General features: G+C 64.9%; 45 protein-coding genes, 1 tRNA gene and 2 pseudogenes. 24 read left to right on the forward strand and 24 right to left on the reverse strand.

Annotated elements, in window-relative coordinates; translation table 11 throughout:
• Nucleotides 1-81 precede the first annotated feature (81 nt).
• Nucleotides 82-381 (forward strand): DUF503 domain-containing protein, encoded by a 300-nt coding sequence (locus DB708_RS09710; RefSeq protein ID WP_108921786.1) that lies wholly within the window; start codon nt 82-84, stop codon nt 379-381.
• Here DB708_RS09710 and trmI read toward each other — a convergent pair.
• Entirely contained in the window at nt 378-1,220 is an 843-nt protein-coding gene (trmI, locus tag DB708_RS09715; protein WP_108921749.1) for a tRNA (adenine(58)-N(1))-methyltransferase TrmI, read from the reverse strand. The genes DB708_RS09710 and trmI overlap by 4 nt on opposite strands.
• 73 nt (nt 1,221-1,293) lie before the next feature.
• Here trmI and DB708_RS09720 point away from each other — a divergent pair, with 73 nt between their 5' ends.
• Nucleotides 1,294-2,172 carry a RecB family exonuclease gene (locus DB708_RS09720; RefSeq protein ID WP_108921750.1) on the forward strand — a complete coding sequence of 293 codons (879 nt, stop codon included), beginning with the start codon at nt 1,294-1,296 and terminating at the stop codon, nt 2,170-2,172.
• A 4-nt stretch (nt 2,173-2,176) separates the two neighbouring features.
• Here DB708_RS09720 and DB708_RS09725 read toward each other — a convergent pair whose 3' ends face one another.
• The 4 genes from DB708_RS09725 to DB708_RS09740 form a co-directional block, all read right to left on the reverse strand.
• Complete coding sequence (locus DB708_RS09725; RefSeq protein ID WP_108921751.1) at nt 2,177-3,547, reverse strand: FAD-containing oxidoreductase; 1,371 nt, start codon at nt 3,545-3,547, stop codon at nt 2,177-2,179.
• Nucleotides 3,544-4,056: a DUF4126 domain-containing protein gene (locus tag DB708_RS09730; RefSeq protein WP_108921752.1), complete on the reverse strand. Its 513-nt coding sequence runs from the start codon at nt 4,054-4,056 to the stop codon at nt 3,544-3,546. Before DB708_RS09730 ends, DB708_RS09725 begins: the two co-directional genes overlap by 4 nt.
• 104 nt (nt 4,057-4,160) lie before the next feature.
• The gene (gene hisG, locus DB708_RS09735) at nt 4,161-5,018 is read right to left on the reverse strand and encodes an ATP phosphoribosyltransferase (RefSeq protein WP_108921753.1); all 858 of its coding nucleotides are present in this window, start codon (nt 5,016-5,018) and stop codon (nt 4,161-4,163) included.
• 2 nt (nt 5,019-5,020) lie between these two features.
• Nucleotides 5,021-5,302: a phosphoribosyl-ATP diphosphatase gene (locus tag DB708_RS09740; RefSeq protein WP_108921754.1), complete on the reverse strand. Its 282-nt coding sequence runs from the start codon at nt 5,300-5,302 to the stop codon at nt 5,021-5,023.
• A 171-nt stretch (nt 5,303-5,473) separates the two neighbouring features.
• Here DB708_RS09740 and DB708_RS09745 point away from each other — a divergent pair, with 171 nt between their 5' ends.
• Complete coding sequence (locus DB708_RS09745; RefSeq protein ID WP_108921755.1) at nt 5,474-6,910, forward strand: PPE family protein; 1,437 nt, start codon at nt 5,474-5,476, stop codon at nt 6,908-6,910.
• A 26-nt stretch (nt 6,911-6,936) separates the two neighbouring features.
• On the opposite strand, the gene DB708_RS09750 is transcribed toward DB708_RS09745, so the two are convergent.
• Entirely contained in the window at nt 6,937-7,539 is a 603-nt protein-coding gene (locus tag DB708_RS09750) for a TetR/AcrR family transcriptional regulator (RefSeq protein WP_108921787.1), read from the reverse strand.
• 303 nt (nt 7,540-7,842) lie between these two features.
• Here DB708_RS09750 and DB708_RS09755 point away from each other — a divergent pair, with 303 nt between their 5' ends.
• The 11 genes and pseudogenes from DB708_RS09755 to DB708_RS09805 all read left to right on the forward strand — a co-directional run bounded on the left by DB708_RS09755 (nt 7,843) and on the right by DB708_RS09805 (nt 19,332).
• The gene (locus DB708_RS09755; protein WP_108921756.1) at nt 7,843-8,682 is read left to right on the forward strand and encodes an MlaE family ABC transporter permease; all 840 of its coding nucleotides are present in this window, start codon (nt 7,843-7,845) and stop codon (nt 8,680-8,682) included.
• Nucleotide 8,683: 1 nt separating this feature from the next.
• Nucleotides 8,684-9,547 carry an ABC transporter permease gene (locus DB708_RS09760; protein ID WP_108921757.1) on the forward strand — a complete coding sequence of 288 codons (864 nt, stop codon included), beginning with the start codon at nt 8,684-8,686 and terminating at the stop codon, nt 9,545-9,547.
• Nucleotides 9,547-11,133, forward strand: coding sequence for an MlaD family protein (locus tag DB708_RS09765; protein WP_108921758.1), 1,587 nt, complete (start codon nt 9,547-9,549; stop codon nt 11,131-11,133). The genes DB708_RS09760 and DB708_RS09765 overlap by 1 nt, the downstream gene beginning before the upstream one ends.
• 7 nt (nt 11,134-11,140) lie before the next feature.
• Nucleotides 11,141-12,196, forward strand: coding sequence for an MlaD family protein (locus DB708_RS09770; protein WP_108921788.1), 1,056 nt, complete (start codon nt 11,141-11,143; stop codon nt 12,194-12,196).
• 28 nt (nt 12,197-12,224) lie between these two features.
• Nucleotides 12,225-13,244: an MlaD family protein gene (locus DB708_RS09775; RefSeq protein WP_108921759.1), complete on the forward strand. Its 1,020-nt coding sequence runs from the start codon at nt 12,225-12,227 to the stop codon at nt 13,242-13,244.
• Nucleotides 13,241-14,362 (forward strand): MCE family protein, encoded by a 1,122-nt coding sequence (locus tag DB708_RS09780; protein WP_108921760.1) that lies wholly within the window; start codon nt 13,241-13,243, stop codon nt 14,360-14,362. The genes DB708_RS09775 and DB708_RS09780 overlap by 4 nt, the downstream gene beginning before the upstream one ends.
• Nucleotides 14,359-15,582, forward strand: coding sequence for an MCE family protein (locus DB708_RS09785; protein ID WP_108921761.1), 1,224 nt, complete (start codon nt 14,359-14,361; stop codon nt 15,580-15,582). The genes DB708_RS09780 and DB708_RS09785 overlap by 4 nt, the downstream gene beginning before the upstream one ends.
• Nucleotides 15,579-16,829, forward strand: a complete 1,251-nt coding sequence (locus DB708_RS09790) for an MlaD family protein (protein ID WP_108921762.1) — start codon at nt 15,579-15,581, stop codon at nt 16,827-16,829. The genes DB708_RS09785 and DB708_RS09790 overlap by 4 nt, the downstream gene beginning before the upstream one ends.
• Nucleotides 16,830-16,898: 69 nt before the next feature.
• Nucleotides 16,899-17,591 (forward strand): DUF3329 domain-containing protein, encoded by a 693-nt coding sequence (locus tag DB708_RS09795; protein WP_235616711.1) that lies wholly within the window; start codon nt 16,899-16,901, stop codon nt 17,589-17,591.
• On the forward strand, nt 17,588-18,355 hold the full coding sequence (locus DB708_RS09800; RefSeq protein ID WP_108921764.1) for a mannan-binding family protein: 768 nt from the start codon (nt 17,588-17,590) through the stop codon (nt 18,353-18,355). Before DB708_RS09795 ends, DB708_RS09800 begins: the two co-directional genes overlap by 4 nt.
• A 77-nt stretch (nt 18,356-18,432) precedes the next feature.
• Nucleotides 18,433-19,332 (forward strand): annotated as a pseudogene (locus DB708_RS09805) (class I SAM-dependent methyltransferase).
• Nucleotides 19,333-19,342: 10 nt separating this feature from the next.
• Here the strand turns inward: DB708_RS09805 and DB708_RS09810 are convergent.
• Nucleotides 19,343-19,609: a hypothetical protein gene (locus tag DB708_RS09810; RefSeq protein WP_133250996.1), complete on the reverse strand. Its 267-nt coding sequence runs from the start codon at nt 19,607-19,609 to the stop codon at nt 19,343-19,345.
• A 70-nt stretch (nt 19,610-19,679) separates the two neighbouring features.
• Nucleotides 19,680-23,420, reverse strand: a complete 3,741-nt coding sequence (gene metH / locus DB708_RS09815; protein ID WP_108921766.1) for a methionine synthase — start codon at nt 23,418-23,420, stop codon at nt 19,680-19,682.
• 376 nt (nt 23,421-23,796) lie between these two features.
• On the opposite strand from metH, the gene DB708_RS09820 reads away from it, so the two are divergent.
• Both DB708_RS09820 and DB708_RS09825 read left to right on the forward strand, forming a co-directional pair.
• Nucleotides 23,797-24,684 carry a PAC2 family protein gene (locus DB708_RS09820; protein WP_409347582.1) on the forward strand — a complete coding sequence of 296 codons (888 nt, stop codon included), beginning with the start codon at nt 23,797-23,799 and terminating at the stop codon, nt 24,682-24,684.
• A 96-nt stretch (nt 24,685-24,780) separates the two neighbouring features.
• Nucleotides 24,781-26,292 carry an amino acid permease gene (locus DB708_RS09825; RefSeq protein ID WP_108921767.1) on the forward strand — a complete coding sequence of 504 codons (1,512 nt, stop codon included), beginning with the start codon at nt 24,781-24,783 and terminating at the stop codon, nt 26,290-26,292.
• Nucleotides 26,293-26,308: 16 nt separating this feature from the next.
• Here DB708_RS09825 and DB708_RS09830 read toward each other — a convergent pair whose 3' ends face one another.
• Together DB708_RS09830 and mshC are read right to left on the reverse strand one after the other, a co-directional pair.
• Nucleotides 26,309-27,190 carry an SDR family oxidoreductase gene (locus DB708_RS09830; RefSeq protein WP_108921768.1) on the reverse strand — a complete coding sequence of 294 codons (882 nt, stop codon included), beginning with the start codon at nt 27,188-27,190 and terminating at the stop codon, nt 26,309-26,311.
• A 26-nt stretch (nt 27,191-27,216) separates the two neighbouring features.
• Complete coding sequence (gene mshC, locus DB708_RS09835) at nt 27,217-28,452, reverse strand: cysteine--1-D-myo-inosityl 2-amino-2-deoxy-alpha-D-glucopyranoside ligase (RefSeq protein ID WP_108921769.1); 1,236 nt, start codon at nt 28,450-28,452, stop codon at nt 27,217-27,219.
• A gap of 146 nt (nt 28,453-28,598) precedes the next feature.
• Here mshC and DB708_RS09840 point away from each other — a divergent pair, with 146 nt between their 5' ends.
• Nucleotides 28,599-30,149 (forward strand): aldehyde dehydrogenase family protein, encoded by a 1,551-nt coding sequence (locus DB708_RS09840; protein WP_108921790.1) that lies wholly within the window; start codon nt 28,599-28,601, stop codon nt 30,147-30,149.
• 12 nt (nt 30,150-30,161) lie between these two features.
• On the opposite strand, the gene DB708_RS09845 is transcribed toward DB708_RS09840, so the two are convergent.
• The 6 genes from DB708_RS09845 to DB708_RS09870 form a co-directional block, all read right to left on the reverse strand.
• On the reverse strand, nt 30,162-30,929 hold the full coding sequence (locus DB708_RS09845) for a 3'(2'),5'-bisphosphate nucleotidase CysQ (RefSeq protein WP_108921770.1): 768 nt from the start codon (nt 30,927-30,929) through the stop codon (nt 30,162-30,164).
• A gap of 53 nt (nt 30,930-30,982) precedes the next feature.
• Entirely contained in the window at nt 30,983-31,798 is an 816-nt protein-coding gene (locus DB708_RS09850) for an SCO1664 family protein (RefSeq protein ID WP_338103966.1), read from the reverse strand.
• Nucleotides 31,782-32,369 carry a DUF3090 domain-containing protein gene (locus tag DB708_RS09855; RefSeq protein WP_108921771.1) on the reverse strand — a complete coding sequence of 196 codons (588 nt, stop codon included), beginning with the start codon at nt 32,367-32,369 and terminating at the stop codon, nt 31,782-31,784. Before DB708_RS09855 ends, DB708_RS09850 begins: the two co-directional genes overlap by 17 nt.
• Before the next feature lie 63 nt (nt 32,370-32,432).
• Nucleotides 32,433-33,173, reverse strand: a complete 741-nt coding sequence (locus DB708_RS09860; RefSeq protein ID WP_108921772.1) for a histidine phosphatase family protein — start codon at nt 33,171-33,173, stop codon at nt 32,433-32,435.
• On the reverse strand, nt 33,170-34,000 hold the full coding sequence (locus tag DB708_RS09865; RefSeq protein WP_108921773.1) for an undecaprenyl-diphosphate phosphatase: 831 nt from the start codon (nt 33,998-34,000) through the stop codon (nt 33,170-33,172). The genes DB708_RS09860 and DB708_RS09865 overlap by 4 nt, the downstream gene beginning before the upstream one ends.
• A gap of 61 nt (nt 34,001-34,061) precedes the next feature.
• The gene (locus tag DB708_RS09870; protein ID WP_108921774.1) at nt 34,062-34,364 is read right to left on the reverse strand and encodes a hypothetical protein; all 303 of its coding nucleotides are present in this window, start codon (nt 34,362-34,364) and stop codon (nt 34,062-34,064) included.
• Between the two features lie 110 nt (nt 34,365-34,474).
• Here DB708_RS09870 and DB708_RS09875 point away from each other — a divergent pair, with 110 nt between their 5' ends.
• From DB708_RS09875 to DB708_RS09885, 3 genes are read left to right on the forward strand one after another with little or no spacing between them, the layout of a single operon-like run.
• Nucleotides 34,475-35,548: a YncE family protein gene (locus tag DB708_RS09875; protein ID WP_108921792.1), complete on the forward strand. Its 1,074-nt coding sequence runs from the start codon at nt 34,475-34,477 to the stop codon at nt 35,546-35,548.
• Complete coding sequence (locus tag DB708_RS09880; RefSeq protein WP_108921775.1) at nt 35,545-35,799, forward strand: DUF5703 family protein; 255 nt, start codon at nt 35,545-35,547, stop codon at nt 35,797-35,799. Before DB708_RS09875 ends, DB708_RS09880 begins: the two co-directional genes overlap by 4 nt.
• 23 nt (nt 35,800-35,822) lie before the next feature.
• Entirely contained in the window at nt 35,823-36,899 is a 1,077-nt protein-coding gene (locus tag DB708_RS09885) for a quinone-dependent dihydroorotate dehydrogenase (protein WP_165839791.1), read from the forward strand.
• Between the two features lies 1 nt (nt 36,900).
• Here DB708_RS09885 and DB708_RS09890 read toward each other — a convergent pair whose 3' ends face one another.
• Nucleotides 36,901-38,262, reverse strand: coding sequence for an HNH endonuclease signature motif containing protein (locus DB708_RS09890; protein WP_108921776.1), 1,362 nt, complete (start codon nt 38,260-38,262; stop codon nt 36,901-36,903).
• A gap of 301 nt (nt 38,263-38,563) precedes the next feature.
• On the opposite strand from DB708_RS09890, the gene DB708_RS09895 reads away from it, so the two are divergent.
• Nucleotides 38,564-38,839, forward strand: coding sequence for a hypothetical protein (locus tag DB708_RS09895; protein WP_133250997.1), 276 nt, complete (start codon nt 38,564-38,566; stop codon nt 38,837-38,839).
• On the opposite strand, the gene DB708_RS09900 is transcribed toward DB708_RS09895, so the two are convergent.
• The 3 genes from DB708_RS09900 to DB708_RS09910 are packed head-to-tail and all read right to left on the reverse strand — an operon-like array spanning nt 38,833 to nt 41,376.
• Nucleotides 38,833-39,420 (reverse strand): alpha/beta hydrolase family protein, encoded by a 588-nt coding sequence (locus DB708_RS09900; RefSeq protein WP_108921778.1) that lies wholly within the window; start codon nt 39,418-39,420, stop codon nt 38,833-38,835. The two genes, DB708_RS09895 and DB708_RS09900, sit on opposite strands and share 7 nt — an antisense overlap.
• A gap of 33 nt (nt 39,421-39,453) precedes the next feature.
• A complete protein-coding gene (locus DB708_RS09905; RefSeq protein WP_108921779.1) occupies nt 39,454-39,981 on the reverse strand; it encodes a YbhB/YbcL family Raf kinase inhibitor-like protein in 528 nt (175 codons plus the stop codon).
• Between the two features lie 30 nt (nt 39,982-40,011).
• Nucleotides 40,012-41,376, reverse strand: a complete 1,365-nt coding sequence (locus DB708_RS09910; protein WP_108921780.1) for a M20/M25/M40 family metallo-hydrolase — start codon at nt 41,374-41,376, stop codon at nt 40,012-40,014.
• 112 nt (nt 41,377-41,488) lie between these two features.
• On the opposite strand from DB708_RS09910, the gene DB708_RS09915 reads away from it, so the two are divergent.
• Nucleotides 41,489-41,574 (forward strand) — tRNA-Leu (locus tag DB708_RS09915).
• A 103-nt stretch (nt 41,575-41,677) separates the two neighbouring features.
• On the opposite strand, the gene DB708_RS09920 is transcribed toward DB708_RS09915, so the two are convergent.
• Together DB708_RS09920 and DB708_RS09925 are read right to left on the reverse strand one after the other, a co-directional pair.
• Nucleotides 41,678-41,962 carry a WXG100 family type VII secretion target gene (locus tag DB708_RS09920; RefSeq protein WP_108921781.1) on the reverse strand — a complete coding sequence of 95 codons (285 nt, stop codon included), beginning with the start codon at nt 41,960-41,962 and terminating at the stop codon, nt 41,678-41,680.
• 48 nt (nt 41,963-42,010) lie between these two features.
• Nucleotides 42,011-42,307 carry a WXG100 family type VII secretion target gene (locus tag DB708_RS09925; protein ID WP_108921782.1) on the reverse strand — a complete coding sequence of 99 codons (297 nt, stop codon included), beginning with the start codon at nt 42,305-42,307 and terminating at the stop codon, nt 42,011-42,013.
• 256 nt (nt 42,308-42,563) lie between these two features.
• On the opposite strand from DB708_RS09925, the gene DB708_RS09930 reads away from it, so the two are divergent.
• Complete coding sequence (locus DB708_RS09930) at nt 42,564-43,193, forward strand: TetR/AcrR family transcriptional regulator (RefSeq protein ID WP_108921783.1); 630 nt, start codon at nt 42,564-42,566, stop codon at nt 43,191-43,193.
• 19 nt (nt 43,194-43,212) lie between these two features.
• Here DB708_RS09930 and DB708_RS09935 read toward each other — a convergent pair whose 3' ends face one another.
• On the reverse strand, nt 43,213-44,379 hold the full coding sequence (locus tag DB708_RS09935; protein ID WP_108921784.1) for a PPE family protein: 1,167 nt from the start codon (nt 44,377-44,379) through the stop codon (nt 43,213-43,215).
• Nucleotides 44,380-44,618: 239 nt separating this feature from the next.
• Here DB708_RS09935 and DB708_RS09940 point away from each other — a divergent pair.
• Nucleotides 44,619-44,870: pseudogene (locus tag DB708_RS09940) on the forward strand (hypothetical protein); the annotation flags it as partial.
• A 187-nt stretch (nt 44,871-45,057) separates the two neighbouring features.
• On the opposite strand, the gene DB708_RS27250 reads toward DB708_RS09940, so the two are convergent.
• On the reverse strand, nt 45,058-45,982 hold a 925-nt coding region (locus DB708_RS27250), incomplete at its 5' end, for a PecA family PE domain-processing aspartic protease (protein ID WP_165839790.1).

Genomic DNA, 45,982 nt, shown 5'->3' on the forward strand with positions numbered 1-45,982 from the left:
CGTCCAGCCACCCGCGCCGCCTCCACCACCCGCGCCGCCCCCGCCACCCGAGTCCGCTCCTGCGCAACGTCCGCCTGGCTGATGTGGATCGCCTGGCTCGAGTTCGACGTGTTGCTGGGTGACGTGCGATCGCTCAAGCAGAAGCGATCGGTGATCCGTCCCGTTGTCGCCGAGCTGCGCCGCAAGTTCAGCGTGTCGGCCGCGGAGACCGGATCGCAGGATCTGCATCGGCGAGCGGGCATCGGGGTGGGCGTCGTGTCCGGCGACCGTAGCCATGCCGTCGAAGTCCTCGACGCGGCCGAACGTCTGGTCGCCGCGCATCCCGAGTTCGAAGTGCTGTCGGTGCAACGCTCGCTGGTGCGCAGCGAGGACTACGCCTAGCCGTCCCTGCCCGGACGCTTGCGACCCAACGGCACCGGGGCGATCGTGCCCGGCGCGAGACGTCGCGACGCCACCAGGAACGCGGTGTGGCCGCGCATCGAGTGCTGCGGACGGACGGCCAGGCCGACAACATGCCACCCGCGCTGGATCGTCTCCCAGGCCCGCGGTTCGGTCCAGCACTGCTGGGCCCGCAGCGCCTCCACCACCTTGGACAGCTGGGTGACCGTGGCCACGTAGATCACCAGCACCCCGCCGGCGACCACGAGCCGCGACACGGCGTCGAGCACCTCCCACGGAGACAGCATGTCCAGCACGGCCCGGTCGAAGGAGTCGTCGGGCAGCCCGGAGTCGATGACGTCGCCGACGACCAGCTCCCAGTTGGCGGGTGCCCCGTCGAAAAAGACGGTCACGTTGCGCCGCGCATGTTCGGCGTGATCCGGCCGCACCTCGTAGGAGACCACCCGCCCCTCGGGTCCCACGGCGCGCAACAGCGAACAGGTCAACGCGCCCGACCCGGCGCCGGCCTCCAGCACGCGGGCGCCGGGAAAGATGTCGCCCTCGTGCACGATCTGGGCGGCGTCCTTCGGATAGATGACTTGAGGCCCCCGTGGCATCGACATGATGTAGTCGACCAGCAGCGGGCGCAGCACCAGGTAGGGGTTGCCGTTGCTGGATTTGACCACGCTGCCCTGTTCCAGACCGATGATCATGTCGTGCGGGATGGCACCGCGATGGGTGTGGAACTCGGCGCCTGCCACGAGCTCCACCGTGTAGTGACGGCCCTTGGCGTCGGTCAGCTGGACACGCTCGCCGACGGTGAATGGACCGGTGTTGGACACGCCGTTCAGCGTGCCAGCCGACTCGCCGGTACCGATGCTCGGGGTTGTCGGCCTGCAGTTCTAGGCTGCGAATATGACCGACCAGCCGCAAGACCAGGCGCGGCCGGCTTCCAGACCGGCACTATCACCGTCGCGAGCGGCGGACTTCAAGCAGTGCCCGTTGCTGTACCGGTTCCGGGCGATCGACCGGCTGCCCGAGCCGCCGTCGACGGCGCAGATCCGCGGGTCGGTGGTGCACGCCGCGCTGGAACAGCTCTATGGCCTGCCCGCGGCATCGCGCGGGCTAGATACGGCGATATCGCTGGTGGAACCCGCCTGGGAGCACGTGGTCGCCGCCGAACCCGACCGGATCGGCGAGCTGGACTCCGTGCAGCGGACCCAGGTGCTGGCGGAAGCCCGCGCGTTGCTGTCCGGCTACTACCGGCTGGAGGACCCCACTCGATTCGACCCGCAATGCTGCGAGCAGCGAGTGGAGGTCGAACTCGCCGACGGCACTCTGCTGCGTGGATTCATCGACCGAATCGACGTCGCGGCGACCGGCGAGCTGCGGGTGGTCGACTACAAGACCGGTAAGGCGCCACCCGAGGCGCGCGCGCTGGCCGAATTCAAGGCGATGTTCCAGATGAAGTTCTACGCGGTGGCGCTGCTGCGCACCCGCGGCGTGCCGCCCACCCGGCTGCGCCTCATCTACCTGGCCGACGGCCAGGTGCTGGACTATTCGCCCGAGCTCGACGAGTTGCTGCGCTTCGAGAAGACACTGATGGCGATCTGGCGTGCGATCCAATCCGCGGGTGCGACAGGCGATTTCCGTCCTCACCAGTCGCGATTGTGCGATTGGTGCCCGCACCACGAATACTGTCCGGTTTTCGGGGGCACCCCACCGCCCTACCCTGGCTGGCCGGATCACGCTCGGACACAGGCCATTTCGCATACGACCGAGCCGGCGGCGTAATCGGCTAATCGAGCGCCGACATTTCTTGCAGCATCGTGGGAATGAGCTCGCTGACGGTGGGATGGATATGCATCGTGCGCGACAGTGTGGTGTATGGCGCCTTGGCGGACATGACGTCCAGAATGGCGTGAATCGCCTCATCGCCGCCGACGCCGAGGATGGCCGCCCCAAGGATCTGTTGGGTGTCGGCGTCGACGATGACTTGCATAAAGCCTTGCGTCTCACCCTTTTCCACAGCCCTGCCCACCCTTGTCATCGGCCGCTTACCGAGCAGCGCGTTGCGCCCCGATTTGCGGACCTCGTCGACCGTCATGCCGGCGCGCCCCAGCGGCGGATCGATGTAGAGCGCGTAGGTGGTGATGCGGTCGCTCACCCGGCGTGGATCGTCGTCGAGCAGGTTGGCGGCGACAATCTCGAAATCGTTGTACGAGGTATGGGTGAACGCGCCCTTGCCGTTGCAATCGCCCATCGCCCAAATGTGATCGACGTTCGTCTTGAGCTGGTCGTCGACCGCGATATAGCCGTGGGCGTCGGTCTGCACCCCGGCAGCCTCCAGCCCCAGGTCGTCGGTGTTGGGCTGCCGGCCCACCGCCATCAACAAGTGGCTGCCGCCGATGGGGTCGGCACCGGCGCGAGGTGTGAGTTCGAATCCGCTGTCACTCTTACTGATCCGCACGTCGTCGGCACCGAGGACGACGTCGATGTCTTCGGCCTCCAGGATTTCCTTGATGGTGGCCGAGACGTCCTCGTCTTCGCGGGAGGCCAGCCGCGGTCCCCGCTCCACGACGGTGACCTTCGCCCCGAAGCGCCGGTACATCTGGGCGAACTCGAGTGCGATGTAGCTGCCGCCGACGATCACGAGATGTGTTGGCAGTTCGTCGAGTTCGAGGATGGAAACGTTGGTGAGGAACTGGACATCGTCCAGGCCCGGGATGGTGGGCACGACCGCGCGGCCGCCGACGTTGAGGAAGATGCGATCGGCGTGCAGCTCGTCGTCACCGACGCGCAAGGTGTGCGGATCGATGAAGCGGGCGTGTCCGCGAACGACCGTGCAGCCGTCCATGCCGTCCAGCCAGTCCTCCACACCCTTGCGGTCGGCGAGCATGATGCCGTCCTTGCGCGCCTTGACTTTCGCCATGTCCACACTGACCGAACCGGTCCCGACGCCGTATTCGGCGCCACGACGGGCCGAGTGGGCGGCGTGCGCACTGGCGACCAGCGTCTTGGTCGGGATGCACCCGTTGTTGACGCAGGTACCGCCGATCAGTTTGCGCTCGACGACCGCGACGCGCTGGCCGGCGGCTGTCAGCCGCCCCGCGAGTGGGGGGCCTGCCTGGCCGGCACCAACGATAATCGCATCGAAATGCCGGCTCACTTAACCGCCGTGAGCAGGTATTGCGTCAGCTCGTGACCCGTGGCGGCAACGATGGCGAACCCACCCAAGATCGCGACCGCGTCCTCGAGCAGCGCGATCGGCAGGTCACGCCCGCCGCTGACCGCGACCAGCCGCTTGCGCGCCTGATAGCCGCCGAGGGTGCCGAGCACCGCGCCGATGATCCCTGCCCCCAGCGCGCTGAACGTCCAGTGCGGCCAGGCGCCCAGCACCGCGCCCGCAAACCCACCCATCAGCAGCCGGGCAGCGAAGACCGGTGGCGCAGTGCGGGGCGGGGTCTTGGGCAGCTTGTCGTTGACCACTTCGCCGACGGCGAGAACGGTGAAGACAACCACCGTAATGATGTTGGCCATCCACGATGCCCACGTGCCATGCAGGTCGATCCAACCCAGGTACGCGGCCCACGCGACGACGGCGGGTGCCGTCAAGGAACGCAACCCGGCGATAACACCAATCAGCAAAGCCAGCAAGAGAATAAGGACGTGTGTCACGGCGACCCTCCTGGGAATGACAGCGCGGCAACGATAAGAGGGGCGGCCCGGCGGGCCCCCTCCCCTAGCCGGACGCTAACACAGCCGGAGCCAGGCAGGCGTGATCAGAACCGGCAGAATCTGATATCGGAAGCCAGAATCGCTTTGGCTCCGATGGCCGCGAGCTCGTCCATGATCTCGTTGACGCCCCGGCGCGGCACCAGCGCGCGGATCGCGACCCAGTCCGGGTCGGCGAGCGGAGCGATGGTCGGCGACTCCAGCCCCGGCGTGATCACCGTGGCCTGGTCCAGTACCGAGCGCGGGCAGTCGTAGTCGAGCATCAAATACTGCTGCCCGAACACCACACCCTGGATCCGCGCGACCAGCTGGTCGCGCGCCGCCTTCGCCGCGTCCTGACCGTCGTGGTTGGCGCGCTCGATCAGTACCGCCTCCGAATCACACAGCGGCTCACCGATGGCCACCAGATCGTGCAGGCTCAGAGTGCGGCCCGATCCCACCACGTCAGCAATCGCATCGGCCACCCCGAGTTGGACCGAAATCTCCACCGCGCCATCAAGCCGGATGACCGTGGCCTCAATCCCTCTGTCCGCCAGATCTTTTCGCACTAGATTGGGGTAGGCGGTGGCGATCCGCTTGCCGGCCAGATCGGCTGTCGTCCAGTTGCGCCCGGCGGGCCCGGCATAACGGAAGCTGGACGAACCGAAACCCAGCGCCAGGCATTCACGCACCGGCGCATCCGAGTCGAGTACCAGGTCTCGCCCGGTGATGCCGAAATCGAGCTGCCCCGAACCGACATAGATGGCAATGTCTTTAGGCCGCAGAAAGAAGAACTCCACGTGGTTGACGCGGTCGATGACGGTGAGGTCTTTGGTGTCGGTGCGCCGCCGATAGCCCGCCTCCGACAGAATCTCGCTGGCCGGCTCGCTCAGCGTGCCCTTGTTGGGAACCGCGACTCGCAACATGCTCACAGCTTCCGATAGACGTCGTCGAGGGACAGTCCACGCGCGATCATCAACACCTGCGCCCAGTACAGCAACTGACTGATCTCCTCGGCCAAAGCTTCGTTGGATTCGTGCTCGGCGGCCAGCCACACCTCGCCGGCCTCCTCCAGGATCTTCTTGCCCAGCCCATGAACCCCGCCGTCGAGCGCAGCGACCGTGGCACTGCCGGCCGGTCGGGTGCGGGCACGATCGCCGAGTTCGGCGAACAGATCCTCGAAAGTCTTCACGGCCAGCGATTGTTTCACGAGGCCACAAGCAAAGTCACGGCGGTTTCGCCAGCAACAGTGCACACCCGGACCGAGTCCGGGATCAGCCGGCCTCGGACCATCCCCTTCCGGAGCCGATGCGTACATATATAGGTTAGGCTAACCTATATATTCATACACTCCGTATATATATTTTTAAGGAAACAATCGATGACATACCCGATCTGGGGGGCGTTTCCACCCGAGATTCATTCGGCCTTGCTGTCGACCGGCGCGGGCCCCGGTGGGCTTATAGCCGCGGCCGAAGCATGGCGAACCCTGGCGGTCCAATACACCGACACGGCAACGGAACTCACTGCGATCCTCGCCACAACGCAGGCCGCCGCGTGGGAAGGTCCGACCGCTGCGCAGTTCGTCGCAGGACACCAGTCATATGTGCTCTGGCTGGATCACACCAGCGCGGTTGCCACCGCGACCGCGACCAAGTACGAAACCATGGCCGCTGCGTATGCGTCAGCTCTGGGCGCCATGCCCACTCCTGCTGAGCTCTCCGGAAACCATGCGCTGCACGCCGCGTTGGTAGCAACCAACTTCTTTGGCGTCAACACCATCCCGATCGCAGTAAACGAGGGCGACTACAGCCGCATGTGGGTTCAGGCCGCCGCCGTCATGGGCGTCTACCAAGCGGTGTCGCAGGCGATCCTGTCGGGAACCCCCGTCACATCAGCCGCGCCCCACATTGTCACGACCGAAGCCACTTCCCTGGCGGCCCACACCCACCACAGGTTTCCCGACCCAACCACGTTGATCCTGCAAGCGCTACGGAAATTCCTGAAGTACCTCGACAACCTGATCACCCACTTCCTGCCGGGACCGCTCGGCGCGCTCATCAGCCACGCGCTGGAGTGGGTGATCGCCTTCACGTCCACCCAAGCGTTCTTGATTCCCGCGTACTCAATATTGGATTCATTGATCTATTTCGGGCCGTTTGTAGCGGCACTGGGCCTTCTTGCACCCATCGCGCTGATCGGACTCGCCGGCGCGGCAGGGCTGGACAACCCAATGGCGCTCGCCGACCAGCCCCAGACGGCTCTACCGCGCGAAGGCCAGCAGCTGTCACCGGTCGCGGCCGGGGTCGCACACGTTAGCGCTGGCCCCGCGGCGTCGAACTCCGCGGCCCCCGGCTCCCCGACGAGTTCTACCGCGACGGCCACCGGCGCGGTCCCGGCGACGGGGGCCGGTGAGGTCCTCTACGCCGTCGGAGGCGATCCGGGCGGCGAAGGGTTCACTCCGACGTTCGGCGGCAAAGCCGCCGCGAACACAACCGCATCATTGCCGGATGCCAGCGCCGTTGCCGGCAGCAGCGAGGCCGGGGCAAAACGGCGGCGGACCAGGCTGCGTCAGCACGGGCGCAAGCATCAGTTCGCGTATCTGAACGAAGATCTCGACGTGGCGCCACCTGACGACTCGGCGGAAGCCCAGTATGTCGCCGGCGCCGGTGCGACGCCACTCGGGTTCGCAGGCACCATCCCGAAAGCCACTGCCGCACACGCCCGAGGGCTTACCCACTTCGCCGGTGGTGAGTTCGACAAGACACCGCTGCACCCGATGCTGCCGCACACCTGGGATGCCAGTGAAAAGCCTTGAACACATCCAGGGAACGGATGAACTTCTCAGTCGAAGCTGCACAGCGTGATCCGAAGCGCCTGTTCCAGCTGGACGTGGAACAGCTCGCTCATCTCGACATCCGGGCTTAGCCAGCGGTCGAGAACGAATCTGATTGTGGCCAAACTGGTGTGAACCAACAGAGCCGGCCGCACGTCGTCCGACGCGTCGACGCCCATCCGGAAAGCGACCTGCTGTAGGAACTTATCGTGATCGGCCTCGCTAACCAGCGCCGTCTTACTCAACAGGTGGGGCGCGGTGGCGATTGCGTGACGCCAGGTATCTAGATTGTCGAGTTCGTCGGCGTCGCGGGCCCGCGTGACGAATACCTGAATCAATGCCTCAACGGCCGACTCGTCGTGCGGTCTCGCGCTGTAGGAGCCAACGATTTCGCCGATCGCCTCTCGGACGGGATCGACCAGCAGGCCTTCCTTCGTGGGTGCGTGCCGGAAATAGGTGCTGATGGAGATTCCGGCGGCGGCGGCAATATCCTCGGTCGTTACGGCATCGAATCCGCGCGCGGCGAAAAGCTCATATGCGTTGAGCTGGATCTGGGAGAGCAGTTCGGCGCGGCGACGGTCCCGTAGAGAGCCGGTGTTTGCTGCGGACATGTCGTTACCTTCGTCGAGCTGACATTCCAACGCGTCGGTACCGTCCAGTGACGATCTCAGGTGAGTCACTCTACACTATTGAAAGTCCCTATCAACTAGGCTAGTGTGACTCAGCACATACCGAGAACCGCAGTTCACGGAGCCTCGTGACACTACCTTTATCAAGATGCGTTGGACGGCACCCGGCTCCTTCATGTTCTGCACTCGTGCACTTATTGGTGGGGGGAACGCCAATGGAGGCGGTAGCTGGTGCGCAATGACCGGTAGCGTGGGTTTGCTAGACGGACTACCGGCTGCGCATCGATGACGGCGCAACAAGACGGCGTCGTCGCCATCGGGGACTGGTCGGTCGGATACATCAAACGTCATCCGCTCGCTTCGCTGACGACGGTCGGCGAACAGTTCGTCCTTGGTGTGCGCACCATTCAGTACTTCTTTTTCGACCTGGTGACCGGCCGATTCCAATGGCAGGAATTTGTCCGCCAGGGCGCATTCATGGCCGGCACCGCAGTACTGCCGACGATTCTGGTCTCACTGCCGATCAGCGTCACCCTGTCCATCCAGTTCGCCCTGCTGGCCGGGCAAGTGGGAGCCACCTCGCTGGCCGGCGCGGCCAGCGGACTCGCGGTCATTCGTCAGGGCGCATCGTTGGTGGCCGCCGTTCTGATGGCCTCGGCCGTCGGGTCGGCGATCACCGCCGACCTGGGTTCGCGAACCATGCGCGAAGAAACCGACGCGATGGAGGTCATGGGCGTATCGGTGATCCGTCGACTGGTAGTTCCACGCTTCGCCGCCGCCATCATGATCGGCGTCGGGCTCACCGGCGTCGTGTGCTTCGTCGGATTCTTCGCGAGCTACATGTTCAACGTGTACTTCCAGAACGGGGCGCCCGGCAGCTTCGTGTCGACCTTCGCGTCATTCGCGACCATCGACGACATGATTTTGGCGCTGGTAAAGGCGGTCATCTTCGGCGCCATCGTGGCAGTGGTGTCGGCACAGAAAGGCCTATCCACCGTCGGCGGCCCGACCGGTGTGGCGAACTCGGTGAACGCGGCCGTCGTCGAGGCGATCCTGCTGCTGATGATCGTCAACGTCGCGATCAGCCAGCTCTACATCTTGTTGGTGCCCAGGACGGGGCTGTGACGTGGCGGCCTCTACTTTTCTCCCGTTTGCTCCGCTGTCGAATCAGGTGGTTCGGCTTTACCGCCGGGGCACCGTCCCGATCATCCGGCTCGGGCATCTACTTGTCTTTTTCATCCGAGCGCTAGTCGCCGTCCCCCTCGCCTTGCGCCACTACCGGGGCGAGTTCCTGCGACTGCTGTCGAACATCACCTGGGGTAACGGCTCGATCGTGGTGGGCGGCGGCACCGCCGGCGTGGCCGTTGTTCTCGGAATGACCGTCGGCGCACTCGTCGGCATCGAGGGCTACAACTTTCTGGACCTACTGGGCCTTGGCCCCGCCACCGGATTCGTCTCCTCGTTGGTCAACACCCGCGAGCTGGCACCGCTGATGGCGTCGCTGTCTTTCGCCATGCAAGCCGGTTGTCGCTTCACCGCGCAGCTGGGATCGATGCGTATCGCCGAGGAAATCGACGCGCTGGAATCGATCGCGATCCGACCGATCCCGTATCTGGTGACCACCCGGCTGATCGCGTCCGTGGTGGCGATAGTCCCGCTGTACGCGGCATGTCTGGCGATCGGCTATCTGACGACGCAGGTCGTCGTCGGGATCAGCAGCGGCGGCTCGACCGGCTCCTATTTGCACTACTTCACACTGATGCTGGCCGGCCAAGACATCGTGTATTCGTTGTTCAAGGCCGTCATCTTCGTGTGGATCGCGTCGACGATTCAGTGCTACTACGGGTATTACGCGACCGGCGGGCCCGAAGGAGTCGGGGTGGCGGCCGGACACGGCATGCGGGCCAGCATCACCGTCGTGATCATGGTGAACATGCTGCTCACCATGGCGCTGTGGGGCGTCGACGCCGGAGCAAGGTTCGGTGGCTAGTGCCGAACTCCTTTGAGCTGGATGGGCGCGGCCCCTCGGACCGGCAATTGCTTGCCACCGGCACAGCGGTCGTAGTGGTCACGGCCTTGCTCACCATCGCGATGTTGCTCAAGTCCACCGGCCGGCTCAACGACTACGTTCGGGTGGTCGCCGATCTGGTCAACGTCGGCGACGGTCTGCCGCAGAAGTCGGACGTCAAGTATCACGGCGTGCTCGTCGGGATGGTCGACGACGTGGTTCCCGCGTCCAACGGAAAACCCAACTACGTCCACATCGATCTCAAAGAAGAGTTCGCCAAGTCGGTTCCGGCGTCCGTAACCGCCCGAGTGGTGCCCAGCAATGTGTTCGCCGTGTCGTCGGTGCAATTGGTAGGCACCCGAAACCAGGAGAGCCCCGGCTCGACGATCAGGGCGGGCGCCCACATTCCGGAAGACACCCGGCTTCCGACCGTGCTGTTCCAGACGACTGTCAGCAAGCTGCGCGACCTGCTGGCCGCCGCCGGACGAGGCCGCGACGATAGATCCGTGGGGATCCTCGCCGCGCTGGGTGCCGCCACCGACCACCGCCGCGGCGCCCTGTTGACTGCCGGGGGGCAACTGAATCGCCTTCTCGATCAACTCAATTCGATTGTCAGTACTGACTCCGGTCCCTCGACCGTGTCCGCGCTCGTCGATGCGGCGCACGGCCTTGCGCAGACGGCTCCCGACCTGCTCGACGCCCTGCACCAGGCCGTCGAGCCGATGCAGACCTTCGCCGAGACGCGCGGGCAGTTGGCCTCGTTGCTCTCCGGCGCCGAAAACACGGTCGGAACCACACGCGAATCGTTTGGTAACCACATCGACCAGCTCATCAGGATCACCGGCGATTTCACGCCGGTGCTGGGCATCCTGGCGATGAAGTCCAATAACTTCGTGCCCGCGGTGGCCAAGTTGGACAACCTGGCCAACAGGTTCATGGAAGAGGTCTGGGTGCCGGGAAGAGACGTCGGCAACATGCGCGCGATGCTCACATTTACCCCTAGTTCCAGCTACACCCGCGCGGACTGTCCACATTACGGAGAACTCAAGGGGCACAGCTGTTTCACCGCACCGCTCATTCCGGTGCGCCCGGACCTGCCGGAAGTGCTGTTGCCGCAGAACTATCAGCCGCCCATAGATCTGGCGCCACCGCCGGGCACGGTCATCGGTCCGGACGGGAACCTCGTCGCGGTCGGACCGCCGCTGATCAATCCGAGCCCCAACCTGACCGATCCCAATCCCCCGCTGCCGGACTGGCTTCCGCCGTCGCCGCCGGTACCGGGCAGTGCGAATCCCAACAACCCGGCACCGGGGGCACCAGCGCCGGCATCACCGCCGCCGGACGCTCCATGGGTGGCCCCGGTGGCACCGAAAGCTCCGTGGATACCGCAATCGTCCTTCGGCGGAAACGTGGGGCCCATCGGTAGCCAGTACGAGCGAAACATGTTGAGCGTCATCACCGGCCAGCCGGCGACGTCGGCAACTGAGTTGCTGCTCGGCCCGGTCGCCCGCGGCACCACCGTGTCCTTGAAGCAGGGTCTGAAACCTCCACCCGGAGGTCCGAACTGACATGCAAATGAGATTTCGTGGCACGCTGATCGGCCTCACCTTGTTCATGGTCGTCGCGTTGACCCTCACCTGGCTGGTCTACGTGAGCCTGCGCCGTGACGTTGCCGGCAATACCGCCAAGTACTCGGCGTTGTTCACCGATGTCTACGGGCTACGGGAAGGCGACGACGTCCGCATGGCCGGGGTGCGGGTGGGCCGAGTGGAAAGCGTCGAGCTGGACGGGAAACTCGCGAGAGTCTCGTTCGTGGTGCAGACCGAACAACACCTGTACGGGAACACCGTCGCCTCGGTGACGTACCAGAACATCGTCGGACAGCGCTACCTTGGGCTGGCTTTGGGCTCCGAGGGCAGCCAAGAGCTGTTGGCGCCCAACAGTGTTCTGCCGCTGGCACGCACCGAGCCATCCTTTGATGTCACCGCGCTACTCAACGGCTACGAGCCGCTGTTCAGCCTGCTGAACCCGCAGGACGCCGACAACCTCACCAAGGGCATCATCACGTCGCTCCAGGGCGACAGCTCGTCCTTGACCACGCTGATCAGCCAAACATCAACGCTGACACAAACTTTCGCTGGTCGAGACCAGGCTCTCGGCGCCGTGATCACCAACCTCAACAAGGTGGTCGGTAATCTTGCCCAGCAGAACGACAATCTAGACGGGGTCATCACCCAAACCCGCGAGGTCGTTGACCAACTCGACCGACGGCGTCCGGAGCTGGTCTCCTCGTTGGGGTCACTGTCTCGGGTAATGGGCCGTCTGTCGGCCTCGGCAACCGACGTATACCCGGCACTGCGCGAATTCGTCGACCGCAAACCCGGTGTCGCCAGGCACCTGATGGATGTCGAACCGCAGGTGGCTTTCTTCGGCGACAACATCCCGCTGCTGCTCAAAGGGCTGGTCCGAGTCGGCAACCAGGGCGCCTACGGCAACGCCTACGTGTGTGACGTGAACTTCATGGGGTTCTTCCCCGGCCTCAACGATGTGGTGCCGATCATCGTCGCCGCCGCCACCCCGGGAAACAAGATGTGGCACACGCCGAGATGCAGGAGCACGGCTAGTGGCTGATTCATCCGTGCGGCTTCGACTTTCGGCGATGAAGAAGCGTCCGTTGGAGAGCTATCACAAGACGTGGCTCGGGTTTATCGCCGTCGCGGTGGTGGCGGTGCTGATCGGCGCCATGCTGGCGGTGCACGCACTCGGTGCCGGATACCGGCATTACACCGCGGAGTTTTTGCAGGCCGCCTCGCTGCGGCCCGGGAACCCGATCGCGGTCGCGGGTATCCCGGTGGGCGAGGTGACGAGCATGAAACTCGCCGGCGATCACGTCGAGGCGGGCCTGAAGATTCGCGAAAACGTGGTGCTGGGCAAGGATTCTCGCGCCAAGATCAAGGTCACCACCATCCTGGGCTCACGCTATCTGTCGGTGCAGCCCGACGGCCCGGCGGCGCTGCCACACAACACTTTTGACCTGTCGCACACCGAGGTTCCCTACGATCTGCAATCAGCACTGAAGGACGCCACCACGACGTTCGAACAGGTCGACTCCGACAGATTCGCTGAGTCGCTCGCGGTGCTGGGCAAGCAACTCGCGGGCCTGCCCGCGGTGGTACCGCAGGCCATGAAGAACATCGGATCGCTGTCATCCATCATCGCGGTGCGCCGTGACCAATTGGGCCAGTTGCTGGAAAGCACCGAACGGGTGACCAACACGTTGCGCCGCCAACAAGCCGGCCTCGGCAATCTCATCAACCAGGGGCAGGACCTGCTCGGCCAATTCGTCGCGCGGCGAGCCGTTTTCCACGCCATGATGCAATCACTGACCAACCTTGTCGACACCATGAGCCAGATCGTCGTCAACGATCGATCAGGTCTGGACTCGCTGATCGCCGACATGCGCGACTTCACCGGCATGATGGCCAAACACGACGACCTGCTGGGCAGCCTGCTGCAGATCAGCCCGATCTTCTTCCGGGAGGCCGCCAACCTGACCGGCGAGGGCAATGCGGTGAATTTCAACGCCAACAACGTCCCGCTGATCGACTCGTGGATGTGCGCAATCAGCGGCCGCGCCAAGCAGTTCGGCATGATCGAATACTTCAAGGACTGCAAGTGACGACATCGAAACTCAGGTCTAAGGCGCTGGCCATCGGCGCCGCCCTGGTGGTGCTGGCCGCAACCGCCGGTATCGGCTGGTGGTATCTGGGATCTGACCAGGACACCATCACGGTGACAGCCCAATTCGACAGCGCCTCAGGTCTTTACCAGGGCAATGTGGTCGCGGTACTGGGTATGCCGGTGGGCAAGATCATCAAGATCACCCCCAAGGGCGGCTACGTCGAAGTCGAATTCACCGTCGACCGCAACGTCAAGGTTCCCGCTGGCGCCCAAGCCGTCACGGTGTCCACCTCCATCCTCACCGACCGGCAGATTGAGCTCACGCCGCCCTACCGTGGCGGCCCGATCCTGGAAAACCACGACACCATCGGGTTGACCCGGACAAAGACACCGGTCGAATTCAGCCGCGTGCTCAACGTCCTCGACAAGGTGACCAAGTCACTGGAGGGAGATGGTCACGGCGGCGGGCCCGTCGCCGACGTGCTCAACAACGGAACCAAAATTGTTGAGGGCAACGGCGGGCAGATCAAATCGACGCTCGACGAACTGTCCCACGCACTGCGCCTTTCCAGCGACGGCGGCGCTCAGACTCGCGAGCAAATCACCACGATTATCAAGAACATCAGCACGTTGTTCGATGCGGTGGCGGCCAATGACGGCAAACTGCGCGAATTCGCCTCCACCATCCACCAAGTCAGCCAGATCATGGCCGACGAGGAGATCGGTAGCGGCAGTACCGGAAGACGATTCGACCAGCTGGTCCAACGGGCCGGCGACCTGCTCGACGCCAACCGGGACACCATCAAGCAGAGCCTGCTCAATGGGAACTCCACGCTGAAAAGAGTTACCGACCAGCGGCGCGACCTCGCCGAACTCCTCGATGTAGCGCCGATGCTTGCCGACAACGCCTACAACATGATTGACCGGGCCAACGGTGCCGTGCGCGCGCGCTTCCTGACCGACCGGCTGGCCTTCGACAGCCAGTACACCAAAGAGATCTGCAACCTGATGGGCTTACGGCAACTCGGATGCAGCACCGGCACAATCCAGGACTTCGGCCCGGATTTCGGATTGACCTATGTGCTCGACGGCATGGCCGCGATGGGGCAGAAATGATCACCGCCCGCGCCCGAAGCATGCTGGCCATCGCGGCCGCGGTACTGATCAGCTCGGGATGTGCCACGAATGGCCTTGCCAGCCTTCCTCTTCCGGCTCCGGGGCTGGGTTCGGGGGGATACACCCTGACCGTGGTGTTCTCCAACGCGCTCAACCTCCCAATGAACGCGAAGGTAAAACTCGCCGGCGCCGATGTCGGGCAGGTCGAAGCGATGAGCGCGCGCAACTACACCGCGGTCACCACGCTACGGATCAGAAACGACGTGCAGCTGCCGCGGGGCAGCACCGCCGAATTACGCACCGCCACACCACTCGGCGACGTATTCGTGGCGCTGAAGCCTCCCGCCGATGATCCCGCCAGCGATCCGATGCTGCACAACGGCGACACCATTGGCCTGGATTCGACGGCGGCCGCCGCGACCGTCGAGTCGGTGCTGAGTTCGGCGGCGATCCTGGTGAACGGCGGGGCCGTGCGCAATTTCACCAACATCATCAATGGTTTCGGCAAGGCGACCGGCGATCAAGGCCAGGCTTTCGGACAACTGATCAGCAAGTCCAACCAGCTGGTCGGCACACTCGACACGCGGTCCGACCAGATTTCAACCGCGTTGACCCAATTGTCCCGTCTGGCCGACCAACTCGATGCCAAAGACGCCGCCATCACCGATCTGATGACCGCGGCCAGGCCCGCCACCGCGACCCTGGCCGACAATACCGCCGAGCTTTCCAGCCTCGCCGTGCAGGTGGGTGACACCTCCCGGTTGCTGGCCAGGTTCCCTTCGATCGGCGGAACCGACACCAGCGGCCGAAGCATCATCCGCGACCTCAACACCATCGCCGGGGCAGCCAATGACGTCGCGGTAAGCCCGGACACCAGCTTTTACGCGTTGAACAGGATGATTCCCCCGTTGGTCAAATCGACTGCGGGAAGCGCGATTTCAGTGCATGTGGGGGTCGACAAACTGATCCTCGGATCGATTCCCGACATCGGCTTTCCGGGCGACATCGGGCTGCACGGACCACACCACTACAACGTGAACCTGCTCGTCGGCACTCTGAAGTACACCCTGTGGCGGCTGCAGGAACGCGTGGTCGGGCGGGGGCCGAATTCTCCGCAGGTTCCAGTCGTTCCCGACCCGACTGTTCCGGGACAAATCGATATCGCCCCCGACCCTCCCCCGCCGGCACCGGGCCCACCGCCACCCGGACCTCAGCCATGATCGCCGCCATCGCCAATGCCGTGGTTCGGGTGGTGCGGGCCGGCCACCGCCAACAGGTCTGGTTGTCGGTGCTGGGACTGGTGCTGACCTTGGTCGTCGCGACCGCGTATCTGCTGATCGGCGCCCTGCGGGTGACGCCGTTCGCATCGTCGTATCGGGTCACCGTGCAGTTGCCGGAATCCGGCGGCTTGCTGCCCAACCAGGATGTCGCGTTGCGGGGGGTGCGCATCGGGCGGGTCGAGTCACTACAGATCACCGACACCGGAGTCAACGCCGTCGCCAGCATCTCGTCGACGGTGCGGATCCCGGCCAACAGCGTCGTGCACGTGTCGGCGCTGTCACCGGCCGGGGAGCAGTACATCAACTTCGAAGCCGAATCCGATGCCGGGCCGTATCTGCACGACGGCAGCCACATCAGCCCGGACCACGCGACCGTCCCGGTCAGCCTGGCGCGGTTGCTCGGTGACGCCGACGGTCTGCTGGCACAGGTCGACCCGCGCAAGGTCGAGCTGATCAAGAAGGAACTGAGCCTGAGTAAGGAGGGTCCGGCGAAACTGGCGGCGATCGTCGACGGCGGCACGTTCCTGTTGTCGACGCTCGATTCGGTGCTGCCCCAAACGACCAGCATCATCAAGACCAGTCGCGTGGTGCTCACCCTGGCGAACGACAAGAACGCCGGCTTGGCCGCCACCGCAACCGAACTCAACCGCACGCTGTCCGGGGTTGCCCGAATGCAAGCCGGCTACCGGAGGCTGACCACGCAGACACCACGCGCGCTGTCGGCGGTCGACAATCTGTTCTCCGACAATTCCGACACGATGGTGCAGTTGCTGGGCAGCATGGCCACCATGTCGCAATTGCTCTACCAGCGAGTGCCGGCGCTAAACGCGCTGTTCCCCGACTACCGCGGCTCGGTGCTGGACGCCGTGGCAAGCGCCTTTCATGACCATGGAGTCTGGGCGATCGCCGATCTCTATCCCCGCTACGTGTGCGATTACGGGACGCCCGCGCATGCCTCGTCGGCCGCGGACTATTACGAGCCGTTCATGTACACCTACTGCCGCGACACCGACCCCGCCGTGTCGATCCGCGGAGCCAAGAACGCGCCGCGCCCGGGCGGCGACGACACCGCCGGCCCGCCGCTGGGAGCGGACCTGGGACGAAGAACCGACCCGACACCGAAGGGCCGCTTCACGATTCCCACGCCATACGGCGGTCCCCCGCTACCGATCGAACCGCCGCACTGACGACCAACCTAAGCTCGAGGCTAGGAGAAGATTGTGACCGCTACATCCGAGAAAGTTGCCGAGGCCGAAATGCCCGAAGCGCCAGGCTCAGAAGCCGAACCCGAAGACGTCGACAATTCCGACGCCAAAGACTCCGACGCCGACGTCAAGGACGTTGACGCCGAGGAATCCACCGAGGCCGAATCCGAGAGCACTGAAGCGACAGCCGAGGACGACGAGGATATTCCGTTCGGGCGTCAGGCCAAGAAACCGAAGCGCGAGAAGGTCGCGCTTCGCGAGCGGCCCTGGGGGAGATATCTGCGTCGCAGCCTGGTCCCGCTGTTACTGGTCGCCTCACTTTCCGTTTCCGGCTTCCTCGGATGGAAGTTATGGCAAGAGCATCAGGTGAAGGTGGCCGGCCAGCAGGCCCAGCAGGCGGCGATCGCCTACGCGCAGGTGCTGACGAGCATCGACGCGAACAAGGTCGACGAGAATTTCAGGCAGGTGCTCGACGGCGCGACCGGCGAGTTCAAGGACATGTACACCCAGTCCAGCGTGCAGCTTCGACAGCTGTTGATCGACAACAAGGCGAGTGCACACGGGGTGGTGGTGGACTCGGCCATTCAATCCGAATCCACGAATAAGGTTGTGGTACTTGTCTTTATCGATCAGACCGTGGCCAACTCGCAGTCACCCGATCCGCGCATCGACCGCAGCAGGATCAAGATGACCATGGAGAAGGTCGATGGCCGTTGGCGGGCCAGCAAGGTTCAGCTGCTGTGATCGCAAGAGTCCTCGCGGCGCTCGTATTAGCCTCCGCTGCAACGATTCCCAACGCCGCCTACGCACGAGCGTCTGCCTCGTCGTTCTGCGGCGAGCTCGGCGGCGACTGGGACGGCCAGTACTGCCACACCTCGGTGACGTCAGAACGCAACGCCGTCCGCGACATCAAGGTCGCACTACCGAGTGAGCTCATCGACAACCCGGCCACCAGCGGCGTGCTGCGCGACTACCTGCACACCTTGGTCAACAACTGGCGCAACGCCAACACGAGCATGGCCGCCGACAGCTATGGCGAGGAGAACTACGAGATCTTCCGGCACGGCAACCTGCTGAGCGTGGTGTTCCACGAGGACTACCACGCCAACGGGCCCAAACCCAACAACGCCTACCGCACCTTCACGTTCGACATGGCCAGCGGCCGGCGGCTGCAGCTGACCGATATCGTTAACGGCAATCCGCTGACCGCCATCCCGCCGCTGGCGCAGCCCTACATCGAAACCGCGTTGAATCAGGCTCCGCCGCCACATGACCCGGGGACGTACCCGTTTGTCGTCGACCGCTGGACGCCCGACAAAGTGTACTCCGGCGCGTACAAGGCGTGGGCGCTGACTCCCGACGAGTTGATCATTTACATGCCGGACTATCCGGTCGGCCACGACGAGCCGATCAACTTCTCACCCGGGCTGCCGCAGTGGTACATGGACGGCGGCACCGTCTCGGCACACATCCCGCTCACGGCGCTCGGCCCGGTACTGCGCATCTAGGCGGCGACCTCGCCGGTCTCCGCGTACAGTAGCGGTGGTTAAGTCAGCTAACTAACGCGGAGACACCAGGAGCCGGCATGGCGCGCACCGAGAACGACACCTGGGATTTGGCGTCCAGCGTGGGCGCGACCGCGACGGCGGTCGCGACCCAGCGTGCGATGGCTTCGCAAGAGCCACATCGGCTGCTGAATGACCCGTGGGCCGACCCCCTCGTGCGCGCGGTGGGCAGCGACACCTTCATCAAGCTGATCGACGGAAAGCTCGGCGACACTGACGATCCCGTCATGAACCGGCAGGCCGTGATCGAGCAGATCACCGTGCGCACCCGGTACTTCGACGACTTCTTCCGGCAAGCCACCGAGGCGGGCGTACGACAGGCCGTGATTCTGGCGTCCGGCCTGGACACCAGGGCCTACCGACTGCCGTGGCCGGCGGACATGGTGATCTACGAGATCGACCAACCCGAGGTGATCGAGTTCAAGACCCGCACGCTGGCTGATCTGGGCGCGAAGCTGCCCGCGTAACGTCGCACGGTCGCGATCGACTTGCGCGAGGATTGGCCCGCGGCGCTCGTCGGCGCCGGACTCGACACCTCAAAGCCGACCGCGTGGAGCGCCGAGGGCCTGCTGGTCTACCTGCCGCCGGAGGCGCAGGACCGGCTGTTCGACAACGTCACCCGGCTCTCGGCGCCGGGCAGCCGGATCGCCAGCGAGCACATGGATTTCAGCAGGATTCCGTCAGATTGGGCGGAAAGGCTCACCGAAAGGTCGCGGCGCATCGGCTCAAAGATCAATCTGGCCGAGTTGTTCTACACCGGTGATCGCAATAGCGCCGGTGAGTATCTCGGCGAGCACGGTTGGCGGGTCGACATTCGAACGACCGAGCAAGCGTTCTCCGCCAACGGTTTTCAGGTTCCGCAGGACGAACTGTCGTCGTTGGGCGATGCCGCCGGTTACCTGTCGGCAGTGCTGGGCTGAGTCGGTCGCCTCAGTTGGCCTGCCGGCGGCGCAGCTCGATCGAGATCACGTCGGCAATCTCCTGGCTTTCCGCCGTCTGATCGCGATCGCCGGTCGTGGTGCTGCCGGCGCGGGCCGACCTGCGAAGGCTTGCCGCCAGTTCGCTGTAGTCCCAGGCTAAGTCGCTGACTTCGCGCTTCGTCCTGCCGAGCGCGGTACACAGCGCTGCCACGATGCGCCGCACATGCAGGGCCGTGACATTGACGACTTCGACAGCGATGTCGGCGATGCGGTTCAACTCTCGCTCAAGCACGAACATCCCTTTCCTGAATGTCCCTCGAGCTTAGCCGGTGAAGTACTTGGACTGGTCAGTCCTCCGGGTTGTAACCGAGGTTGGGGGCAAGCCAGCGCTCGGCCTCGGCCAGGGTCCAGCCCTTGCGTTTCGCGTAGTCGGCGACCTGATCCTGGGCCATCCTGCCGACCACGAAGTACTGCGACTGCGGGTGCGAGAAATACCAGCCGCTAACGGCGGCGCCGGGCCACATCGCCATCGACTCGGTCAGCTCGATGCCGGTCCGCGCGCTCACATCCATCAACTCCCACAGCGTCGCCTTCTCGGTGTGCTCCGGGCAGGCTGGGTAGCCCGGTGCTGGGCGGATTCCCACGTACTTCTCACCGATGAGTGCATCGTTGTCCAGTTGCTCGTCAGCCTGGAATCCCCAGAACTCCTTGCGCACCCGTTGGTGCATCCGTTCGGCGAAAGCCTCTGCCAGTCGATCGGCGATCGACTCCAACAGGATCGCGCTGTAGTCGTCGAGAGCTGCCTTGAACTCTGCGATCTTGTCTCCGCTGCCGAGCCCGGAGGTGACAGCGAAGGCGCCGACGTAGTCAGCCAGACCGGTGTCGCGGGGCGCAATGTAGTCGCCCAGCGACCGGTTCGGGATGCCTTCGCGATGCTCGCCCTGCTGGCGCAGGTTGTGCAACGTGGTGAGCACCTCGGTCCGAGTCTCATCGGTGTAGACCTCGATGTCATCGCCGACCGCGTTCGCCGGGAAGAAGCCGATCACCCCGTTGGCAGTCAGCCACTTCTCCTTGATCAGGGTGTCGAGCATCTCCTGCGCGTCGTCGTACAGCTTGCGGGCAGCCTCGCCCGAGGCCGGGTTGTTGAGGATGTCGGGGAACCTGCCCTTCATTTCCCAGGCGTTGAAGAACGGCTGCCAGTCGATGTACTCGCGTAGCTCGGCGAGGTCGTAATCCTGAAAATCCCGCACACCGACACCTTGGGCCGGCACCGGCGGTGTGTAGCCGTCCCACTCGATCGGTGTCCGGTTCGCGCGTGCCTTCTCCAGCGTCAGCATCGGCCGCTCGTTCTTCTGCGCGTGCCGTTCGCGCAGCGACGCGTAATCCTTCTCGGTGGTCTCCAGCAGTGCTGGACGCTGCTTGTCGTCCAGCAGCGCGGCAGCCACCGGCACCGACCGCGACGCGTCCTTGACCCAAACCACCGGGCCGCTGCGGCGCGGCGATATTTTCACGGCGGTGTGGGCGCGCGAGGTGGTCGCGCCACCGATCAGCAGCGGGATCTCCAACCCCTCGCGCTCCATCTCGACGGCGAAGTTGGCCATCTCGTCCAGCGACGGGGTGATCAGCCCGGACAGCCCGATGATGTCGGCGTCGTGCTCCTTCGCCGCGTCCAGGATCTTCTGCGCGGGCACCATCACGCCGAGGTCGATCACTTCGAAGTTGTTGCACTGCAGCACGACCCCGACGATGTTCTTACCGATGTCGTGAACGTCGCCCTTCACGGTCGCCATCACGATCGTGCCGTTGGTGTCCTTGCCGGCTGCGGCGCCCGAGTTGACCTTCTCTTCCTCGATAAACGGCAACAGGTATGCGACAGCCTTCTTCATCACCCGGGCGGACTTCACGACCTGGGGCAGGAACATCTTGCCTGCGCCGAAGAGATCGCCGACGACGTTCATGCCGTCCATCAGCGGGCCCTCGATCACCTCGATCGGGCGACCACCCGCGCCGGCAATCTCGGCCCGCAATTCCTCGGTGTCGGCATCGACGTCCGCGTCGATGCCCTTGACCAGGGCATGCGTGATCCGCTCGCGGACCGGGAGGCTGCGCCACTCGGCGGCCACCGGGTCGTCGGCCTTCTCGGCGCTGTTGAACCGTTCCGCGATCTCCAGCAGCCGTTCGGCCGCATCCTCGCGACGGTTCAGGACGACGTCCTCGATCCGGTCCCGCAGCTCGGGGTCGATCGAGTCGTAAGGCACCAGCGCACCGGCATTGACGATGCCCATATCCAGGCCGGCCTTGATGGCGTGGAACAGGAAGACCGCGTGGATCGCCTCGCGGACGGGGTTGTTGCCCCGGAACGAGAACGACACATTCGAGATACCGCCGGAGATGTGCACGCCGGGCAGGTTCTCTTTGATCCAGGCGCAGGCCTCGATGAAGTCGATCCCGTACGTCGCGTGCTCCTCGATACCGGTCGCCAGCGCGAAGCAGTTCGGGTCGAAGATGATGTCCTCGGCCGGGAAGCCCACCTCTTCGGTCAGGATCCGGTAGGCGCGCCCGCAGATCTCCTTGCGGCGCTCCAGGTTGTCAGCCTGCCCCTTCTCGTCGAAGGCCATCACGACGACGGCGGCGCCGTACTTGCGGCACAACCGCGCCTCGCGGACGAACTTCTCCTCGCCCTCCTTCATGGAGATCGAGTTGACAATCGGCTTGCCCTGCACGTTCTTCAGGCCCGCCTCGATGACCTCCCACTTGGAGGAGTCGATCATCACCGGGACGCGGCTGATGTCCGGCTCGGCCGCAATCAGCTTGGTGAACCGGTCCATCGCGGCGACACCGTCGATCATGCCCTCGTCCATGTTGATGTCGATGACCTGCGCACCGACCTCGACCTGTTGCAGGGCGACCGACAGCGCGGTGTCGTAATCCTCGGCCTTGATCAGGTTGCGGAACCGGGCGGAGCCAGTGATGTTGGTGCGCTCACCGATGTTGACGAACAGGGAGTCGTCGGTGATGTTGAGCGGCTCCAGGCCCGAAAGCCGAGTAGCCACCCCGATCTCCGGCAGCCCGCGCGGCGGCTTGCCCTCGACGACCTTGGCGATCGCGGCGATGTGTGGCGGCGCCGTTCCGCAGCAACCGCCGACCAGGTTGACCAGGCCAGCCTCGGCGAAGTCCGCGATGTAGCCGGCCTGAGCTTCCGGGGTCTCGTCGTACTCGCCAAAGGCGTTGGGCAGGCCGGCGTTCGGGTAGCAGGAGACGAAGGTGTCCGCGATCCGCGCCATCTCGGCGATGTAGGGCCTCATCTCCGGCGCACCCAGGGCGCAGTTCAGACCCACCGCGAGCGGCTTCGCGTGCCTGATCGCGTTCCAGAACGCTTCGGTGACCTGACCGGACAACGTCCGCCCGGAAGCATCGGTGATGGTGCCCGAGATGATCACCGGCCAGCGGCGTCCGCGCTCCTCGAACAGCGTCTCGACGGCGAACACCGCCGCCTTGGAGTTCAGCGAGTCGAAGATCGTCTCGATGATGAGGAGGTCAGCACCACCGTCGACCAGGCCGTTGGCGGCTTCGAGGTAGGCGGCGACCAGTTGGTCGTAGGAGACGTTGCGGGCTCCGGGGTCGTTGACGTCCGGCGAGATCGACGCGGTCCGCGTCGTCGGACCGATGGCGCCGGCGACGTAGCGGGGCTTGGACGGGGTGCTGAACTCGTCGGCGGCCGCCCGCGCCAGGGCGGCGCCGGCGTAGTTCAGCTCGTAGCTCAGGTCCGTCATGTCGTAGTCGGAGAGCGAGATCGCGTTCGCGTTGAAGGTGTTGGTCTCCAGGATGTCGGCGCCCGCCTCGAGGTACTCGCGGTGGATCCCCTCGATGATCTGCGGCTGTGTGAGGGTGAGCAGGTCGTTGTTGCCCTGAAGGGCGGTCGGCCACTCCGTGAACCGATCGCCGCGGTAGCCGGCCTCGTCCGGCCGATCCCGCTGGATCGCCGTGCCCATCGCGCCGTCGATCACCATGATCCGCTCGCGCAGAGCGGCCGTCAGTTCGTCGGTGCAGTCGGGGCGGATGTTCGGCTCCAAGGCGGTCACATGCATTCCTTCCGTAACGGAAGGCGTCCTTGACTCTGCCGAGCGTGGCGGATACCGGCAACAACCGGAGAACCGTTGCAACGCCTCTCGACCAGAAAAGTCTACGTCGTCATCCGGTCGACGTCTGGACGCCTAGTTCGTCGCTGCAATCGACCCCGGCCCGCTTGGCGATCGCGGCATAGTTAGCAAAGTTAGCGAGATTGCAGCCGAGCGTATTTCGTCGCGACCGTGTCGACGCTGGTCATTGAGGTCGTCCAGCGTGAAGTCTGCGGATCACAGCAGTCACGCCACAAGCATAGTCGGCCTATGCAAATCCGCTGGTGTGCTGGTTGGCCGCGCGGCTGGGAGTAGTCCCCGGGCGGTCAGGCCTTAGGCTGATTCTGTGACTCTGCCAGATCGTGGCCCGGAAGCCGCTGGGCTACCCGAACTGCACAACACGATCGTCGTGGCGGCGTTTGAGGGCTGGAATGACGCCGGTGATGCGTCCAGCGATGCGCTGGAGCACCTGGATGCCATCTGGGAAGCCCACCCGATCGTGGAGATCGACGACGAGGCCTATTACGACTACCAGGTGAACCGCCCGGTCATCCGCCAGGTCGACGGGGTCACGCGTGAGCTGGTCTGGCCGGCGATGCGGATCAGCCATTGCCGCCCGCCCGGCAGCGACCGCGACATCGTGTTGATGCACGGCGTGGAGCCCAACATGCGCTGGCGCACGTTTTGCGCCGAGTTGGTCGCCATCGCCGACAAGCTCAATGTCGACACGGTGGTGATCCTCGGTGCGCTGCTGGCCGATACGCCGCACACGCGGCCGGTGCCGGTCTCCGGCGCGGCCTACTCCGCCGAATCCGCCGAACGCTTCGGCCTGCAGGAGACCCGCTACGAGGGGCCGACCGGCATCGCCGGGGTGTTCCAGGACGCCTGCGTGGCCGCCGGGATTCCCGCGGTGACGTTCTGGGCCGCGGTGCCGCACTACGTGTCGCACCCGCCGAATCCGAAAGCGACCGTGGCGCTACTGCGCCGCGTCGAGGACGTGCTCGATATTGAGGTTCCCCTGGCCGATCTGCCCGCTCAGGCCGAGGAGTGGGAACAGGCGGTCACCGAGATGGCCACCGACGACGAGGACCTGGCCGAATACGTGGTGTCGCTGGAGCAACGCGGTGACGCCGAGGTCGATGTGAACGAAGCCCTGGGCAAGATCGACGGCGATGCGCTGGCCGCCGAGTTCGAGCGGTATCTGCGCCGCCGCCGCCCGGGATTCGGACGGTGACCGACCGCCTCGCCCGTCTTGCCGTCCTCGTTCGACTACGAAAAGATCGTTGACCAACCCCTCGAGGGGGTTGGTCAACGACGACGATTGGACCCCATGACGGCCCTGCCTGAGACGCCCGAACCGAATCCACGCACGTCATCGGAGCCTCTCAACGAGGAGGCCGGCTATCACAAGGGGCTCAAGCCCCGGCAGCTTCAGATGATCGCGATCGGTGGTGCGATCGGAACCGGCCTGTTCCTCGGGGCCGGCGCTCGGCTGGTGAAGGCCGGTCCGGGCCTGTTCCTGGTGTACGGGGTATGTGGCATCTTCGTCTTCCTGATGCTGCGCGCGTTGGGCGAGTTGGTGTTGCACCGGCCGTCCTCTGGATCGTTCGTGTCGTACGCGCGCGAATTCTTCGGCGAGAAGGCCGCCTTCGTCGTGGGCTGGATGTATTTCCTGAACTGGGCGATGACCTCGATCGTCGACACCACCGCAATCGCTACATACCTGCATCATTGGACGGCTTTCGGGGCGGCCCCCCAGTGGCTGCTCGCCCTGATCGCCTTGGTGCTGGTGTTGTCGATGAACTTGATCTCCGTCGAATGGTTCGGCGAACTCGAGTTCTGGGCGGCGCTGATCAAAGTCTTTGCGCTGGTTGCCTTCCTGGGCGTGGGAATTGTGTTCCTGGCCGGGCGCTACCAGATCGACGGACACGACACCGGACCCAGCGTGTGGGAGGGCCACGGCGGCTTGTTCCCGTCCGGCGCAATACCACTGCTGGTGGTCGCCTCCGGCGTGGTATTCGCTTACGCCGCGGTCGAATTGGTGGGCACTGCGGCCGGCGAGACTGCCGAGCCGGAGAAGATCATGCCGCGCGCAATCAACTCGGTGATCGCCCGTATCGCGATCTTCTATGTCGGCTCCGTCGCCCTGCTAGCGCTGCTGCTGCCCTACACCGCCTACAAGGCCGGCGAAAGCCCGTTCGTCACCTTCTTTTCCAAGATCGGCTTCCAGGGCGCCGGCGACCTGATGAACATCGTGGTGCTGACCGCGGCACTGTCCAGCCTGAACGCCGGCCTCTATTCGACTGGGCGCATCATGCACTCACTGGCGGTGAGCGGCAGCGGCCCAAAGTTCGCGTCGCGTATGACGAAAAGCGGTGTGCCGTATGGCGGTATCGCGATGACCGCCGTCATCTGTCTATTCGGTATCGCGCTCAATGCCTTCAATCCCGGTGAAGCCTTCGAAATCGTGCTCAACATCGCCGCGCTGGGCATCATCGCCTCCTGGGCCACTATCGTGCTGTGCCAGCTGCGCTTCTTCAAGATGACGACCGCGGGGATTTTGAAGCGCCCGCAATTCCGGATGCCGTTCACCCCGTACAGCGGCTACCTGACCCTGGTGTTCCTGCTCGGCATCCTGGTGCTGATGGCGTTCGACGAACCGATCGGCACGTATACCGTCGCGTCGCTGGTGGTCATTGTGCCGGCGCTGTTCTGCGGTTGGTACCTGGTGCGCAACCGGGTGCTGGCCGCCGCGCGTGAGCGGATGGGCCATACCGGCCCCTATCCGACGATCGGCAACACGCCGGTACGGCCCCGGTCCTCGGAGCAGCGATCCAAATGACGTGCCGGGCCAGGCGCTAGGCCTTGCCCAACTCCTGGTTGTACGCGCTGGTGGAACGGCCAAGCGCCACAACCTCGGCATCCATCGCAGCCATCAGCTCCGAAGTGGTTCGGCGGACCGGCAATTCACCGAGGCGAGTGGACAAAACCGGCTTGAGCCAACGGAACGCGGCCACCCAGCGCGGGCAGTAGATGCGGTCCTTGCGGCCCTCGATGCCCTTGACAAAGGCCGCCGCGCAGCTGTCTACGTCGGTGGTCTTACTCAACGGCCACGGCAGCCTCTTGAGCAGGGTGCCGAACGAGGGCAGGTCGGCCTTGGTATCGCGAACCAAAGCGGTGTCGATCCAGGACATGTGTGCCGAGCCGATGCCGACGCCGAGATGGCCAACTTCCAGGCGGAGCACATTGGCCAGGTGCTCGTTGCCGGCCTTCGACATGTCGTAGGGCGCCATTCCCGGGGCCGCCGCGAACGCCGCCAGGGACGAGACGATCAGCAGATAGCCACGCCGGTCGATCAGCGCGGGCAGCGTGGCGCGCGCCGTATGAAAGACGCCGAGCAGGTTGACATCCAGCACCCGCCTGAAGGCCTCCGGGTCGACCTGTAGCACCGAACCATAGCTGGCGATACCGGCGTTGGCCACGGCGACATCGAGGCCGCCGAAACGTTCCACGGCCTTATCGACGACGGCCTGCATGGCGGGCAGATCGCGCACGTCGGCGACGACCGTCAGCGCGTGCTCGTCGCCACCGAGTTCGGCGGCCAGCGCGGCCAGCGCGGCCTGGTCCAGATCGGTCACCACGAGTTTGGCGCCCTTATTGTGCAGACGGCGCGCGACCTCCGCACCGATTCCCCGGGCACCGCCCGTAATGAGAACGACTTTGCCCTGCACCGATGCCATGGCCGACAACGTACCTTCCCCAGCGACTACAGGTCTACCCCGAGTAGCGCATCGATCGCGGCGGCTACCGACCCCGGCGCCGCGGCGTCATGTCCGCCGTAATTGAGCGCGTCGGTGGTCCAACCATCAAGTGCGGCAATAGCTTTAGGGGTGTCGAGGTCGTCGGCAAGATACTTGCGCACCCGCGCGATGACGTCGGTTGCGTCCGGCCCGGCGGGCAGCGTAACCGCGGTGCGCCAGCGTTGCAGCCGCGCGGCCGACTCGTCGAGCAGCTGCTGGCTCCAGGACCGATCCGCGCGATAGTGCCCGGCCAACAGACCCAGCCGAATCGCCGACGGCGGCACGCCTTGCGCGCGCAGCCCCGACACCAGCACCAGGTTGCCGCGACTCTTCGACATTTTATGCCCGTCCCAGCCGATCATTCCGGCGTGCACATAGTGGCGGGCGAATCTCCTTTCGCCCCTTACACATTCGGCGTGCGCCGCGGTGAACTCGTGATGCGGGAAGATCAGGTCGCGGCCGCCGCCCTGAATGTCGATGCCGCTGCCGATGCGGCTGAGCGCGATCGCCGCACACTCGACGTGCCAGCCGGGCCGGCCGGCGCCGAACGGTGCTGGCCAGCTGGGCTCGCCGGGCCGCGCGGCGCGCCACAGCAGCGCGTCGAGTTCGTCGGTCTTACCCGGACGGTCCGGGTCGCCGCCGCGCTCGGCGAACAAGCGCAGCATGGTGTCCCGCTCGTAGCCCGACTCGTAGCCGAACTGCAGCGTGGCATCCGCGCGGTAGTAGACGTCCGGGTATTCGTCATCGACAACGTAGGCCGCCCCCGACGCCAGCATTTTTTCGACAAGCTCGATTACCTCGGGAATAGCCTCGGTTGCGCCGACATACTCGCGCGGCGGCAGCACCCGCAGCGCGGTCATGTCCTCGCGGAACAGGGCGACCTCGCGATCGCCGAGCTCACGCCAATCGACGCCGTCACGCGCGGCGCGCTCGAACAGCGGGTCGTCGACGTCGGTGACGTTCTGCACGTAATGCACCTGGTATCCCAGGTCCAGCCACAGCCGGTGAATCAGGTCGAACGCCAGATAGGTAGCCGCGTGGCCCAAATGAGTGGCGTCATACGGCGTGATCCCGCAGACGTACATGGTGGCGGTCGACCACGGCGCCACTGGGCGGACCTGACGGTCGGAGGTGTCGTAGAGCCGTAGATCCGGGCCGCTTCCGGGGATCACCGGAACCTGTGCGGAAGACCACGACTGCATGCTTCGACTCTAGGCGCGGCGGGTGGGACGACCCATCTGCGGGCACCCGCTTTGCCTACCGCAAACGGTGTCGACACCGCCGGTTCTGTGCTTTGCTGTCCGATACCGAGCAAAATCGATGAGCTCCGCTGGGTGAGGTGATGGCAATGTCGCTGAATACAACCGACCGGAGAGGCCAAACCGAACCGGACGCTCGCCAGGAAGTCGTGGTCAAATGCCCGGCCACTGGAGACATCGTCGGCAGGGTCCCCGTATCCACCACGGCGGAAGTCAAGTCGCTGGCAGACCGACTGCGGGCGGCACAGCCTGCCTGGCAGCAAATGGGAGTCGCCGGCCGAGCGGAGTGGCTGGGCAAGTGGCGTGACTGGATGCTCGACCACCGCGACGACGTGTTGACTCCACTGCAACTCGAAACCGGCAAGTCTTGGGCCGACACCGGTGTCGAGATCGCCGCGGTGCAAATCGTCAACTACTGGATCGACACCGCCGCGGAATTCCTCGCCGACCAGAACGTACGTCCGTGGGGCGCAGCCAACCTCACCAAGAAGCTGACCATCGTCTACGAGCCCTATCCCCTAGTCGGTGTCATCACGCCATGGAACGGCCCGCTATCGGTGCCGCTGCTCGACGTACCCGCGGCGTTAATGGCCGGCTGCGCGGTGCTGTCTAAACCTTCGGAGATCACCCCGCTGGCTTGGCAGGTGGCGGTCGAAGGCTGGAAGCAGATCGGTGCGCCCGAGGTGCTCGACGTCGTGTTTGGTTTTGGCGAAACCGGTGCGGCCCTGGTCGATGTCGTGGATTACGTGATGTTCACCGGATCGCTCAATACCGGCCGGCGCATCGCCGTCGCGGCCGCGCAGCGGTTGATCCCGTGCAGCCTGGAACTCGGTGGCAAGGACGCGATGATCGTGTGCGCGGACGCCGACATCGACCGGGCCGTAGACGGCGCCGTCTGGGGCGGATTCGTCTACAGCGGCCAGGTCTGCATCTCGGTGGAGCGGATCTACGTCGAGGAGCCGATCTACGACGAATTCGTGAACAAGTTGGTGGCCAAAACATCTCAGTTGCGTCAGGGCATGGACGCCGCGCACGACTACTCCGCCGAGATCGGGTCACTGACCACCGAGCAGCAACTGGCCATCGTGTCCCGCCATGTCGACGACGCGGTCAGCAAGGGCGCCAAGGTGCTGGTCGGGGGCAAGTCGAGCAATCCTGCCGGCTTGTTCTACGAGCCGACGGTGCTGGTCGACGTCGACCACGGCATGGACTGCATGCGTGAGGAGACCTTCGGCCCGACCCTGCCGGTAATGAAGGTGCGCGATGTCGCCGAGGCCATCGAAAAGGCCAACGACTCCAATCTCGGGTTGGCCGGCAGCGTGTGGCCGCGGGATAAGGACAAGGCGAATGCCGTTGCGCGTCAGATGAATACGGGGACGGTGAACATCAACAACGTCATCACCGGCTTACTGCAATTCGGGGTTCCGATGCCAGGATGGAAAGAGTCGGGGCTGGGTTCGCGTTCCGGCGGCGCCGATGGCATCCGTAAGTACTGCCGCCAGAAGAGCATCGTCGCCGAGCGGGTCGCGATGAAAACCGAATTGCTCTGGTACCCCTACAGCCGCAAGAAGGGCCGTTTCGTCGAGAACGCGGTCCGGTTGCTGTCCGCCAGAGACTGGCGACGTCGCTTGGGCCGATAGCGCGCCAGCCGGTTAGCCCCACGCGTCGCGGATGGCGCCGAGCAGGATCGGAGCCACCTCGGCACGACACATCACGAAGTCGGGCAGGTACGGGTCGGGCTGGTTGTAGCGCATCGGCGAGCCGTCCAGCCGGGACGCATGCATACCCGCGGCCATCACCACTCCGACCGGCGCCGCCGAGTCCCATTCCCATTGGCCGCCGGCATGCAGATAGGCGTCGACGTCGCCGTCGATGATGGCCATCGCCTTGGCGCCTGCCGAGCCGATCCCCACCGGCTGGATCGCCAGCGTCTGCCGGATCCGGTGCAGCACGGCCGGTGGCCGGGTGGCACTGACGGCGATCCGCAGTGTCTGCGGAATACCGACCCGCGCCTGGCTGTCGGTCACGGTGTCACTGCGGTACACCATGTTGTCCCGAGCGGGCAAAGATACTGCCGCATCGGTGATTTCGCGCTGGCCATCAGTGGGACGCTGCCACAGCGCGATGTGCACCGCCCAGTCGTCACGCCCCGGCGTGGAGAACTCGCGGGTGCCGTCCACCGGGTCGATGATCCACACCCGGTCATTCTTGAGCCGCGCAAGATCGTCATAGGCTTCCTCGCTGAGCACCGCATCGTCGGGGCGCTCGGCCCGCAGCCGCCGCAGGATCAGCTCATTGGCCAGGCTGTCGCCCGCGTCGCCGAGCATCCAGGGATGGCCGAAGCCGATCTCCTCGCGCACTTTCAGCAGCAACTCCCCCGCGTCGGCGGCGAGATCGGCGGCCAATTCGGCATCGCTCATCTCTTCGGGGGCCGGGCTCACCGCTTCAGTATCGCCGACGCCAATGCCGGGTCTTAAAACGCGGGCCACGGAATGGGGCGATGCCGGCTCGGAACGGGCATCACCGGGTTTTCCAGCAGCGCGTGTGTCCGCATGCCCAGCGCCGCGATCTCCGAGGAGGTGATGTGTTCGGCCAGCACATCGCCGAACTCATCGCCCAGCGCCTCGGCCAGGCCGGCGACGGCCTGCAGCATTTGATCGTCGATCGGCTTGCCGGCCCAGCCCCACAACACCGTCCGCAGCTTGTTCTCGACGTGCAGGCACACCCCGTGGTCGACGCCGTAGATGTGGCCTTCGAGGTCGCGCAGCACGTGACCGCCCTTGCGGTCGGCATTGTTGATCAGCACGTCGAACACCGCCATCCGCCACAACCGAATGTCGTCGGCGTGCATCAGGATGACCTCGTCGCCGTCGTAGTCCTGGGCTCGTAGCACCGGCAGATAACCCGCCTGTTGATTGTGGGCGGGGAACAGGTCCACCAGATCCGGCCCCGGCCGTGGGTCGGTGTCCACCGCGTCACCGGGCTGTTGCACCCATAGCTGCAGCATGCCCGGACCAGCTGGACCGCGACGAATGATGGTGTAGGGCACCAGGTTCCAGCCCAGTTGCGTCGACACCAGATACGCGGCGAATTCGCGGCCGGCGAGCGTCCCGTCGGGGAAATCCCAGAGCGGCTGCTCACCGGAGATCGGCTTGTAGACGCAGTGCACGCTGGACTCGTCGCGCGTGGACTCACACAGGAAGGTGGCGTTACTGGCCGAGCGGATCCGTCCGAGAACGGTCAGCTCGCCGTCCCGCAAGATTGCGCGATCGTCATTCCTCGGGTTCATCGTTAGACCCGAGCAGCGCACCGCGCTTATAGCCGTTGGAACGCGCGCAAATGTGGCCCTCAGGGTCCAGCGGTTCGTCGCACAGGGGGCATGGCGGACGTCCCGCCGAGATCACGCGATTGGACCGGGTGGCGAACTGGCGTGCCGACTCCGGGGTCAAAAACACGCGCACCGCGTCGGGACCCTCATCGGTGTCGTCGAGCACGACCGACGCGTCGAACTCGGCGTCGGTGACGGCGAGCAGTTCGACCACCACCGTCTGGGCTTCCGAGTCCCAGCCCAGGCCCATGGTCCCGACCCGGAATTCCGCGTCGACGGGCGTGCTGAGCGGGTTGAGGTCATCGACCTCGGCGGGCTCCGGCGGGACGGGTGTGCCGAACCGGCGATTCACCTCGATCAGCAGCGCACCGATGCGTTCGGCGAGCACCGCAACCTGTTGCTTCTCCAACACCACGGAAACCACCCGGGAATCGCCCTCCGCTTGGATGTAGAAGGTGCGATTTCCGGGCTGACCGACGGTCCCGGCCACGAAGCGGTCGGGTGTGCGGAATACATGAATTGCGCGAGGCATGGCACCTCCCAAAATACCGGCTGTTGCCCTCGCAACGCGATTCGATCGGTTGCGGTAGCGGAATTAGTCTGTGGTTCCCCCGACCACCGCGTCGCTCGACGGCTCCGCCTCGGCCGGTTGTTGTTGCGGCTCTTCTGGTTTGTCACTTTCGGCGTCACCCTTGGGCGGCGGTCCGGCCCGCAATGCGGCGGCCAGCCGCCCGCCCGTGTGGTTGACGTGTAACACGAACGGCCGCAGCGTGGTGTAGCGGATGACACTCACCGATGCGGGGTCGGCAGTGACGCGCTGGAAGCCGTCCAGATGCATGCCGTATGCGTCGGCGATCAGCGACTTGATGACATCACCGTGAGTGCAAGCCACCCACAGCGCGTCACCCTTGTGCTCCTCGCTCAGCCGCCGGTCGTGTTCGCGCACCGCGGCGACTGCGCGCGCCTGCACCTGTGCCAGTCCCTCGCCGCCGGGAAAGACCGCGGCACTGGGATGGGCCTGCACCACCCGCCACAGCGGCTCGTTGGCCAGCTCGCCGATCTTGCGGCCCGTCCAGTCGCCATAGTCCACCTCGGCGAGCCGGTCTTCGACGAGCGGCTCCAGGCACAGCGCCTCGGCCAGCGGCGCGACCGTGTTCCGGCAGCGCAGCAGCGGCGAGGTGACCACCGCACGAATCGGCAGGTCACCGATGCGGTCGATCAGCCCGACGGATTGCTCGCGGCCCTTGTCGTCGAGGTCGACACCTTCGGAGCGGCCAGCCAGGACGCCCGCGGTGTTGGAGGTCGAGCGGCCGTGGCGTAGCAGGATGACGGTCATGTCGCGGCCACCGTTCCGGTCGTTAGCAGGGTCAGCACGACGGCTCCGGCCACTGCCCGGTAGCCCACGAACCAATACATGCTGTGCTGCACCAAAAACCGCAGGAACCAGGCCACCGCGGACAGACCGATGACGAACGCGATCACTGTGGCCACCAACAGCTGCGGGCCGGTGGCGCTCATGCCCGAGGTGACCGGGTGAAAAGCGTCCGGGATCGAGAACAGCCCGGAGGCGAACACCGCGGGAATGGCCAGCAGAAAACCGAATCGGGCGGACAGCTTGCGGTCGAGTCCTAAGAACAGCCCGGCGCTGATCGTCGCCCCGGACCGTGACACGCCCGGAATCAGAGCCAGACATTGCGTGGCCCCGACCACCAGGGCGTCCCGCCGGTTCAGCTGCTCGACGTGACGGGTCTGCCGGCCGAGGTACTCGGCCAGCGCGATCACGGCCGAAAACACCACCATCGCCGTCGCGATCACCCACAGGTTGCGCACACCGGAGCGGATCTCGTCTTTGAACAGCAGGCCCAGCACACCGATCGGGATACTGCCGATGATGACGTACCAGCCCATCCAGTAGTCGAGATCGCGGCGCGCCGTTGCGACCAGGCCGGCGAACCAGGCTTTGAGGATGCGCCAGATGTCGCGCGCGAAGTAGACCAGCACAGCGGCCTCGGTGCCCAACTGGCTCACCGCGGTGAACGAGGCACCGGCGTCGCCGGAGAAAAAGACCCGGGAGACGATCGCCAGGTGCCCGGACGACGAGACCGGCAGGAACTCGGTCAAACCCTGCACTACAGACAGCACGGTGACCTGCCACCACGACATCGCCGCTACCGCTGCCACGACGACGACCGTACCTGGTGCGGGTCGCCGCTACCTGAGGTGACTAGTGAGGGACGGGGACCGCTGCAGCGACCGAGTCGCGCACCGCGGCGGTCAGACTGCGCTCGTCGGTGACGTCGATGTCGACCAGGCCGCGCACCGCGGTCGCGACCACGTCCTCGGCCTGCGGAACCGGCCCGGCAAGGTGCGTCCGGTAAACTTCGACGACGAGCGAACGATGCTCAATGTGAAACGAAAAGCTGCGTCCATCACCGACTTGCCCGTAACCGCTCGCAAAGATCCCTGTCGAAATATCTTCGACAGCAAACTCTTTGTCTGCGGTATGCCGGTCAGCGATGACGGTCACAATCCGACCATACCTCTCCAGTGCGGGCGGATGCGGGCAACATGGCCCCATTGGATGCGCCAGCATTCCTTAGAATTTGAACTTCATGTCCGCCGATTCAAGGTTGGTTGTTGCTAACACGACGTAAGCACCAGAAACGAACAGTTCAGCGGCGTTTTGTTGGCCTGCTTATTTTGCTAGCGCTGGTCGCTGGTTGTTCATCGAATCCGCTCGATAGCGCCCCGCCCACCATCGAGGCGGCACGTCCGGCCGTGTCGCCGCCGGTATCGCAAGATCCGGCCGGCACGGTGCGGCCGCTGGCCGGGCACGCGGCGGCGACACTGTTCGACGACGGCACACACCAGTTGGCGGTCTTGGCCCCCTCCGAAAACGCAGCCGATCTCCGAGCCCCCGCCAGCATCACCGTGTTCGGTCAAGGGCAGGTCGCGCCGCGCGTAATCGCTTTGCCGGGACCGACGAGCGCGCTGACCGGCGACGGCCACGGCAAGGCCTATTTGGCCGCCCGCGGCAGCTATTTCGTGGTGGATCTGGCCACCGGGCGCACCGCGCGGGTTACTGTCGCCGATTCGGCGAGCGTGGATTTCACCGCTATCGCACGCCGCGCCGACGGCTTACTGGTGCTGGGCAGCGCCGACGGCGCCGTGTACACGCTGGCTTCGCCGCCCGACGGCACGGACACCGCGGTGGTCAAGAGCCGGAAGAAGATCTTCGCCAAGGTTGATTGGCTTGTCACACAAGGAAATACGATCGTGGTTCTGGATCGCGGACAGACCTCGGTGACGACGATCGGCGCGGACGGTCGTGCCGCCCAATCACTGCGGGCCGGCCAGGGCGCGACGACGATGGTCGCCGATCCGGTGGGCCGGGTCCTGGTGGCCGACACCCGCGGCGACGAACTGCTGGTGTACGGCGTTGATCCGCTGATCCTGCGACAGGCCTACCCGGTGCGGCAGGCCCCGTACGGATTGGCCGGCTCTCGCGATTTGGCGTGGGTGTCACAAACCGCATCGAATATGGTTATTGGTTACGATTTGTCAACCGGAATTCCCGTCGAAAAGGTGCGTTACCCAACTGTGCAGCAACCCAACTCGTTGGCCTTTGACGAAGCTTCGGGCACCTTGTACGTGGTGTCGGGATCCGGGGCAGGAGTTCAGGTCATCGAGCATGCGGCGGGACCGCGTTGACCACGGCACGGTGGAGCCGGCTACCGGCGGGCTGGGACACGGATATGTCCGACGACTACGAGTGGGTGCCGTTGCGCCTGCCGCCGGAGGTGACCAGGATCAGTGCCTCCATCCGGTTGTCCATCGAGGCTGAATATCGCGGCTGGGAGCTGACCCGGGTGCGGCTCTACACCGACGGCAGTAGACGGGTGCTGTTGCGCCGCAAGAAATCTCGTGTCAATGACCGGCGGCCCGATCAGCCGGAACTGTGACGGCGCACGAGCGGCGTCTTAGCGTGTACGGCTTGCTGCGCCGGCTGTTCTTCGTGATTCCGCCCGAACGTATTCACACCCTGGTGTTCGCCGCCCTGCGCGGCGCGACCGCCGCCGGGCCGTTGCGGCGGCTGCTGCACCGGCTGCTTGGCCCGACCAATCCGGTGTTGGCCAGCACGGTGTTCGGTGTGCCCTTCCCGGCACCGCTGGGCCTGGCCGCCGGCTTCGACAAGGACGGCATGGGGCTGCTCACTTGGGGCGCCTTGGGTTTCGGGTATGCGGAGGTCGGGACCGTCACCGCGCACCCGCAGCCCGGCAATCCGGGTCCGCGGTTGTTCCGGCTGCCCGACGACCGGGCGTTGCTCAACCGGATGGGGTTCAACAATCACGGCGCCGGGGAGCTGGCCACCCGGCTGGCCCGCCACCAGCCGGACGTGCCGATCGGGGTGAACATCGGCAAGACCAAGGTCACACCGGCCGACGAGGCCGTCGAGGACTACCGGGCCAGCGCCCGGCTGGTCGGCCCGTTGGCGTCGTATCTGGTGGTCAACGTCAGCTCGCCCAACACGCCCGGGCTGCGCGATCTGCAGGCCGTCGAGTCGCTGCGGCCCATCCTGTCGGCCGTCCTCGCCGAAGCGTCGGTACCGGTGCTGGTGAAGATCGCGCCGGACGTCTCCGATTCCGACGTCGACGACATCGCGGACCTGGCCGTCGAACTGGGCCTGGCCGGCATCGTCGCGACCAACACCACGGTGTCGCGCGACGGCCTGCGCACGCCGGGAGTCGACGAGCTGGGCCCCGGCGGCATTTCCGGGCCGCCGGTGGCGCGGCGCGCGGCCGAGGTGCTGCGCCGGCTCTACCGCCGGGTCGGCGATCGGCTGGTGCTGATCAGCGTCGGGGGCATCGAGACCGCCGACGACGCCTGGGAGCGGATCACCGCGGGCGCCTCGCTGCTGCAGGGCTACACCGGCTTCATCTACGGAGGCGGCTTGTGGCCCAAGCACATTCACGACGGCATCGCGAAGCGGCTACACGACGGCGGGTTTACCTCGCTGAGCGATGCGGTCGGCTCGGCCGCCGGAGAGCTACCACCCGGCTAAATCACGCCGCGCCGTCTTCTCCGTCAGCCAACAGGTTCTCCGGGTGATGGAACGTGTTCACCCTTGGCTGCCCGCGGTCGAGATGTGGTGGCGGGATCCATTCCGTGTCACCGTCTTTGCGCTTTCGTGTGTTCCAGCCGGCCTCGAGCAGTTTGTGATCGGGGCCGCAGGCCAGCGTGAGCTGGTCGATGTCGGTGCAGCGGGTTGTCGCCCAGTCTTCGACATGGTGCACCTCGCACCAGTACCCGGGTATGTCACAACCCGGTCGAGTACAGCCACGATCTTTGGCGTACAACACTATTCGCTGCCCGGCCGAGGCCAGCCGTTTGGTGCGATACAGCGCAACGGGTTTGGCATCGTCGAAGATCACCAGGTAGTGGTGGGCGTGGCGGGCCAGACGGATCACATCGCGGATGGGGAGGACGCTGCCGCCGCCAGTCAGTCCCTTACTCGCTGCGGCTTCGAGGTCTTTGAGCGTGGTGGTCACGATGATCGTGGCCGGTAAACCGTTGTGCTGTCCTAGTTTTCCACTGGCCAGTAGTGCCCGCAGCGCGGCGTTGATTCCGTCGTGATTGCGCTGGGCGTTGGTGCGGCCATCGCACCGCACCGCGTCTTGATCGGCCTCGCCGTCCACGACAGGCACGTCATCGTCGGGGTTGCACATGCCGGGAGTGGCGGATTTGGCCAGCACGGCCTCGATGGTCGCGCGGGCCTCGGGAGTCAGCCAGCCGCTGAGCCGCGACATGCCGTCGATGTCCTGCTTGCCCAAAATCAGCCCACGCCGGCGGGCCCGGTCGCTGTCGGTGTAGTTGCCGTCGGGGTTCAGGCAAGCGGCCAGCCGGTCGGCGAGTTTGGCGACCTGGTCCGGCCGATACTGGGTGGCGTGTTCGGCTAGATCCTTCTCCGCGCATTCCCGGGTCTCGATGTCCACCCACTGCGGCAGCCGGTCGAAGAACTGGCGGATCACCGCGATGTGGGATGGGCCGATCTTGCCGTCGCGCTGGGCCACTGCCGTCGCGGTCAATACCGGCGGCAGCGGCTCGCCGGTGAACGCACGCCGCGGCCCCAGTTCGACTGCCTCGGCAATACGCCGGCTGGCTTCACTGCGCGTGATTCGTAGCTGGTCGGCGAGCACCGCGGTCAGAGTTCCACCCAGCTCACCAGAGTCGGACTGTTCGCCGATCTGGTTGATCAGTTCATGCCCCGGCGCCCGCAGGCGCCGAGTCTCGCGTTCGAGTCGCTCCAGCAATGCCAGCCGTTCGGGAGTGGTCAGCACATCGAATGTGTGCCCGACAACGCGCGACACCGCGCTGCGCAGTGCGTCGAAACCCGCTTGGATCTCCTCGCGACTACTCGAACTCATGTTCGAATGATAATCGCGCCCACCGACAGAAAACGCCGGCCCTGAAATCACTGAAACTAAAGTGACTCAAGTGGTTTGGGGCGCTCCGAAACAGCAGCCGGGTCAGCAGCACAGAGATATTCTTTGCCATCGCGAACAATATGCAAGCTACACGCGATGCTGTAATTCGCTGTTCTCCGCGCTGACGACAACTGTATGGTGGCCGCACCACAATCGATCCTCCCAAAGGAGACCTCCGGTGCGATTCAACCGATTGACGATTGTCGGAACCACTGCCATCGCAGTGGTTATTGCGAGCTGCGTGAGTGGCACGGCGAACGGCGAGCCGCCCGACACTTCCACCTGTTACGACCTTGGCGGCGCCAAAGACGACCTGATGCTCGCGTCGAAACCGGAGACCGCCCGCAAAGCTGCCGACACGCTGGAGAAGTACGGTCCTCCCGACCAGGTTAAAGCCGCGATCGAGCATTTCGTCACCACGGTTGGCGCCCAACCCAGCGATCCCACTCTCGACGTCAATCGCAGCTCAATTGCCAACTGGCTCAAGCAAATGTGCCCGATGTTGAACACCTACTGAAGGTATTCGGCGACGAAATCCACCGTGCGGCGATGCCATTCGAAATACCGCCGCACCATGTGATGACCCACGCCCTCGATGCCCACCCACTGCGCATCCATCCCCCGCTCGCGGGCCCGTAGCGTCTGGATGCGAGAGCTGACTGGGTCGGTCCGGGTATCGGCGGTGCCGTGCACCACCAGCAGCCGGGTGGACACCGGAATCAGGTCACCGTCGTCGCGGGGCCAGTACGGCGCCAGTGCCACCACGGCGCCGACCTGCCCGTCGGCAGCCAGCCGGGTCGCGACTCGACCGCCCATCGAATGACCAACCAGAACAATGCTTTTCGGCTCGAACCGGTGACGGATGGCGTCAAGGGCGGCGGTGGCGTCGGCCACCGCGTCGTAGCGCGGACTGTTCCACCCGCGGAGACGGTACTGGACGCGTCGCACCTCGACGCCGCGGCCCAGTCGCCACCGCAACGCGGCAGCGACCAACATCATCCGGATGTTGGCCAGCTGCCACCAGCGGGAAGCCTCGTCGCTGCGCACCCTGCCGCCGGGCAGAACCAGCACACACGCGCGACGCTTCACGACTTTCATTCGGAGCCTAGGCCGGTGCGGTCGGAACTGCGCTCAGTTCTGTTCGTAGGTGCCGACGATGTAGGCCCGCGCGATCGCGTGCTGGAACAGATTGAAGCCGAGAAACGCCGGGCTGGCGTCCTCGCTGAGGTCCAGCTTGTCGACGTCGACGGCGTGCACCGCGACGAAGTAGCGATGCGCACCATGTCCGGGCGGCGGCGCGGAGCCGATGTAGCGGCGCATGCCGGCATCGTTGACCAGCTGCTGCGCGCCGCCGGGTAACTCGCGACCGTCTCCGGCGTCCGCGGGCAGCTCGGTGACGTCGGCCGGCAGGTTGGCCACCGCCCAGTGCCAGAAGCCGGACGCCGTCGGGGCGTCGGGGTCGTAGACGGTGACCGCGAAGCTGCGGGTCTCCGCGGGGAATCCCGACCAGCTCAGCTGTGGGCTGACGTCTTCTCCCCCGGCGCCCATGATGCCGCTGACCTGCGGCGTGGCCAGCGGCTGACCGTCGGTGATCGAGGTCGAGGTCAGGGTGAACGACGGCAGCTTCGGCAGCGCGTCATACGGGTCGGGCAAGCTCATGGGCGATCCTCTCGTTTCGGTTTTTCTGCACTAGCAATGGGTCAGGAAGTGGGCCAGCACCTCGACGCCGAACCTCAGCGCATCCACGGGTACCCGCTCATCGACGCCGTGGAACAGCGATGCGAAATCCAATTCCGGCGGTAGCTTCAGCGGCGCGAAGCCGAAGCAACGAATACCCAAGCGCGCAAAGGCTTTCGCGTCGGTGCCACCAGACATCATGTAGGGGACCGTACGGCCGTCCGGGTCGATCGCCAGCACCGCGGCGTTCATCGCGTCGACCAGGTCGCCGTCGAAGCTGGTCTCGTACGACGGCAAATCCCTGATCCACTCCCGCGTCACGTCCGGCCCGATCAATTTGTCGATCTCCGCCTCGAACGCGGCCTGCCGGCCGGGCAGCACGCGGCAGTCGACCACAGCTTCGGCGGTCCCGGGAATCACATTGGCCTTGTACCCGGCCTTGAGCATCGTCGGGTTGGCGGTGTCGCGCACCACCGCTTTCAACATGCGAGCCATCGGGCCCAACTTTTCGATCGCGCCCTCCACATCGCCGGATGCGGTGTCGAAGGTCAGGCCGGTCTCCTCGCTGATGGCGGCCAGGAACTGCACCACCGTGTCGGTCATCACCAGCGGGAACTGATGCCGGCCGATCCGGGCGACCGCCTCGGCGAGCAGAGTGACCGCGTTGCGATCGTTGGCCATCGAGCCGTGGCCGGCCTGACCGCGGGCGGTCAGCCGCATCCACTGGATGCCCTTCTCAGCCGTCTCGATCAGATACAGCCGGCGTTCACCCCCGTCACGACGCGGCACGGTCAACGAGAAACCACCCACTTCGCCGATCGCTTCGGTGATGCCGTCGAACAGCTCGGGGCGGTTCTCGACCAGCCAGTGCGATCCGAAGCGGCCGCCGTGCTCCTCGTCGGCCACAAACGCGAACACCAGATCACGGGGCGGCACGATGCCTGCCTGCTTCAGCTGGCGTGCGACGACGATCATCATGCCGACCATGTCCTTCATGTCGACCGCACCGCGGCCCCAGACATAGCCGTCCTCGATCGCGCCGGAAAAGGGGTGCACGCTCCAGTCGGCCGGTTCGGCCGGCACCACGTCGAGATGCCCGTGGATCAGCAGCGCGCCGCGTGAGCGGTCCGCGCCCTCGAGGCGGACGAACACATTGCCCCGCCCGGGTGCGCCGGACTCCAGGTACTGCGGCACGTAGCCCACCTCGGCGAGTTGCTCGGCGACCCAGTGCGCGCATTCGGCCTCGCCCCGGGTAGTTTCGGGTTCACCGGTGTTGGTGGTATCGAACCGGATCAGCCTGCTGACGACTTCGACCACATCGTCACTCGGATGGTTGGGAACTCCGTTCTCAACGGTCACAACCACCTTTCCTACCATTGCCCGGGACGCCCGGCTCGGGCAGCGGAAGCCCCGGGCCGGGCATCGGCGAGCTAACTTGGGTCCGCGCGGGCCGATCCGCTAGCCTTAGCTGCCAACTCTCGTTGGTCTGGTCCGAGTGGCGGAATGGCAGACGCGCTAGCTTGAGGTGCTAGTGCCCTACTAATGGGCGTGGGGGTTCAAGTCCCCCCTCGGACACAACTATCAAGAACAGCGTCAGGCATTTCAGCTCGCCGGCTCCGGTGGACGGGTCGGACCCAGCGCGCCTGAGCTTATTGAGAAATCAAGGTATAGCGCGCAGTTAGGCCCAGCCGGACCCGACGGCGCTGTCGGTGCTGGCCATGTTGTTGCCCGCGGACTGCACCTTCTGGCCGTGCTGGTTGGCCTGCTCGTAGATCACCTGGAAGTTACGACCCAACTGGGTGATGAACTCCTGGCAAGACACCGAACCGGCGCCACCCCAAAAGTCACCGGCGGCCAGCACATCGCGAACGATGGCCTGGTGCTCGGCTTCCAGCGAAGCAGCCTGCGCGCGGATCACGGCGCCGTGGGCGTCCACATCTCCGAACTGATAATTGATCGACATTATCTACGTCCTCCCTTGAAAGTGTTTGGGTAGCAGCGAGTTTCGCGGCTAGTGGCCGAGGGCCTGCTGCGAGGCCTGCTCTTGCGTCTCGTAGTTGTTGGCGTCACGGATCAGCCCGTCACGCACATCGTGGAGCATGTTGATGATGTTGGTGAACGCCTGGTTCATCTGACCCATGGTGTCGTAAGAAGTGGCCTGAGCCTGACCGCTCCAGCCCGCGCCGGCGATGTTCATCGACGACGACCACATCCTGCGAGCCTCATCCGACACCGTCTGCGCGTGCATCTCAAAGTGACCCGCCATCGCACGCATCGCGTGCGGGTCGGTCATAAAACGTGTTGCCATATTGCCCTTCTCCTTAGGTGACCATCAAGGCGCGGTTACGCCATTTTCCATTTTCAATTAATCAGCTAGAACTAATTGTATCTGAAACCTGGAAGAATTTCTAGTCAAAACAGGTGAAAACTGCGAATTGCGTGATCAAATCTGAAAGGCTTTCCGGAGATCGGTCTTTGATCGTTACGGCCAGTGCGTTGCCATTGGGGGCTGCGGACGGCCCGGCTGAGGGCCGGATTGCCAAATGGGCAGATAGAGTTGCCGGGTGAATTCTCCCCAAAAAAGGCAGCTCCGGGCGCAGGCACGCAGGTACGCCTTGCTCCGCGCGACGGTCGAAGTCGCTGCCGCCAAGGGCTTCGCTGGCCTCACCCACCGTGCGGTCACCGAGCAGGCGAATCTCCCGTTGGCAACGGCCAGTTACTTCTTCAATTCGATCGCTGACCTGGGTCGTGAGGCTCTGCTGGTATTCGTCGGAGAGGACATCGCAAACCTGCACCAATTGGCATCGGCACTCGCGAACGAGCACCGAACCACCGATGAAGTGGCAACGGCGTTTGCGTTGGCTGCCGCTCCGCGATGGCCAGACACCGCCGCACTTCTCGAGGCCTATCTCACCGCCGCCCGTCAACCTGAGTTTCGCGACACGATGGGCGAAGCACTGACCGCCGCGCACGCCGTGGCAGCGGCCGCCGCTACGGCGGCGGGTATGCCCGAGCCGCAGGAAATTGCCGCGGGCCTGGTCGCGCTTGCACACGGATTCGCCCTGCATAATTTGGCCCTCCCGGACATCGTCGACATTGACGACCAGCGACGTGCCATGCGAACCATGCTCATCGGGCATCTTGTCGAATGTGGACGAATCGATGAGGTGCTGCGCATTACCGCGCAGCAATAGTTCGGCGCCGCCCGATTGGTTATCCGACACCGATGTGCGGCACCACACTGTGCGGCCGCTGCGCCGCAGTCGGAGTCGCGGCGCCGCGGCTGGTCATCGCGCCCGGCATGCCGCCGCCGAGACCGCCGAGGCCGGGGGGCATTGGCGTCATCGGAGTAGTTCCCGCAGCAGCCACCGGCTCCTCGGTAAGCACAGTGGGATTAGATATCGCGCCCAGTCCGTGTAGAGCCGAACTGGCCATCCCCACCGGTGACGAACCCGGCCAGGTGGGCGGCACTGACATGGCTCCCACCAGCCGTGACTGCCCGAGACTTGCCGATATCCCCCGACCCATTGCCTCGCCACCCAGGCCCTTTACGGCGGTTGCGGTAGCGGAGGGGGACTTGGGCAGGTCGGCGGCCATTCCCTCAACTGCCGCACCGACCAACCCGGTCGCGTTCGGCTTCGCGGTTTGTCCCAACTGCATGAGCGGGCCCATCACCGTGCCGACTGGCCCTAACGCTGCCTGCGCCGCCGACATCAATTGTGATACGCCCATCTCGGATGCCATCGTTGGTGCCCCGGACAACCCTCTGGCAAGTGAAGACATCCGCGAGGGTGGCACTGGGGCTGACGCTGCAGGCGCCGGCGGTGGCGACGCCGCGGCAGCGAATTCCTCCAAATTCACCGGCGGTGCATCAAACGGCGTCAACGCTGCAGACAACGACATCGCCTCGCCGTGATAACCGGACATCGCGGCCACGTCCTGTGCCCACATCTCCATGTATTCGCATTCTGTAGATTCGATCGCCGGAGTATTTTGCCCTAACAAATTCGTCGCTATCAAAGCCAGAGACAGCGTTCGATTGGCCGCTATCACCGCCGGATGCACCGTGGCAGTCATTGCCGTCTCAAACGCCATTGCCGCCAGTTGGGCTTGACCTGCCGAGAACGTCGCATGCGCGGCGGCCGCCGTCATCCAGGGCACATACGGCGAAACTGAAGCCGCCATCGCTGCTGACGCTGCCCCAGTCCACGGTCCACTTGTCAGGTCGGTAAGCACCGATTGAATCGCCGCTGCCGTCGCTTGCAAATCCGCGCTCAGTCCTTCCCAGGCGGTTGCCGCGGCGAACAACGGCGCCGGCCCCGCACCAGTATAGATTCGCTCCGAGTTGATCTCAGGCGCCAACCACGCAAAATCCAACATCGCCGCAATCCCTTCAATCAATCCGACACTTCAACGGATCCGATGACGGCCGACAAGCCGCCCCGCCGGTGGGAAGCCCGCTATCAGTGGGCTTATTTATGACACTAGAAACGGTTCCTGAGATTACCTAGAATATTTTCTAGATTTTTAATGTGAATCATTGCGGCAATGCTTTCAGGGGGCGTTGTATGCAGGGCGTAGATCGCAGGACCGGGATGACCGAGGAGAACGGGTCACATATGCACGCGCACAGGCGCGGTGGAGTGTACAAAGCACTGCGAACCGCGGTCATCGCCGTCGTTGCGCTGATCGCCGTCCTCTCGATACCGGTCAAGCAAAGGTGTGGCGCACCGGGCATTTGGTGTGCCGCGGCGGTGGATTCGCAGGGCTACGCGCATTACTACTACGAGGTCGAACCGCTGGGTGTCTACCTCGTCGAAATTGTCACCGGCTCGAATAGTCGTCTCTTCTACGAGTCCGGCGAGGACCTCGAGGAGCCGTCACACACAACGCCACAGACACGTAGCCCCGCAGGGTCTCTCCCTGATCGATCGATCAGGTATCTCGTCGAGCCCAGCACCGAAACCCCTGCCGCCCGGTTGGAGCCGACATTGAGGTGACCCCCACTCCGCCCGCGGCGAACTCGAGGCATAGCAGGTGAACCGAACATCACTTCGCCTAAACGGCGACGTCGAGCAACTCGGTTTGTGCGTTGTGGATCTTGGCCGCAAGAATTTCGGGCTTGGCGACTGCTGGCACGTCAAAGGTTGTTATCCCGACGCCGGGAGGGTCGTACCCGAAGTAGATCCGTCCCAATGAGAACGGGAAATACCCGGTGTTATAGATGCCGTCCGCGGTTGTCGGCGTGGTGACGGTGGGACCAGCGGAATCATTGACGGTCTGCGTGTACAGCGGGGTCCCGTCGAGCGCGGTAACGGAAATGATCGTTCCGGCTGGCACTTTCGCGCCGACGGGAATGTTTCCGATGAGGTCTGAGGGAAGGTATCCGTACCTGCCACCCGTATCGACGATCGCCGGGACGGCTTGGGGTTGCCCCCCGTTGATCGATACGTTCACTTTGGTACCCGCCGCACCGAGCATCGACGCCGTGCCGGAAAGCGGGTTGGGACCGAACTGGCCACAATTGCGAGGCTCGTCAATGAGCATGCCGTTGCCGAGAATGCCCGGTAGCGCTTGGGTGGGACTGGTCGTGAAATACGGGGGAGTTCCGGTAATCGCTCCAATGCCGACAATGGGTTCCACCATCGAGGGCTCAATCGGTGTCGTGACGCCGGTGACCGTATTAGTCATCGTCGCGGAACTGACCACGCCGATGTTGGTGGGCCTGGTGATGATTCCGTTTCCGAAATCGACCGGGACCCGATAGACGTCGTAGTAATTGGTCTCGAATTGTGGAGCCTGGCCAAACTCGATTGATGACGACCCATTGCCCCACCACAGCCCGCCGGCCCCACCGGTGCCGCCAGTGCCGAGCAGGCCGGCCGCGCCGCCCGGACCACCCGCCCCCGCAATCACGTCGCAATACCCGCCGATGCCGCCGATGCGAGCGTGGTGGGGAATCTCGACCAGCAAGTGCTGCAAG

This window comes from Mycobacterium montefiorense, assembly GCF_003112775.1.
Taxonomy (GTDB): Bacteria; Actinomycetota; Actinomycetes; order Mycobacteriales; family Mycobacteriaceae; genus Mycobacterium; species Mycobacterium montefiorense.

Excerpts from the sequence above, each read along its gene's own strand:
- hisG (WP_108921753.1), bottom strand. The coding sequence starts at position 5,018 with ATGTTGCGAGTCGCGGTTCCCAACAAGGGCACGCTGAGCGAGCCGGCC.
- DB708_RS09860 (WP_108921772.1), bottom strand. The coding sequence starts at position 33,173 with ATGACCGTCATCCTGCTACGCCACGGCCGCTCGACCTCCAACACCGCG.
- DB708_RS09840 (WP_108921790.1), top strand. The coding sequence starts at position 28,599 with ATGTCGCTGAATACAACCGACCGGAGAGGCCAAACCGAACCGGACGCT.
- DB708_RS09710 (WP_108921786.1), top strand. The coding sequence starts at position 82 with ATGTGGATCGCCTGGCTCGAGTTCGACGTGTTGCTGGGTGACGTGCGA.
- DB708_RS09920 (WP_108921781.1), bottom strand. The coding sequence starts at position 41,962 with ATGTCGATCAATTATCAGTTCGGAGATGTGGACGCCCACGGCGCCGTG.
- metH (WP_108921766.1), bottom strand. The coding sequence starts at position 23,420 with ATGCATGTGACCGCCTTGGAGCCGAACATCCGCCCCGACTGCACCGAC.
- DB708_RS09830 (WP_108921768.1), bottom strand. The coding sequence starts at position 27,190 with ATGGCATCGGTGCAGGGCAAAGTCGTTCTCATTACGGGCGGTGCCCGG.
- DB708_RS09770 (WP_108921788.1), top strand. The coding sequence starts at position 11,141 with ATGAGATTTCGTGGCACGCTGATCGGCCTCACCTTGTTCATGGTCGTC.
- DB708_RS09745 (WP_108921755.1), top strand. The coding sequence starts at position 5,474 with ATGACATACCCGATCTGGGGGGCGTTTCCACCCGAGATTCATTCGGCC.
- DB708_RS09795 (WP_235616711.1), top strand. The coding sequence starts at position 16,899 with ATGCCCGAAGCGCCAGGCTCAGAAGCCGAACCCGAAGACGTCGACAAT.
- DB708_RS09755 (WP_108921756.1), top strand. The coding sequence starts at position 7,843 with ATGACGGCGCAACAAGACGGCGTCGTCGCCATCGGGGACTGGTCGGTC.
- DB708_RS09775 (WP_108921759.1), top strand. The coding sequence starts at position 12,225 with ATGAAGAAGCGTCCGTTGGAGAGCTATCACAAGACGTGGCTCGGGTTT.
- DB708_RS09890 (WP_108921776.1), bottom strand. The coding sequence starts at position 38,262 with ATGAGTTCGAGTAGTCGCGAGGAGATCCAAGCGGGTTTCGACGCACTG.
- DB708_RS09850 (WP_338103966.1), bottom strand. The coding sequence starts at position 31,798 with ATGAACCCGAGGAATGACGATCGCGCAATCTTGCGGGACGGCGAGCTG.
- DB708_RS09845 (WP_108921770.1), bottom strand. The coding sequence starts at position 30,929 with ATGAGCGATGCCGAATTGGCCGCCGATCTCGCCGCCGACGCGGGGGAG.
- DB708_RS09935 (WP_108921784.1), bottom strand. The coding sequence starts at position 44,379 with ATGTTGGATTTTGCGTGGTTGGCGCCTGAGATCAACTCGGAGCGAATC.
- DB708_RS09825 (WP_108921767.1), top strand. The coding sequence starts at position 24,781 with ATGACGGCCCTGCCTGAGACGCCCGAACCGAATCCACGCACGTCATCG.
- DB708_RS09925 (WP_108921782.1), bottom strand. The coding sequence starts at position 42,307 with ATGGCAACACGTTTTATGACCGACCCGCACGCGATGCGTGCGATGGCG.
- DB708_RS09720 (WP_108921750.1), top strand. The coding sequence starts at position 1,294 with ATGACCGACCAGCCGCAAGACCAGGCGCGGCCGGCTTCCAGACCGGCA.
- DB708_RS09855 (WP_108921771.1), bottom strand. The coding sequence starts at position 32,369 with ATGCCTCGCGCAATTCATGTATTCCGCACACCCGACCGCTTCGTGGCC.
- DB708_RS09785 (WP_108921761.1), top strand. The coding sequence starts at position 14,359 with ATGATCACCGCCCGCGCCCGAAGCATGCTGGCCATCGCGGCCGCGGTA.
- DB708_RS09900 (WP_108921778.1), bottom strand. The coding sequence starts at position 39,420 with ATGAAAGTCGTGAAGCGTCGCGCGTGTGTGCTGGTTCTGCCCGGCGGC.
- DB708_RS09910 (WP_108921780.1), bottom strand. The coding sequence starts at position 41,376 with ATGGTAGGAAAGGTGGTTGTGACCGTTGAGAACGGAGTTCCCAACCAT.
- DB708_RS09905 (WP_108921779.1), bottom strand. The coding sequence starts at position 39,981 with ATGAGCTTGCCCGACCCGTATGACGCGCTGCCGAAGCTGCCGTCGTTC.
- DB708_RS09750 (WP_108921787.1), bottom strand. The coding sequence starts at position 7,539 with ATGTCCGCAGCAAACACCGGCTCTCTACGGGACCGTCGCCGCGCCGAA.
- DB708_RS09790 (WP_108921762.1), top strand. The coding sequence starts at position 15,579 with ATGATCGCCGCCATCGCCAATGCCGTGGTTCGGGTGGTGCGGGCCGGC.
- mshC (WP_108921769.1), bottom strand. The coding sequence starts at position 28,452 with ATGCAGTCGTGGTCTTCCGCACAGGTTCCGGTGATCCCCGGAAGCGGC.
- DB708_RS09865 (WP_108921773.1), bottom strand. The coding sequence starts at position 34,000 with ATGTCGTGGTGGCAGGTCACCGTGCTGTCTGTAGTGCAGGGTTTGACC.